Source organism: Ciceribacter lividus, assembly GCF_003337715.1.
GTDB lineage: Bacteria > Pseudomonadota > Alphaproteobacteria > Rhizobiales > Rhizobiaceae > Allorhizobium > Allorhizobium lividum.
Genome location: NZ_QPIX01000014.1, coordinates 1 through 57,671, shown reverse-complemented (window position 1 = coordinate 57,671; position 57,671 = coordinate 1). Strand labels below are relative to the sequence as shown.

The window sequence follows — 57,671 nt, the reverse complement described above, 5'->3', positions numbered from 1 at the left end:
CCGCCGTCGCGATGAGAACATCGCGCGCTTCCTCGTGTTCCTGATGCCCGATCACGACCGGGCAACCACGCTTCATGATACCTGCCTTCTCCGCCGCGATCAGTTCGACGTGATCACCGAGATAGGATTGGTGATCGAGTGAAATCGGCATGACCACCGATACGGCCGGGTGCTCGATGACATTGGTCGCATCGAAGCGTCCGCCAAGGCCCACCTCGATGATGGCAACGTCGGCAGGGTACTCTGAAAACAGGATGAAAGTGACGGCCGTCAGAATCTCAAAAACAGTGATCGCCTGCCCGTCATTGGCTTGTGCAACTCGCCGAAGCGCATCCGCAAAGACGACGTCATCCACCAGCTCTCCCCGCCCACCCTTTCGGCCAAGACGATAGCGTTCGTGCCAACGGACGAGGTGCGGCGAGGTGTGGACGTGGACGCCAAGCCCGCCGGCCTCGAGGATCGCACGGCAGAAAGCCGTGACCGAGCCCTTGCCGTTGGTGCCGGCAACATGGATCACCGGCGGCATCCGCAAGTGCGGGTTACCGAGCGCTTCGAGCAGACGGCGGATGCGGCTGAGAGAAAGATCGAAGCCCTTGGGATGCAGTCCCATGAGCTTGTCGATCTCGTGCTCCGCCTCACTGAATACAGGCATGTTCATGACGGATTCCGCGCTCCGGATTTGCCGGAGGGAGTTCGGGGTGAGCTGCGCTTCTTCCTCTCCAAGGCAGAGCGTCAGGCGGCCGCCGGCTGCCTCATCATCATACGGAGCAGCCGGGCGAGAAGGGTCGGGATGTCGTGCCTCTTGGCGACCATGTCCACCATGCCGTGCTCGAGCAGGTACTCCGAGGTCTGGAAGCCTTCCGGCAGCTTCTCGCGAATCGTCTGCTCGATCACACGCTTGCCGGCAAAGCAGATCTCGGCGCCCGGCTCGGCTATGTGAAGGTCGCCCAGCATCGCGTAGGACGCAGTCACGCCACCGGTCGTGGGGTTGGTCAGAACGACGATATAGGGAAGCCCGGCTTCCTTCAGCATCTCGACCGCAACCGTCGTTCGCGGCAACTGCATGAGCGAGAGAATACCCTCCTGCATTCGCGCCCCGCCCGAGGCCGGGAACATGACGAGCGGGCACTTCTCGGCGATGGCCCGCTCGAACGCCTTTACGATGGCTTCGCCGGCGGCGATACCAAGCGAACCGCCCATGAAATTGAATTCGTGGACAACGGCGACGAGCTTCACCCCTTCGACCGTCCCGAGGCCAGCCAGGATCGTGTCTTCCTGCTCAGTCTTCAGGCGGCTGTCCTTCAGGCGATCAGTGTATTTCTTGGAGTCGCGAAACTTCAGCGGATCCTGCGCGACCTTCGGCTGCGGCAGGGCCTCATAGGCTCCGTTGTCAAAGAGATCCAGAAGTCGGGCTTTCGCCGGCATCTTCATGTGATAGCCCGAGGACGGGATCACCCACTTGTTCTCTTCGAGGTCCTTGTGAAAGACCATCTCGCCGGTTTCAGGGCATTTGATCCAGAGGTTTTCCGGAACCTCACGGCGGCCAAGCATGGAATTGATGCGCGGCCGCACGTAATTGGTAATCCAGTTCACGTCACTAAACTCCTGACTGATGTCACCGATATGGGGTGCTATTCTGCTGCGGCAAGCCGTGCGGCACGGACGCCAGTCGCAAGTCCCTGCACCAGGGTCGCGACGGCCTGCACCGTATCCGCACTCGCCGTTCCGTCCTTGTTGAGGCTTAGCGCAACCTGGTTCACGATCGCTGTGCCGACGACGACCCCGTCGGCATTGGCGCCGATCAGGCGGGCGTGCTCGGCCGTCTTGACCCCGAAGCCGACACAAATCGGCAGATCGGTGTGCGCCTTGATGCGATTGACGGCCGCAGCCACCTTGGACGGGTCTGGCAGAGCGGAGCCGGTGATCCCCGTCATCGAAACGTAGTAGACGAAGCCCGACGTGTTCTTCAGCACCGTCGGAAGACGTCGATCGTCCGTCGTCGGCGTCGCCAGTCGGATGAAGTTGATGTCTCTCCTGCGCGCCGGGATGCAAAGCTCATCATCCATTTCCGGCGGCAGATCAACGACAATCAGGCCGTCGATTCCTGCTTCGATCGCCGCGTCCAGGAACTTCTCTACGCCGAAAACATAGATCGGGTTGTAGTAACCCATCATGACGATCGGCGTGTGCTGATTTCCCTTCCGGAATTCGCTAGCCAGTTGAAGCGTCTTTTTCAACGTCTGTCCGGATTTCAGTGCCCGCTGGCCTGCCATCTGGATCGCCGGACCGTCCGCCATCGGATCAGAGAACGGCATGCCGAGCTCAATCACGTCGGCACCGGCCTCGGGCAAAGCCTTCATGATGGCGAGCGACGTTTCGAAGTCGGGATCCCCGCCCATGAAGTAGGTAATCAGCGCCGGCCGGCCTTCCGCCTTCAGCTCGGCAAACTTCTTTTCCATGCGTGCAGTCATTTCAGAGCTCCATGCCGAGAATCTTGCCGACGGTGAAGATATCTTTGTCACCGCGACCGGAGAGATTGAGCAGGATCACCTGATCCTTGCGCATCTTCGGCGCCCGCTTGATGACCTCGGCAACTGCGTGGGACGGTTCGAGAGCCGGAATGATCCCCTCTAGCTTCGTCAGCAGCTGGAAGGCTTCGAGTGCTTCTCCATCCATGATCGGAACATACTCGGCGCGGCCGGTGTCGTTGAGCCAAGCGTGTTCCGGCCCGATGCCCGGATAGTCGAGACCTGCGGAAATGGAGTGCCCTTCCTTGATCTGGCCGTCTGCATCCTGCAGAAGATAGGTGCGATTTCCGTGCAGGACACCCGGGGAACCCGCGGTGATCGACGCACAATGTTCGTCACCGGAAAGCCCCTTACCACCCGCCTCGACCCCGACGATCTTGACGTCAGGATCATCCAGGAACGGATGGAAGATGCCGATCGCATTCGAGCCGCCGCCAACGGCCGCGATGACGAGATCGGGAAGCTTGCCCTCCGCTTCCAATATCTGCTCGCGCGCCTCCTTGCCGATCACAGACTGGAAGTCCCGAACCATTTCCGGATAGGGGTGCGGACCAGCCGCCGTGCCGATCAGATAGTAAGTGTCGTCAACGTTCGTGACCCAATCCCTCAGCGCCTCATTCATGGCATCCTTGAGAGTGCCGTGCCCCGATGTCACCGGCTTTACCTCGGCACCGAGCAGCTTCATGCGGAAGACATTCGGCGCCTGACGTTCAACGTCGGTCGCGCCCATGTACACTACGCAAGGGAAGCCGAACCGCGCGGCGACGGTAGCCGAGGCGACGCCATGTTGGCCGGCGCCGGTTTCGGCGATGATTCGTTTCTTGCCCATGCGTTTGGCAAGGAGAATCTGGCCAATGCAGTTGTTGATCTTGTGCGAGCCGGTGTGGTTGAGTTCCTCGCGCTTGAAGTAGATCCTGGCACCGCCGAGGTGCTCGGTCAGGCGTTCCGCGAAATAAAGCGGGCTCGGCCGTCCGATGTAGTGGGTGCCAAGCCCGGCGAGCTCGGCCTGAAATTCCGGATCGTCCTTAGCCTTTTCCCACTCTGCCTGCAGATCGAGGATCAGCGGCATCAGGGTTTCGGCCACGAAGCGACCGCCGTAGATACCGAAACGTCCGTCCTCATCCGGACCTTCACGATAGGAATTCGGTGATACTGTCTGGTTCACTTCGTGCTCCCTGAAACCGGCTCAAGCGCAGAGGCGCGTTTCACTGCCGCAAAAAACTCATCGATCATGGCGGTATCCTTCACGCCGGGCGCGCATTCAACGCCGGAAGACACATCAATGCCGCGGGCACCTGTCTCGCGCAGAGCCTCGGCAACGTTGTCCTTGTTGAGGCCGCCGGAAAGCATGTAATCGACGCTGCCGTCAAGCGTGCGCAGCACTCGCCAGTCGAAAGGAACGCCATTTCCGCCGGGCAGTTCCGAGCCGTTCGGTGCCTTCGCATCGAAGAGAAACCGATCGGCTATACCGATATACGGCTCGATCCTCTTCAGATCATCAGGTTCCCGGATCGAAAACGCCTTCATGATCGGCAGGCCATAAAGCGCCTTGAGCATGAGAAGGCGTTCGGGGCTTTCGTTGCCGTGCAGCTGAAGGATATCGGGCTTCAGCTGCTCAACGATTTCATCGAGCTCATCGGTATCTGCGTCAACGGTCACCGCGACGATCTTGACGCGCCCGCGGACCCGATCCGCCAGTGTGCCCGCGATGTCCGGCTCTATGTTCCGTGGGCTCTTTTCGAAGAAAATGAAGCCAATATACGTCGCCCCGCGTTCAACCGCGCGGTCGACCGCTTCCGACGTTTTCAATCCGCAGATCTTGATATCCGGCATCATGGCAGCGAAGTCGCACGAAAATGCAAAAGAGTCGAGCCAAATTGCGACAATAGCCGCCCGGCTTTACCCACGCTAGTCAAAGTCGATGGCATGCAGCTGCGAGCCGTGCCGCTTCAGCCAAGCCTTCGCCTCGTCCATCGCCGGGCACAATTCACCGCACAGAGCCCAGAAGGCGGCACTGTGGTTCATCTCCCGCAAGTGGGCAACCTCGTGAGCCGCAAGATAATCGATCACCTGCGGCGGAGCCATGACGATGCGCCAGGAGAAGCTCAGATTGCCGTCCCACGAACACGAGCCCCACCGGCTGCGCGTATCCTTCATCGTGAGCGAACGGACGGGCCGCCCGACGCGGGCGGCATGCGTAGCCACGAGCTTCTCCAGGTCCCGCCGCGCCTCCTTCTTGAGGAAGGCTGCGATCCGGCGGCCGACATGTTCCTCCATGCCGCTCACCCTGAGAACGGAGCGACCGTCGACTACGGCCGTTTCCGTAATACCTCGCAGAAGACCCGTATGTACGATACGGTGGGGCACACCCCGAATGGCTATCTCGCCGTCGTGTCGGAGCGTCATTTCCGAGCCGTAACGCGCCAGGCGCGTCATCAACCAACCCTGATGACGTTCGAGGAACTCATCAACTTCCCAATGACGCAAGCCGCGCGGCACCGTCATCTTCAGCGCTCGCCCGCCTGGCTCGATCCGCAGGGTGATTCTTGTCGCGCGCGGATTCTGCCGAATCGTCAGCGGCATTTCCCGGCCGTTGACCTGCAGCAATCGCTGCTGCGGGACCGGCTTCGCACGCGTCGATTTCTTCAGGAATTGATACATGGATCCTGCTTCTATCCGATTCGCTGCCCAGACGCGAAAAAACCGGCATTCGCGAATGCCGGCCCCGATCGGTAATCCAGCAGACGTTCACGTGGCAGGTTGAACAGGCCCCTCGCCGGAACGCCTCGCCGCTTCATGATCCCTCATGAAACGGTTGAACTCCTCCTGATCCTTTGCCCGCCTCAGCTCCCGCAGATAGGCATCGAATTCTTCTCGCATCTCATCGAGCTTACGACGTTCAGTCTCCAGCCGATCGAGCTCTGCTTTTCGCCAATCGTCGAAAGCGACATTACCGGTGGAGAACTGCGGCCCGCGATAGCGCCCATGACGGCACCGGTCGAATATGCCGTCAGCCGCTGTATTCGCTTCGCGTTTGAAGCTTCGAAAGCGCTCGCCGAACAGGATGTAGGCGAGCATGGCCAAGCCCAATGGCCAGAACACTATGAAGCCGAGCACCATGAGTGCAACGGTTGCAGGCGTCCAATCCGGACGAAGCAATGCTGACTGGTTCATCGTCAATGATCCTCGTTTTCATTCGGGAACATTATGCCACCCGAATGAAGACGATGTGGGAAGAACTGGAACCCGCTTCAAGGTCAGACGACCCGGACTCCCGCCAAGGGTATGAAACCCTTGTCGCAATTCGCGACTAGACCGAACGTCCGCCCCTGATCACTTCCTTGACGACGGATCGCTTCTTTCCCTGCGCGTGATTCCTCGCGAAGGCGAGAATCCGCGGCGCGATCTCCTTGCGGAACCTGGAGCCGTTGAACACACCATAGTGGCCAACGTCCGGCTGAAGATAGTGCATCCGCTTCGCCTCGGGAATATTGGGGCAAAGCGATTGGGCCGCTCGCGTCTGACCGACGCCCGATATATCGTCGTTCTCCCCTTCAACGGTCAGGAGGGCGACGTTACGGACCGCGGTCGTGTCCACCGGCTTACCGCGATGAGTCATCTCTCCCTTAGGCAAAGCATGCCGGATGAACACCGTGTCTACGGTCTGCAGGTAGAACTCAGCTGTCAGATCCATGACCGCCAGATACTCGTCGTAGAAGTCGCGGTGCTTCTCGGCCGAGTCTCCGTCATTCTTGACCATATTAACGAAGAATTCCTTGTGCGCGATCATGTGTCTGTCGAGGTTCATCGACATGAAGCCGGAGAGCTGCAGGAATCCCGGATAGACCGCCCGCATGAAGCCGGGCTGAGGCCATGGAACATTCATGATGACATTGTCCCTGAACCACTCGAGCGGCTTGTTTTGTGCCAGCTCATTGACCCCGGTGGGATTGATCCGCGTATCGATGGGGCCACCCATGAGGGTCATAGTAGCCGGCGCATGCGGGTCGCCGTTCGCCTCCATCACGGCGACGGCCGCAAGAACCGGAACCGACGGCTGACAGACGGCCACGACGTGGGTCTCAGGCCCGAGATAATGCAGGATATCGATCACGTAATCGATGTAGTCGTCCAGATCGAATGATCCGTCAGTTACCGGAACCATCCGGGCGTCGATCCAGTCGGTGATAAAGACGTCCGCTTCTGGAAGGAGTGCCTCGACCGTACCACGCAGCAGCGTCGCGTAGTGGCCGGACATCGGCGCAACAACGAGGATCTTGGGGTCACCCGGCTGCCCCGCCGGCAGCTGGCGATCGAAATGGATGAGGTTGCAGAACGGTCTGTTCCAGACGATCTGCTCTTTCACGGCGACCGGTCGCCCGCCGATCTGCGTGAAAGGCAAGCCGAACTCCGGTTTTCCGTAGCGGCGCGTCACACGCTCAAAGACTTCGAAGCCGGCTGCGAACGTGCGCCCGACAACGGTATGCGCCAGCGGATTAAGCGGGTTTCTATAGGCAAGCCGCATTGCGTCGGCCGTGGCGCGGAAAGGGGCCATTGCCGCATGGTTCAATTCATAGAGCTGATAGAACATGGATGCTCTTGCCTTTCGATGGCCACCGAACGCCTGATGCGTCAGCAGCTGATCCGTCAGAATTACCAGAGTTCACGAAACAAGTAACGAATTTGTTGCTATGCAAAAAAGACAACCTCCGCGAGGCAGCAATATGGCCGACGTGATCCGCGTTATGGCTTGCGCATGGCCAAGTGACTGTTGATTATCGAACGGCACCACAGGTTCGCCGTTCTTCCTCCCACACGATCGGAACGAGAAGCTTCCATGACGAGCAGTAATCACCGACAGTCTGATTTTGACATCAACCCCGTCTTCCTTGACCGTTGGTCGCCGCGCAGCTTTTCCGGCGATGCCATGTCGAAGAACACGCTTCTAACGATTTTGGAGGCCGCCCATTGGGCACCGTCCGCTTCGAATTACCAGCCGTGGCGGTTCGTCTACGCGCTGCGTGGCACTGACGGCTTCGACAGGATTCTTTCTGTCCTGGCTGAGTCAAACCAGGTCTGGGCGAAGTCGGCCTCCGCTCTCATCATCATCTTTTCGGACATGCTGAACCGGAAGGACGATGGCTCTGAACCGAAGCCTTTCCGCAGCCACAGCTTCGATGCCGGAGCGGCCTGGGCGATGCTGACTCTTCAGGCTGTGTACTCCGGCTATTACGCGCACGGCATGGGCGGAGTCGATTTCGACAAGGCGATCGACGTTCTCAAAGTTCCGCCAGGTTACCGCGCGGAAGCTGCTGTCGCGATCGGCAAACTCGCCGACAAGAACCTGCTACCGGAACACCTGCAGGCACGAGAAATCCCGAGCAAGCGCAAACCGCTCAGCGCCGTTGCCTTCGAAGGTCTGTTCAGTCCACCTGAAGCCGGCACTGTTTCACGTGAATCATCGTTAACAGATGATTCACGTTCCCATCAGATGTCGAGATTGGCGACGCTCAAAGCATTGTCCTGAATGAACTCGCGCCGAGGCTCGACCTCGTCTCCCATCAGGCGCGAGAACAGTCCGTCGGCATCGGTCGCATCGGTGACCTTCACCTGGAGCAGCGAGCGGACATTCGGATCGAGCGTCGTTTCCCAAAGCTGTTCCGCGTTCATTTCGCCGAGACCTTTGTAACGCTGCATGGACAGGCCTTTGCGGCCGGCCGCAAAGATGGCGTCCAACAAGGCACGCGGACCCGACATCTCCTGCTGTCCGTCCTTCCTGGAAAGTATGGGCGGAACGCCGTAGACATCGCGCAGTCTGGCAGATAGCTGGTCGATATGACGTGCGTCCGCGGAGCCGATGAGGGCGACATCGACGAAAGCCACTTCCTTGACCCCGCGGACCATTCGCTCGAAACGCAGTCCGCCTTCATCGGTCACGTGGCCGCTCCAGCCGCGCTCCGTTTCCTCAGCAATCAAGTCGAGTCGACGTGCAACCTCTGCCGCGGTCTGCTCCGCGCGTTCGTGATTTCCCGTCAGTTCCGGATTGAGTGCGCCGGCGATCGCCGCCTGCTCGATCACGTTGCGACTATAGCGGGAATGCAGACCGTCGATCAGAGACCGCAGCCGCAAAGCGTCCTGGATGACTTCCCGGAGATCGGAACCTGCGCGCACCTCGCCGCTGCCGAGTGTCAACCGCGCATCCTCGATGCCCATCGAGATGAGGTAATCCTCGAGTGCCTTCTCATCCTTCAGATACTGAACCGACTTGCCGCGGGTCACCTTATAGAGTGGCGGCTGAGCGATATAGAGATGGCCGCGCTCGATCAGTTCCGGCATCTGGCGGAAGAAGAAGGTAAGAAGAAGCGTTCGAATGTGGGCGCCGTCGACGTCGGCATCGGTCATGATGATGATCTTGTGATAACGCAGCTTGTCTGCGTTGAACTCATCCTTGCCGATCGACGTACCGAGTGCCGTGATCAAAGTTCCGATTTCCTGGCTCGACAGCATCTTGTCGAAACGCGCACGCTCGACGTTCAGGATCTTGCCGCGCAGTGGCAGGATGGCCTGCGTTTCACGCGAGCGCCCCTGCTTTGCCGAACCGCCTGCGGAATCGCCCTCCACCAGGAAGAGTTCCGACTTGGCTGGATCACGCTCGGAGCAGTCGGCAAGCTTGCCGGGCAGCGAGGCAATGTCGAGTGCGCCCTTGCGTCGGGTCAGTTCACGCGCCTTGCGCGCGGCCTCGCGGGCCGCCGCGGCCTCGACGACCTTGCCGACCAGGATTTTCGCGTCGCCGGGATGCTCTTCGAGCCAGGTGCTGAGGGCTTCGTTGACGAGGCTTTCGACAACCGGACGCACCTCGGAGGAAACGAGCTTATCCTTGGTTTGGGAAGAAAACTTGGGGTCGGGCACCTTTACGGAGAGCACGGCTGTCAGCCCTTCACGACAATCATCGCCGGTGAGCGTCACCTTCTCCTTTTTCATGATCCCCGAACTGTCGGCATAGGAGACAATCTGACGGGTCAGCGCCCCGCGGAAACCGGCCATGTGCGTGCCACCGTCCCGCTGCGGAATGTTGTTCGTAAAGCAGAGTACATTTTCGTGGTAGCTGTCGTTCCACCACATGGCGACCTCGACGGTGATCCCGTCCTTCTCTCCCTTGATCGCGACGGGTTTTTCCACCAGCGGTTTCTTCGAGCGGTCGAGATAGCGGACAAAGGCCTCGAGGCCACCGTCGTAAATCATCTCCTCCTGGCGAACATCGGACTTACGTTTGTCGGTCAGCAGGATGTGGACGCCGGAATTCAGGAATGCCAATTCGCGAAGCCGGTGTTCCAGGGTTCCGTAGTCGAATTCTATGTTGGTGAAAGTCTCCGGGCTCGGCAGGAACGTCACCTCTGTTCCCGAGCGACCTTCGTACTCGCCGGTGATCCGCAGCGGTGCATCGGCGACGCCGTGCGTGAAGCTTATTTCGTGGAGCTTGCCGCCACGACGGATCTTGAGCACCAGCTTGGTCGACAGGGCATTGACGACCGAAACGCCGACACCGTGAAGACCGCCTGAAACCTTGTAAGAGTTCTGGTCGAACTTGCCGCCGGCATGGAGCTGGGTCATGATCACTTCGGCCGCGGACACCCCTTCGGAGGGATGGATATCCGTGGGAATTCCACGGCCATTGTCCGTAACGGTAACGGAGCCATCCGCATTCAGCGTAACGGTGACAATGTCGGCGTGGCCTGCCAACGCCTCGTCAATCGCGTTGTCGACGACTTCGTAGACCATGTGATGCAGGCCAGAACCGTCATCGGTATCGCCGATATACATGCCGGGGCGCTTGCGCACGGCATCCAGACCTTTCAGCACCTTGATCGACTCTGCCCCATATTCATTGGAGGCAGTGTTCTCAGTTACCGGCGTGTCACTCATTTAACGATCTTTCCAGTCAGTCATAAGGAGCCGCGGTCCTTCGAATCAGCGGCTACAATCGCGTCGACTATAGGTGGTTTGGCGAAACTTCCAAACGCGAGGGACCCCGAATCCCGTGGATAGGAGCGTCGCCTCGGGGGTTAAGCAGCTCATTTGGCTTTTTGTAGGACGCTGTTCAACTCGTTTATCACGTTCGGCGGCAGCAAGCGAATCCTGTGTGCGAGAGCGTTCGCAAGAGCGGTATACTGTGGAGGGAGACCGGAGGTGTCGATCACCACGCGGGGATCGGACATACTCGCCACCGAGAAGAGCTCCTCTGCCTCGTCCCAGATGATATTGAAATAGCCGGCGATGCGTTGGAGAAGGTCGAAATTCGGCCTGCCGCGCTTGCCGTGCTCAAGCGCCGACAGATAGGCCGGCGATACACCGATAGCCGCCGCCATCGCCTTTTGCGAAACACCTTTTCTCTCACGCAGCTTCCGCAGCGCCTCCCCGAAAGGCGTCATGGGCGATCTCCGCGTCTGCGGGACAGACGTACATACAGCGCGCCCTCGCCGCCATGCTGGCGTGCCGCCGCCTCGTACGACGAAATCAAGTGGCGGAACTCCGGTTTCGAAAACCATAGCGGAACAGCGCGCTTCAACGCACCGTCGCTTCCAAGCGAGCTACCCTTGCCTGTGATGACGAGCACATGCCGCATTCCACGCTCACTCGCCCTCACGAGGAAGTCGAGAAGCATTGCGTGCGCCTCGCTCTGGACGAGCCCATGGAGATCGATGCGCGCTTCGAGAGCGAGATGTCCCCGCGCCAGTTTGCGCTTGACTGGTTTTTCCAGTGGATGATGACGGCCGGCAGTCTTCTTTTGGCGGTCGGTCTCGGCCGCCGCCGAGGCAACACCGGCTTCCGATCGCTCGACCATACCTGGAACCGACACCGCCGGTTCGACAAACTCCTCCTCGAAAACCAACAGTTCTTCGAACCGACCGTGCAGTGGTCGCGTGGTCCGGGCCACCTTTCCCCAGAGGATACGGTCCTCGCCGCTGAGCTCTCCCTTTCCCGGCACTAGATATACCTCACCGCTGCATTTTTCGGCACAAGTATATAGAAGTCTGCATTGTTGCGAACGGCTCCCGCCAGTTCTCCGGCGGCATCACCCGAACCGGTGAAGATGTCACCTCGCGCCGGGCCGACAATGGCCGAACCGGTATCGAGGGCCAGCATCAGCCGCGCGAACGGCTTACCGGCATCGATGGTCGTCAGAGCTTCGGAACGGACGAAGAAGGGGAAACCAAACGTGTGGATTTGCCGGTCGACGGCCAGAGACCGTCCCGCAATCAGGGGGACTTTTGCAGCGGCAATCGGACCGAGTTCCGGATCGTCCACGGCTGCCTCTCGGAAGAATATGTAAGACCGGTTGTGCCACAACACCTCGTCGGTCTGGTCGGGATGCTGTGCCAGCCAACTGCGGATCGATTGCATAGAGATATTTGACGGCTCGATCTCGCCCCGCTCGATGAGCAGCTTACCGATCGCCGAAAAGGGGTGCCCCGCCTTCGCGTCATAGGTGATACGCTTCGTCGTGCCGTCCGGATAGAGAAGTCGCGCGGCGCCCTGAACATGCGCAAAGAAGACGTCGACCTTGGATTTCGCCCAGGCGATTTCGAGATTCCGTCCCTCAAGATAACCCTGATCGATCACTCTCCGGTCGGGATAGATCGAAATCACACCGTCCTGTAGCAAACCGAAGCGATAGGAGGGGTCAACATCGGCAGGCCTGTTCTCCTGATCGATATCGACCAGGTCGGGGGGGCGACGATAGAAGGGATGGAGGTACTCACCGTCTCGGGTCGACGAGACTGCTACCTCAGGCTCGTAGAAGGCCGTGACAAGACCCGCTTTTCCCTCCGTTTGGTCAATCCGGAACGGCTGACATTCGATCTCGAAGAATCGGCGGGCGACTTCGCCGGATTGAATCGCCACTTCTTCGGCCTTGTCGAGAAGCGGCATCAGATCGTCACAGCTAAGACCCAGCGAGCCGGTGCGGTACGGCTTCACAGACCGAACGTACCGTCGGCACGCCTGTAACCCCGCAAACAGGGGCGACGGGTCATCATCACGCCATCCAGGGATCTCGTCAAACGAGACGGGTGTCAGTCGAAATCCTGCGGGGCTGCCGTTCATTGTTCCGATTCGGTCGCCACGAGCTTCCAGTTCGGGTCACGCGAGCGAATGTCACGTGCAAACGTCCAGATGTCGTTGACTTCGCTTACCGCTTCCGGGTCGCCGTCAATCAGCTTTCCGTCCTTGCCGAAGGTTGCCGTTATCAGCTGGCAGACCACGCGGACGGTCACCTGCTCTTCGCTGTCCTTGACAGAGACCTGCTTGATTTCAGCCTTTTCGATGCCAACGAAAGTCGACTTCATCATTTCGCCGCGGGACTCTCGCTCGGATATCGCACCGTCGAACCCCTCGTAGACGTCGCGCGAGAGCAGGTTCTTCAACGTCTTGCGGTCGCCCTCGGCAAAGGCTGTCACGATCATCTCGTAGGCCAGCCGCGCACCGTTCAGAAACTCCTTCGGATTGAAGCTGGGATCAACGGCGACAAGGTCCCGCAGCGACGAATTCAGCGATGTGCCGGGCTTCGCGAAAGAATCAATGGCCGAAAAGCGGTCATCTCCTCCTTCGTCGCGGCGCGGCAATGTCACCAGCTTTCCGTCGTCCGTGCCGGGCACTTGCGACGCATCGCGTGAGCCATATGGCTCGAAGGGCGGCTTCTCATTGCCTGTCCTGCGGCCCAGCACGCTACGCAGCTGAAGAAAAATCAGGACTGCGGCCACGAGAAAAAAGAGCGTTACAAAGTCGTTGGAACCCATCGCATCCGCCGCTGACGTTTATTTTTCCGTTCTTCATCCCCATATAGTCTGCATTCGGCCATCATTCAAATGGCGCTGCCAAGTCTTTGGCGCGCATCGTCATGCCGAGCCATTTGCCGAAAGGCGGCCGGAGGGTTCGGAGGAGAGAGTTGCGCATGCGCATTCCAGCATTGCTGTTCATAGTTCTCCCGCTTATCGAGATCGCGGGCTTCATTATCGTCGGCAAGGCGGTCGGCATTGCCGTAACGCTGGGATTGATCGTCCTTTCGACCGTCGCCGGGCTCACATTGCTTCGCGTTCGCGGCATCGGCATGATACGCAAGCTGCGTGAAAAAGACGGCCTCGGCACCGATCCAGAAAAGGTGTTTGTCCACGGCGCCATGATTGCCGTTGCGGCCATACTGCTAATCATTCCAGGTTTTGTCACCGATCTGGTGGGTCTCTTGCTCCTGCTGCCATTCGTGCGGAATCTGTTGTGGTCACGACTTGGTGCGCGGACCTTCTTCTTCTCGTCGCGCCAACGCTTCTATGCCGGATCGGGCGCGCATCAAGCGCCCCCGACGCGAACGATCGATCTCGGTGAGACCGACTTTCGTCGAGAACCCGATGAGCATTCCCCGTGGCGTGTAAAGAAGGAAGACAACCGTTAGGCTCTTCAGCTTCGGACGCGGCGTGAGGGTTGTCACCATAGGCCCGAAGTGTTAGATGGCCACGACAATCCAAGCCACGAGGAACGCCCAATGGCCAACGACAACACGGGAACGGCGAGCCCCTCCCTCAACATTCTGGCTCAGTACATCAAGGATCTCTCCTTCGAGAACCCCGGCGCTCCGCGATCGCTGCAGGCGCGCGACAGGGCTCCCGCGATCAACATCAACGTCAACGTCAACGCAAATCCGCTGTCGGAGTCGGATTTCGACGTCGTGCTTTCGCTGAATGCCGAAGCCAAGGACGGGGACAAGACCGTATTCGCGGCCGAACTGGTTTATGGCGGCGTCTTCCGTATTTCCGGCTTCCCGCAGGAGCATATGCTGCCGGTTCTGTTTATCGAGTGCCCGCGCCTGCTTTTCCCCTTCGCACGCCAGATCATCGCCGACGCAACTCGCAACGGTGGCTTCCCGCCGCTGATGATCGATCCGATCGATTTTGCACAGATGTTCGCTCAGCGTGTGGCTGAAGAACAGGCCCGCGCCAAGGTCCAGGCTACGAACTGACCACAGCTTTCACGAAAAAGGAGCCCGGTTCGCCGGGCTTTTTTCCTTCTTGAGGTTCACGTTTCCTAAGACTGGTACCTCGACCAGATCGCCTTCTGGCCAAGGCGCTCGACCAGCGCGCGGTGAGACTCGATTTCCTCGGGAGTGAGACGCGCGGCAAGCTCGACCGACCTCACGAGCAGATGATCGGCGATCTCTACTTCTTCCTCCAAAACAATCTTCTTTTCTTCGGCCTGCACCAGTCCGAAGGCGGCCTGACGGCCGCCGAGCATCTCGATGTAAACCTCGGCCAACAGTTCGGCGTCGAGAAGTGCCCCGTGCTTGGCGCGGTGGGAATTGTCGACTCCGTAGCGCCGGCAAAGGGCATCGAGCGAATTGGGGCCCATCGGATGTTTCCGGCGTGCCAGCGCCAAGGTGTCGGTCACCATGTCAGCCGGTACTGGCGGTCGGCTCAGCCTCTCGAACTCAGCGTTTATGAAGCCGATGTCGAAATTTGCGTTATGAGCAATCCATCGCGCGCCATCGAAGAACTCGACGAGTTCCTCGACAATGTCCGCAAAACGCGGCTTGTCCTTCAGAAAATCGTCTGAGATGCCATGGACCGCCAGCGCATCGGGATGCACCTTGCGATCACCGGGGTTGATGTAGACATGAAAACTGCGCCCTGTCGGAAAATGGTTAAGCAGCTCGATCCCGCCGATCTCGATGACCCGGTCGAACCTCGATTCCAGTCCCGTCGTTTCCGTGTCGAAGACGATTTCGCGCATATGCTATTCTCCAGCAGACGGCCGGCGCCGCAAGGTCGAGACAATCTCGCCAACCTGACTCCTTGCCGATTCGATGCCATGACCGGTGTCGACAATGAAGTCCGCCCGAGCCCGCTTTTCCTTATCCGGTATCTGGCGGGAAAGGATCAAGTTGAATTTCTCCTCGGTCATTCCCGGCCGCCTGAGGACTCGTTCCTTCTGAATCTGCGGATCACAAGTGACAACCACGACGACATCGACGCGATCTTCGGCACCGGTCTCGAAAAGAAGTGGTATGTCCAGAACGGCGATGTCTGCGCCGGAACGGCAGGCACCGTCGAGGAATTCGCGCTCCCTGGCGCGCACCAACGGATGAACGATCGCCTCAAGCACCTTAAAGTTAGCCGGATTCTTTGCCAGATTCTCCGCAAGCTTCTTTCGATCGACGACGCCGTCTTCGACAGCCTCCGGGAAGGCGGCCGCGACAAGGGGCGCGGCTTCCCCGCGATAAAGATCATGGACTACCTGATCGGAATTATTGACTGGAATCCCCTGCTCAGCAAACAGCGACGCCGTCGTGGACTTTCCCATACCGATCGAACCGGTCAGCCCAACGACGATCATGCCTGCTTTTCCATGTCGGCTATCACCAATTGCCGCAGCTCGGCTGTCACCTCCGGGCGACGGCCGAACCACTTCTCAAAACCTGGAACCGCTTGATGGAGAAGCATGCCGAGCCCATCCACGGTCGCAAATCCATGCTTCTCCGCCTGCCGAAGAAGCGGCGTTACGAGCGGAATGTAGACGAGGTCGGTTACAGTTGCGTCTGGCGCCAACCGCTGCAATGGAAATTCCGGCACCGGCGAGCCATGCATTCCGAGCGACGTCGTGTTGACGAACAAACCGGCTCCGGTAAGAACTTCGGCAAGCCCCTCCATCGGATGAGCGAAGACCTTTCTTCCGAAACGGTCCGCGAGTTCCTGCGCTCGCTCCACCGTACGGTTGACGACGTGAATCTCGCTGAAGCCCCGATCCCTTAGAGCCTGGATGACCGCGCGGCTTGCTCCGCCAGCACCAAGGACAACTGCTTTCTCGCAACGATCCCAACCCGGCCTACGCTCATCAAGATTGGCAAGGAAGCCGAGGCCGTCGGTATTCGTCGAATACACCAGCCCGTTTTCGACCCACAGCGTGTTGGCGGCACCAAGCTCCTCGCTCAAGGCATCCGGCTTGTCGGCAAGCCGCACCGCCTGTTCCTTATGCGGTATCGTGACATTACCACCACGATAACCGGCCGTGCCATCTCTCAGATTCGCGATAAAGGTTGGAAGATCCGCTTCGCTAACCTCTATGGCACGATAACTTCCGTCGATGCCAAACTGCTTGAGCCAGTACCCGTGAATAAGCGGCGAGCGGGAATGTTTGATTGGATAGCCTACAACGAACGCGTGGCGACCTGTTTCACGTGAATCAGACATCGATCTCCCCCAGTTCCCGGAGTTTTGCCAGCAGCGGCAGGAGAGGAAGTCCCAAGATGGTGAAATAGTCCCCCTCTATTCCCTCGAAGAGCTGAATTCCCTCTCCCTCAAGTTGATAGGCTCCGACACTGCGCAAAACCGTCTCGGCCATTCTGGCCAGATAGAGATCGAGAAAATCATCGGAAAATTCGCGCATCCTCAGTTCGGCGACCCCAATGTGGCTCCAGAGAATGGCACCGCCGCGCGCCAGAACAACGGCACTGTTGAGGCAGTGGGTCTTGCCCCTGAGGATCATCAGGTTGGTCCTTGCCTCGGTAATGTCGACCGGCTTGTGGAATACGCGATCGCCGAGCGACATTGTCTGGTCGCAACCGATGATCATCGCGGATGTCAGACGACGGCTGACATCGAGCGCCTTCCGGCGTGCGAGTTCCGCGGCCAGTTCTGCAGGTGCAATATACCTGCTTCCGATCTCGCGTTCGATTTCGCGCTCGTCGATCTCTGCCGGAATCGCCTCGAATTCCAGGCCGGCGTTTCTCATCAACATTCGCCGCGACGAACTTGCCGACGCGAGAACCAACCCTATTGCCATTTCCTCAATCCGTGTTCCGATATTGGGAATCGCTTAACGCAGCTTCACCTTCAGGGCAACGATCGCCGCGGCAGTCTCTTCTATCGACCGTCTGGTGACATCGATCAGCGGCCAGTTGTGGCGAGCACAGAGCAGACGCGCATATTTGAGCTCTTCAGCGATTGATGCGCGGTCCGTATAATCACGCTGGTCAAAACCGGACGTCGTCCCGAGCTCGCGGTTTCCCCGCACTTGGGAAATCCGATCGCTTGTGGCAATCAGGCCAACAATCAATGGTTTCGTGGCACCGAGCAGGCTCTCGGGCAACGGTACGCCGCAGACGATGGGAACATTGGCTGTCTTGATGCCGCGATTGGCCAGGTAGATGCTCGTTGGTGTCTTCGACGTACGGCTGATGCCGACAAGCACCACATCCGCCTCGTCGTAGTCACCGGGCAATTGGCCGTCGTCATGGTCCATGGTGAAATTGAGAGCTTCGATACGCGCGAAATACTCGGCCGTAAGCGCGTGCTGCGCGCCTACCCGCCGGCGCGATGGAGCGCCGAGATATGTCTGGAATATTGCCATCACCGGCTCCAGGACATTGACGGTCGGAAGTCCCATCTCGCGACAGCGCGATTCCAAGAGGTCGGCAAGCTCGCGGTCGACGATCGTGTAGAGAACAATTCCAGGCTCCTGATCGATCGCCTCGAGAACTGCTGTCAATTGCCGCTTGTTACGGATCAGAGGGTAGACGTGTTCGATTGCGACACTCGAATGGAACTGCGCCGAAGCCGCTCGTCCAGCCGAGATCAGAGTCTCCCCGGTCGAGTCAGAAATCAGATGCAGATGGAAGAAGTTTCTTCTGTTCTCCACGCTGTTTTTGCTCATCTGTTGAAAACTTGGGAGAAGAAGAGGTAGCGACACGCGAGGCTACCAGGCAAGGGGAAAAGCGCCGTTTTATCCACATCCCGCCGTGCAGGGAGAGATCGCGGCACTATCTGTGGATTGCGGGAACAGAAGAAAGAAAGGCTCACGTTATCCACAGACTGTCCACGCTGAATTTTTAAGACACGAGTCCTACAAGTATTTGAAATCAAATGAGATATTTCACTCTCCCCGATATGGAGCATGACCATGCGATATTTCATCGCTTGGATTTCAGACATCGCCGGCAGAGCTCCTGTCACCTGGGGAGGAGCTTTAATCCTTGATAGTCACTGACTCTTAGAAATAGAAGAAGAGTCATATCTCATATTTTTTTTGGAAGGTTCGACCGTTGGCCAATTCACGTCGGAAGGTGATGGATGTCTTGAGAGGTGAGGTCGTGAACCCGCCCCCGATTTGGCTCATGCGGCAGGCAGGGCGTTATCTTCCCGAATACAGGGCGACACGCTCACGAGCGAAGACCTTCCTCGACCTCTGCTACTCTCCTGATCTCGCCGTCGAGGTTACCCTCCAGCCGATCCGCAGGTATGGCTTCGACGCAGCCATACTGTTTTCGGATATCCTTGTGGTACCGGATGCACTTCACCGCAATGTACGTTTTTCCGAGGGTCACGGCCCACAGATGGATTCCATCTCGGTAGATGAGATCGCAGCACTGAAGCCCGCGGGTTTTCTTGAGCACCTTCGGCCTGTCTTCGAGACTGTTCGTCGCTTGCGCGAAGAGTTGCCGAACGAGACGACCCTGTTGGGTTTCTGCGGTGCTCCGTGGACCGTCGCCACCTACATGATCGCGGGCCACGGAACGCCCGATCAGGCCCCCGCACGGCTGTTTGGATACCAGCACCCGGAGGCGTTTGAACGCCTCCTGGCCGTTCTCGCGGAGCTGTCGGCCGAATACCTGGTGGCGCAGATCGATGCTGGCGCGGATGCTTTACAGATTTTTGATTCCTGGGCAGGCGTTCTCGGCGAGGAAGAGTTCGAGCGCTACTGCGTCAAGCCGGTGGCAAGGATCATTGCGTCGGTGAAGGCGCAACGACCGTCGGCAAAAATAATCGCGTTTGCGAAGGGAGCCGGCCTGATGCTGGCGAATTACCGCACGAAGACAGGCGCCGACGCGATCGGACTCGACTGGACGGTGCCACTCTCTTTTGCCGCCGAGCTGCAGAAGGATGGACCAGTACAGGGAAATCTCGATCCGATGCGCGTCGTAGCAGGCGGAAATGCCTTGGCAGAAGGTGTCGATGCAATCCTGACGGCACTTGGAAACGGACCTCTGATCTTCAATCTCGGTCATGGAATCACTCCTCAGGCTGACCCGGAAAATGTCGCAGCCCTGGTCGCTCGAGTGCGCGGGAGTAAAGCCTGATGGCAGAGGAAAAGGCGAAGGCGTCCGGACGGAAAGTCGTTGTGAGAGCCGCGACCGCAATCGCGCTGTTCTGCCTTGTTGCGGTTGGCCTCATCTTCCTGCAGCCGGACGCGCTTTACCTTTGGATCAAGGCGCTTCACGTCATAGCCGTGATCTCCTGGATGGCGGGAATGCTCTACATGCCGCGCCTGTTCATCTATCATCTCGATGCACCGCCGGGCTCGCAACAGGCGGAGACTTTCTCCGTCATGGAGCAGCGACTGCTGAAGATCATTATGCGCCCGGCGATGGTGATTACATGGCTCCTTGGCCTTTACATGGCTTGGGAGGGATTCGGCTTCATGGGGGGCTGGCTTCATGTGAAGCTCGCGGCTGTATTTGCCCTCTCTGCGGTGCATGGATATTTTGCACGAGCCGTTGCAGTTTTTGCGCGTGGCAACTACATGAAGACTGCCCGGTTCTGGCGATTGATGAATGAGCTCCCGACGGTATTGATGATCATCATCGTCATCATGGTTGTCGTGAAGCCTTTCTGAGCCATTCTCACGGTCTTTCGCCTAATTTGGACCGGGTTCGCCTTTTTGCTTGCGGCTGAAGGGCTGAATCGCTATTTTCCCGCAAATCCCATCTAGTTCAGTGTGCCTGACATCCTGTCACCTGCGGATCCATCAACCGTACCGATCAGCATCAGCACACCCTTCCCTACAAAAGAACGTGGTTCCTCTTAATGGCTGAAATGAAGCTACAAGAACTCAAGAGCAAGTCTCCGACCGATCTGCTGACCTTTGCGGAGTCGCTCGAGGTCGAGAATGCCAGCACAATGCGCAAGCAGGAGCTGATGTTCGCGATCCTTAAGATGCTGGCTGCGCAAGACGTTGAGATTATCGGTGAAGGCGTCGTTGAAGTTCTGCAGGACGGCTTCGGCTTTCTCCGTTCGGCCAACGCAAACTACCTGCCGGGACCGGACGACATTTATATCTCGCCCTCACAGATCCGCCGCTTCTCCCTGAAGACCGGCGATACAGTAGAGGGGCCAATTCGCGGGCCGAAGGAAGGTGAGCGCTACTTCGCGCTTCTGAAAGTCAATACGATCAATTTCGAGGATCCTGAGAAGATCCGCCACAAGGTTCATTTCGACAATCTGACGCCGCTTTATCCGAACGAGCGGTTCAAGATGGAACTCGAGACTCCGACCAAGGATCTGTCCGCGCGTGTGATTGATCTTGTTGCCCCGTTGGGCAAAGGCCAGCGCGCGCTGATCGTGGCGCCGCCGCGAACCGGTAAGACGGTGCTGTTGCAGAATATCGCGCATTCGATCACGGCCAACCATCCGGAATGTTATCTAATCGTCCTGCTGATCGACGAGCGTCCGGAAGAAGTAACCGACATGCAGCGATCGGTGCGGGGCGAGGTTATCTCTTCGACGTTCGACGAACCCGCCGTTCGGCATGTCCAGGTGGCCGAGATGGTTATCGAGAAGGCTAAGCGGCTCGTTGAGCACGGTCGTGACGTTGTCATCCTTCTTGATTCGATCACGCGCCTCGGTCGCGCTTACAACACTGTTGTTCCGTCCTCGGGCAAGGTGCTGACCGGCGGCGTCGATGCGAATGCGCTGCAGCGTCCCAAGCGGTTCTTTGGGGCGGCCCGCAACATTGAGGAAGGCGGGTCTCTGACGATCATCGCCACTGCCTTGATTGATACCGGTAGCCGCATGGACGAAGTCATCTTCGAAGAATTCAAGGGCACCGGTAATTCGGAAATCGTTCTCGATCGCAAGGTTGCCGATAAGCGAATCTTCCCGTCTATGGACATCTTGAAGTCCGGAACTCGTAAGGAAGACTTGCTGGTTCCGCGTCAGGATCTTCAGAAGATCTTCGTGCTGCGGCGTATTTTGGCTCCGATGGGTACGACGGACGCCATCGAGTTCCTCATCGACAAGCTGAAGCAGACAAAGAACAACGGCGACTTCTTCGACTCGATGAACACTTGATCCTGGTGCGTATTTAGCCGGATTCATCTGCCGCTACCGCGAGGATTGACGGAACGAAGCCTGTTCGGGGTACGAAGATGATCCCTGAGTCCAACGATACGATCTTTGCGCTTTCATCTGGTGGTCTGCCCGCTGGCGTCGCTGTTGTGCGGCTAAGCGGGCCGGGTGCGCTTTCGATCGTGAGGACCCTTAGCGGCGAACTTCCGTCTCCCCGGTATGCCAGCCTGCGATCGATTCGGAGCCGTAATGGCAACGTCTTGGACTCTGGGCTTGTCATTGTCTTTCATGGCCCTGCTTCCTTTACCGGGGAGGACTGCGCTGAAATCCATCTTCATGGAGGCAAGGCGGTGGTCGCGGCGTTGCTTTCGGAATTGGAGACATTCGACCGTTGCAGGCTGGCGGAGGCCGGAGAATTCTCAAGGCGGGCCTTTGAGAACGGCAAGCTGGATTTGGTTGAAATCGAGGGTCTTGCCGATCTTCTTGCGGCAGAAACCGAAATGCAGCGGCGGCTGGCTGTAGAGCAGAGTTTCGGCCGGCTGTCGGCGATCTACGGAACGTGGCGCGAGCGCCTGCTGCACGCCAGGGCGATGGTTGAGGCGGAGCTCGACTTTGCTGACGAAAGTGACATCCCGGGCTCTATCTCGGATCGCATCTGGCCGGCGCTTGAGAGCCTGGCGGATGAAGTCAGAGTGCAGCTTCAGGCGGAAAGGGCCGGCGAGATCATCCGGGATGGCTTCAGGGTCGTAATTGCCGGCGCTCCGAATGCTGGCAAGTCGAGCTTACTGAATGCCCTGGCCAATCGCGAGGTCGCAATTGTCACGGAGTACGCCGGTACGACGCGAGACATCCTCCACTGCGAGCTGAATATCGAGGGTTTTGCTGTTCATCTGTTCGATACCGCGGGTATCCGGGAGACAGATGAGCCGATCGAGCAGGAAGGTATCCGTCGTGCAATCGGAAAGATGGCGGAAGCAGATCTCATTCTCTATCTGAGGGACGCCAGCGCCACGTCCACCGCCAGTGACCTGCAATGCCCCGGCGACGTTCCGGTGATCAACGTCGGAACGAAGAGCGATCTGCTAACCGATTCTCTCCCGAAACAAACATTTGATTTGATGGTATCTTCTGTTCAGAACATCGGTTTGGACGAGGTACGGCAGGCAATACTTCGGCACGTACAACAGAGAACCGATGTGATCTCCCTTGCAATTCCGAGCCGGATTCGGCAGAGACAGCATTTACGCGAAGTGCTCGCGAATATTGACGACGCTGTGAGAAATACCGATATCGGCCTTGAACTCAGAGCGGAGCACCTGCGGCGCGCGTCGGACGCCCTCGGGCGGATATCCGGGAAGATAGATATCGAGTCGATGCTCGGGAAGATTTTCTCTGACTTCTGCGTGGGCAAGTGATTCACGTGAAACACGTGACGTCTTAGGGATTGCCAACGAAGAAATCTGCGAACGCGGAAGGTGAATAACATGTCCTTTGATGTGATCGTCGTCGGCGGTGGCCATGCCGGATCGGAAGCGGCCGCGGCGGCGGCGCGGATGGGAGCGAGAACTGTCCTGATTACTCATCGCCGTGAGACCGTCGGTACGATGTCCTGCAATCCGGCGATTGGCGGCCTGGGCAAGGGGCATCTGGTTCGCGAGATCGACGCTTTGGATGGCCTGATGGGGCGTTGTGCGGACCGTGGCGGGATACAGTTCCGCATGCTGAACCGCCGGAAGGGGCCTGCAGTCTGGGGGCCGCGAACCCAGGCAGATCGTAAGCTCTACAAGAATGCGCTGCAGGAGGCGCTGTTCGACCTTGGCAACCTGGAGATACTGGAAGGCGATGTCTTCGACATAGATCGTTCCACTTCCGGAATTAATTCAGTCATCCTCAGGGATGGTCGACGGGTAAATGGCCGCGCAGTCGTTCTGACGACGGGTACGTTCCTTCGGGGCTTGATCCACATCGGTGATCGGAAGATTCCAGCCGGCCGCATCGGGGAAGATCCGTCCGTAGGGCTGAGCGCAACCCTTACTCAGGCGGGCCTCAAGCTAGGGCGTCTGAAGACCGGTACCCCAGCGCGCCTTGACGGAAGGACGATTGATTGGTCATCTCTTGAGCGTCAGGCGGCAGATGACGAGCCGACGCCGTTCTCTTTTCTCACCGATAGAATTTCGAATCCTCAGATCGAGTGTGGGATTACCCGGACGACGGACCGTACACATGCGCTAATTCGAGAGAACATTCACCTCTCGGCGATGTATTCCGGGCAGATTGAGGGCGTGGGGCCACGCTACTGCCCCTCCATCGAAGACAAGATCATGCGGTTCGGGGACCGCGATGGGCATCAGATCTTCCTCGAGCCAGAGGGCCTCGACGACGATACGGTGTATCCGAACGGCATCTCGACATCCCTGCCCGAGGACGTGCAAGAGGAATTCATTCGCACCATCCCGGGGCTGGAGAGGGTCCGCATTCTGCAGACGGGCTATGCTATCGAATATGATCATGTCGATCCGAGAGAGCTCCATCCGACATTGGAGGTGAAGTCAATCCCTGGTCTGTTTCTGGCCGGGCAGATCAACGGGACGACGGGATATGAGGAAGCTGGTGCCCAGGGCCTCGTTGCGGGACTGAACGCTGCGCAACTCGCCGGCGGTGGAGCGCCAGTGGTCTTCAGTCGAACGAATTCGTACATCGGCGTGATGATCGATGATCTTACCTCCCGCGGCGTCGCCGAGCCTTACCGTATGTTCACCTCGCGCTCCGAGTACCGGCTGAGCCTGCGAGTCGACAACGCTGACGAGCGACTGACACCACTCGGGATCCAATTCGGCTGCGTAGGGTCCGAACGCGCGACGCGTTTCTCGGCCTATCGACGCGAGGTCGAGGACGCCCTTACGGAGCTTTCCGCACGGACGCTTTCTCCGAGTGCCGCGGCGCGGGTGGGGATTGCGGTCAACCAGGATGGCCGTCGACGTAGCGGATTGGAACTTCTTTCCTATCCTGGGATGACACTAAGTACGCTGCGCGGCGTATGGAGCGATCTTCCCGAGTGGCAGCCGCGTGTGACCCAAGCCGTGGAAATACACGCAGCCTATGCGGTCTATATCGATCGACAGGAGGCGGATATTGCCGCAGTTCGGAAGGAGGAGGATCGACTGATTCCGACGGACTTCGCCTATACGGGACTATCGGGGCTTTCGAATGAGCTCAGGCAGAAGCTGGAGGCCGCACGGCCGTGGAGTATTGCTCAGGCCTCTCGGTTGGACGGCATGACGCCTGCTGCGCTCTCGCTGCTGATTGCGCATCTCAAGCGCGCAGAACTGCGGATGGTGAGTTGACGCAATGCAGGAGAGTCTTTCCCTGGATATAATCGGCCTACGTGTTTCACGTGAAACGTCAGAGCGGCTCAGCCTATTTGCCGAACTCTTTCGCAAGTGGTCGCGCGCCATCAATCTGGTCGCCACCTCGACCAAGGACGACCTGTGGGCTCGCCACATCGCGGACAGCGCGCAAGTCTTTGCCCTTTCTCCCGAGCCGAAGCAGTGGGTGGATCTCGGAAGCGGCGGAGGCTTCCCGGGTGTCATCACCGCTATTCTCCTGGCCGAAACAGGTGCTGGATGGGTTCATCTTGTTGAAAGCAATCACAAGAAGGCGAGTTTCCTACGCATCGCACTCAGTGAAACTGGCGCGCGAGGGAGTGTTCACGCTTGCCGAATTGAGGAAGCGCACAGTGAGATTCAGCACTGCGATGCGATATCCGCGCGAGCCCTCGCCGCACTCGACACGCTGCTTGATTTCGCGGAACCGTGGGCTGAACGCAACCCCGACCTACGTTATTTCTTCCACAAAGGACGGGATTACCAGTCCGAAGTGGACAAAGCTCATGGTCGTTGGTCTTTTGATCTGCTACAACATCAGAGTGCGATAGAGGCGGATTCCGTCATTCTGGAAATCGCTCATCTGATGCGGAAAGTCTAAGCAGAGTCGGGTAGCAGTATGGCTGGCGAGAAGAACCGGATCATTACCATTGCCAATCAAAAGGGCGGCGTCGGAAAGACGACGACTGCAATCAATCTCGCTACGGCGCTTGCGGCAATCGGAGAGCGTGTCCTGATCGTCGATCTCGATCCTCAGGGAAATGCCAGCACAGGTCTCGGGATTGAACGCAGGGAGCGTCGTTACTCGTCCTACGATGTACTCGTCGGAAGTCATCGTATTGAGGATGCTGCCTTACAGACGGCTGTGCCAAACCTGTCTATCGTGCCGTCCACGCTCGATCTTCTCGGGCTGGAGATGGAAATTTCCCAGCAGGCCGATCGAGTGTTCAGACTTAAGAAGGCTCTTCTGGAAGAAGATGCGCAACAATACAGCTATATTCTGATCGACTGCCCGCCGTCGTTCAACCTCCTTACGATGAACGCCATGGCAGCCGCGCATTCTGTCCTGGTGCCGTTGCAGTGCGAGTTCTTTGCGCTCGAGGGCCTTAGTCAGCTGCTCGAAACGATCAATCAGGTTCGTCACAGCGTCAATCCGACCTTGGACATACAAGGCATTGTCCTGACAATGTTCGACTCGCGCAACAATCTGGCCCAACAGGTTGTCTCCGATGTACGCACCCACCTCGGCGAAAAGGTGTATTCGACGCTCATTCCGCGTAATGTGCGCGTATCGGAAGCGCCCTCGTATGGAAAACCAGCGATTCTCTATGATCTGAAATGCGCCGGCAGCCAGGCCTATCTTCAGCTCGCATCCGAGGTCATACAACGGGAGCGTCAGCGGCGAGCCGCGTAGCGCTGCATTTTGTTTTTGTGAGGTGAGGCAAGTATGAGCGACGATTTTTCCAAGCGCCGCCTCGGGCGCGGATTGGCAGCACTTATCGGCGAAATGGATCAACCGCTCCCCGTGGGAAGTGCACGCCCGTCGATCAATCCCGACCGTATGGTTCCTATCGAATTCGTTTCTCGCAACCCGCGTAACCCTCGACGCTACTTCGACGAGGCCGAGCTGCAGGATCTTGCTGGATCTGTCCGTCAGCACGGGATCGTGCAGCCGGTGGTCGTCAGGACAGCCGGTGCGGACCGTTACGAAATAATAGCCGGCGAAAGACGCTGGCGTGCTGCCCAACTTGCCGGGCTCACCGAAATTCCCGTCATCGTGCGGGACGTCGACGACAGGACCGCTCTGGAATTGGCAATCGTCGAGAACGTTCAGCGCGCGGATCTCAACCCGCTGGAAGAGGCTCTCGGCTACGAGCAACTGATTGCGGAGCACGGGTACACTCAAAACGATCTTGGCGAGATCATCGGCAAGAGCCGGAGCCATGTGGCGAACAGCCTGCGTCTGCTGAAGCTGCCCGACCCGGTGAGGGACATGCTCGCCGAGGGAGCCCTGTCTGCCGGTCATGCGAGGGCACTCGTATCAACGCCGGACCCAGTTGCACTGGCAAAGACGATTGCCACGAGAGGACTTTCAGTACGCGATGCCGAGCGGCTCGCGCAGAATCAGATCAAGGCTCAAAACGAGCCGGCAGCGGCCGCGCAGCGGGAGACGAAGGACTCCGATACCATTGCGCTTGAACGTAGTCTCTCCGACCGACTGGGTCTATCTGTTGCCATAAGCCACAAAGGCGCGGGCGGCCAGATTCGCATCGGCTACAAGTCGTTGGATCAGTTGGAGGAAATATGCCGGCTGCTTGAGGGGCGCTGACGAGTGTCTATCAACCCTGCCTGTTACGACGTGACGCCTGCAGGGTGATGGAGAGAAGCGTCTGTAGAGCGAGGTTGTCTTCCAGTACCGGCCTCTGGCGAGATTGCAGGATGGCAGCCTGGAGCTTCGCAGCCTCGCGCGAGAGATCCGTGGAACTCCAGTTTCGAAGAGCTCGCTCCACGATTGGCTTGCGTCTGAAATGTATGCCACGGCCAAGGCTCTGCATGACTTGAGCAGGCTGCATTCTCCGGTCTTCCATTTCCGAGCGCATCATGTCGAGCTGCTGAAGCTGTCTCAGGCAGGATTGGAGAACAAGAAATATCGGCGTCTTCGAGGCTGCAATCTTCTGAATCGCGTGAAGGAAGGCGTCCGGATCGCCCGTCAAAACCGCATCGACAACCTCATCGGTGGATATGCCGCTGGCATCTCCGATGATCTCTCTGACATGATCCTCATCGATCACCTCCCGACCGAGGCAGTAGAGCACAAGCTTCCTGATTTCATTACGGGAGGCAATCCGGTCGCCACCGAGTAGATCAAGCAGCAGTTCACGGGCGGCGGGCGTCATTCGCAGGCCGGTTGCGGCGAGCTCGCTGTCGATAAGTGCATTCAACTGGCGCGTATCGTCCTGGTAGCAGGCAATCGCCGCGATCGTGCGGGCGGTCTCCGCGGTCTTACGGAGCAGTGCGCCCTTCTTGACATCGCCAGCCTCCACGATGACATAACTTGTTTCCGGCGGGCTCTCGCTGAGGTACTGGAGTCCCTCAACCAAGGCTTTCTCGTTGGCAGCGTCCTTGATCCAGACGAGTTTCTCGCCGCCAAAAAGACCGAAGGCGTTTACCTCGTCTATCAGACGTCCCGGATCTCCCTGAAGCTCGCTTGCGTCCAGGCGAATGATGGAAAAAGGGTCATCCAAATCGACGCCGGTAGCCTTCGCCAGTTGGCCGGCGCGTTCGGAGACAAGTCCCCGATCCGGGCCGTACACGACAAAGAGCCTATAATGCCTTGCCGATCTTTGGAGAAAACTCTCAAATTCGCCTGACTTGATCTCCGACATCGCGGCGCTTGCTCAGCGCCCGATAATCGTTGCGATGTCGGCCCTAATAAGCTCGGCCAACTGGTGGGCGCCTCTGTCCTCCGCATCGCGGATCGCACGCAGCTTGGCAAATTCCTGCGCGGGATAATCGACCGGGGCAACGATCTGGCGACGCCCGGTGCGCAGGACCGCTCCGTCCGACACGCGTGTAAGTGTGTAATCAGCAGAGACGATTACGCGTCCCGCTTTCGGAACATCCGAAGACTGCTCCAGAAGAACCCCCATCGTCCGAGACTGGACGTTCATGTCGACTGTGTACTGCGGAGTAGCCGGCTCCCCGGCGCCCCCTCCGGTCAGGAAAACCAAGTGGTTGCGAACCTCTTGGCCGATGCGGCTCTCAGGCTGCGAGTAGGCGATCGCTCCCAGACTTTCAGCCCTGCCTGCTGAACCGTCGTGCAATGCGCGAACCTGACAGCCGGCGAGCATCAGCGCCAAGCTCAAGCCAAGAAGAAGCCGCGGGATCGGATGAGCGACGGGTTCAGATGACAATGTTGACGATCCTCTGAGGTACCACGATGATCTTTTTCGGCACCTGCCCGTTCAGGGCAGCCCTGACGGCGTCAAGGGCTAGGACCGCGTTCTGGACAGCAGTTTGATCCGCCTCGCGAGCGATTGTCAATTCAGCGCGCTTCTTTCCGTTGATCTGCACCGGCAGGACGATCTCGCTCTCGGTCACGAGCTCAGGGTCGAACATCGGCCACGGAGCTTGCGCCACCATACCCGGATTGCCAAGAACCTGCCAGCACTCTTCCGCAAGGTGCGGTGTCATCGGAGCGATCAGTTGGACAAGGATGTTCGAGGCGTTCTTGACCGCAGCGACATAGGTCGCGTCAGCCTCACCTGCGGCCACCTTCGTCAAAGGTGCGGCGAGCGCATTGACGAACTCATAAATGCGAGCAACAGCCTTGTTGAAGGCCAACTTGTCGTAATCGCTCTGGACTGCGTTCAGGGTCCTATGCGCGATCTGCGAGATGGCAAGCGCATCGCCATTCTTAGCCGGATTCGCAACAACCCCGTCCATTCGCTCCGAAGCCTCGGAGAGCAGACGCCATACGCGCTGGATGAAGCGATGTGCTCCCTCGACGCCCGATTCCGACCAGATGACGTCACGGTCGGGCGGCGAGTCCGAAAGCACGAAGAAGCGAGCGGTATCGGCTCCATACGAGGCGATAATGTCATCCGGGTCGACCACGTTCTTCTTCGACTTCGACATCTTCTCGATCGAGCCGATCGTAACGTCTTCACCGGTGGCGATCAGGGAAGCGCGGCGGGTGCCGTCTATCTCTTCAATGCGCACATCGGCCGGTGCGACCCACTGCCCGCCGCTTCCCGATCCCAACTTGTAGGTCTCGTGTACGACCATCCCCTGGGTGAACAGCCCCTTGAAAGGTTCGCTGAGGCTGACGTGACCGGTCTCGCGCATCGCCCGAGTAAAGAAGCGGGAGTAGAGGAGGTGCAGGATGGCGTGTTCGATCCCGCCGATATACTGGTCGACCGGCAGCCAGTGGTCAGCTGCCGATGGATCCGTCGGTCGGTCCTCCCACGGTGCGGTGAACCGCGCAAAATACCAGCTGGAATCGACGAAGGTATCCATGGTGTCGGTTTCCCGGCGGGCGTCCTTGCCACAATGGGGGCAGGCGACATGCCTCCACGAGGGATGCCTGTCCAAGGGATTGCCGGGGATGTCGAAGGTAACGTCGTCCGGCAGTTTTACCGGGAGGTCCTTCTTCGGCACCGGCAGGACACCACAATCATCGCAGTGGATGACCGGGATAGGGCAGCCCCAATAGCGCTGACGGGAAATACCCCAATCGCGAAGCCGGAAATTCACCTTGCGTTCGCCCTGTGGTGCTCCGTTCAGCGTCTGTGCCGACAGCCTCGCGACGGTCGCTTCGAAAGCCTCCGTCGTCGTCATGCCGTCGAGAAAACGCGAGTTGATCATGACACCGTCGCCGTCATAGGCGGCCGCGTCGATCGAGAAACTGGCAGCATCGCCATCCGCCGGCATGACGACCGGAACGACCGGAAGTCCGTACTTGCGCGCGAAATCCAGGTCGCGCTGGTCGCCAGAAGGGCAACCGAAGATCGCGCCCGTGCCGTATTCCATGAGGACGAAGTTCGCCACATAGACAGGCAGTTCCCAATTCGGATCGAAGGGATGACGGACCTTCACACCGGTATCGATCCCCTTCTTCTCGGCGGTCTCCAGAGCCGCGAGCGACGTGCCGGCACGACGGCATTCGTCACAGAAGGAAGCGATATCGTTGTCTTTCTCCGCCAGCGCCTTTGCCAGCGGATGATCGGCCGCGATCGCAAGGAAGGACGCGCCGAAAAGCGTATCTGGCCGTGTGGTGTAGACGGTAATCTCGGAGAAGCCGTCTGGGCGCGTATTGCCCGCGATTTCCCAGCGCAGCGACAGACCCTCGGACCGTCCGATCCAGTTCTTCTGCATCAGACGCACCTTTTCGGGCCACTGATCGAGCGTGTCGAGTGCCTTGAGCAGATCTTCGCTGAAGTCCGTAATCTTGAAGAACCACTGGGTCAATTCGCGCTGCTCGACCAGGGCTCCGGAACGCCAGCCACGGCCTTCGATCACCTGCTCGTTGGCCAGCACGGTCTGGTCGACCGGGTCCCAGTTGACCTTCGACTGCTTGCGATAGACGAGTCCCTTTTCCATCATGTCGAGGAAGAGATACTGCTGGCGATGATAGTAGTCGACGTCGCAGGTTGCGAACTCTCGCGACCAGTCCAGCGAAAGGCCCATCGACTTCAGCTGGCCGCGCATTGTCGCGATGTTCTGATAGGTCCAGTCCTTCGGATGCACCTTGTTTTGCATCGCCGCATTCTCGGCCGGCATGCCGAACGCATCCCAGCCCATAGGATGCAGCACATTGTAGCCACGAGCACGTTTGTAGCGAGCGACAACGTCGCCCATCGCGTAGTTGCGTACATGGCCCATATGAATGCGTCCCGACGGGTACGGGAACATTTCGAGGACGTAGTATTTCTCGCGCTTGTCGTTGTTGTCCGTCACGAAGACGGCAGCATCTGACCATTTCGCCTGCCAACGAGGTTCGGCATCGCGCGGATTGTAACGTTCGGTAGCCATTTGTCGCATTTCCGGAAAATCAAGGAGGGTCGGCGTGACCTTCACCACGAAACCGACCAAGCGTCAAGTTTTCCGGGCACTTCGCAGTCGGAAAGCCTAATGGAAGCCGGGGCGTGGGCATCCGTCGAAGCGGCTTGCTTCGTTGCACCCGCAGAGGTGATGATGGGCGTGGTGAGTCGATCAATGGAAGGATAGAAATGACAATCGCGGAACAGTTGGACAACGTGATCGCTCGTGTCGAGTCGGCGGCGAAAAGGGTAGGTCGTGAGCCGGATTCGGTGCAGCTCGTTGCCGTGTCCAAGACGTTTCCGGCCGATGTCGTTCGTGAGGCGATCATCCACGGTCAGAGGATATTCGGCGAGAATCGCGTGCAGGAGGCGCAGCAAAAGTGGCCGCAGCTGAAGGCCGAGACTGCCGGCGTCGAGCTGCATCTGATCGGTCCGCTGCAGTCGAATAAGGCTGCGGATGCCGTCGCGCTCTTCGACGTCATCGAGACGGTCGACCGGGAGAAAATCGCCCGAGTTTTGAGCGAGGAGACACGACGGCAGGGACGCACGCCGCGATTCTATGTCCAGGTGAACACCGGACTCGAACCTCAGAAGGCCGGTATCACACCCGACGAGGCGGCCGAATTCGTCCGATTCTGTGTCCACGAACTCGGGTTGCCCGTCGAGGGGCTCATGTGTATCCCGCCGGCGGACGAGAATCCGGGACCGCACTTCGCGTTGTTGGCAAAGCTCGCGGCAGAATGCGGCCTGGGCAAGCTCTCCATGGGCATGTCAGGGGACTTCGAGACGGCGATTGAGTTCGGCGCAACCAGCGTCCGGGTTGGCTCGGCGATTTTCGGCACACGTTGACCGCTTGCCAGCGGCCATCTGTCCGCACACGCCATAGGCTTTCGTCTGGCTTTCCACTGCGCAGGCGCCTGCCTAATATCCCGCCAATCTTGCAAGAGGTTGGTTCGGGAGGACGTCATGGAGAGCAAGTACCTGGATACCTATCGCTCGTGGGAGCGTGATCCGGAAGCCTTTTGGGGAGAGCAAGCGGCCAAGATCGATTGGTTCCGCCCTGCCGACAAGGTGTTTGACGGCAGCATGGGCGCCTATGGTCGCTGGTTCGTCGGTGCGGAGACGAACACCTGTCACAATTGTCTCGATCGGCATGTAGCCAACGGCCGTGGCGAACAGGCTGCCGTCATCTACGACAGCCCGATGACAGGTGAAAAGAAGAGCTTCACCTACAATGAAGTACTGATGGAAGTGACGGCGATCGCCGCGGTACTCAGAAACCACGGCGTGACCAAGGGTGATCGCGTCATCATCTATATGCCGATGATTCCGGAAGCGGTGTTCTCCATGCTCGCCTGCGCGCGGCTCGGAGCCATCCATTCGGTGGTGTTTGGCGGCTTCGCCGCACACGAACTTGCCACCCGAATAGACGACTCGAAGGCGAAGGTGATCATCAGCGCGAGCTGCGGTCTCGAGCCCGGGCGCATCGTTCCCTACAAGCCGCTTCTCGACCATGCGATCGACATGGCGCAGGTAAAGCCCGAATATTGCTTTGTTCTGCAACGTGACCAGCTCCATGCGCCACTGCGGTATGAGCATGGGGATGTCGATTTCGCGAAGGCCGTCGAAATTGAGCGCGCGAACGGCACCGATGTCCGGTGTGAACCGGTGCTCGCGACCGATCCGCTCTACGTTCTCTATACGTCGGGTACGACGGGGCAACCGAAGGGCGTCGTTCGCGACAACGGCGGGCACATGGTCGCGCTTCAGTGGACGATGGAGAACATCTACGGAGTCGTCCCGGGCGAGGTCTTCTGGGCGGCGTCGGACATCGGCTGGGTCGTCGGTCACTCCTACATCGTCTATGGGCCTCTTCTTGCCGGAAACACTACGGTGATCTTCGAAGGCAAGCCGGTCGGTACGCCCGACGCGGGAACTTTCTGGCGAGTTGTATCAGAGCACGACGTAAAGGCGCTGTTTACTGCGCCCACCGCCTTCCGTGCCATCCGTCGCGATGATTCCGATGGCGAGCATATCCGGCGGTATGATCTTTCCGGTCTCCGTTCGTTGTTCCTCGCGGGCGAACGCGCCGACCCGGAAACGATCAAATGGGCGGAAAGGATGCTCAAGGTTCCGGTGATCGATCACTGGTGGCAGACGGAAACCGGCTGGCCGATGGCGGCCAATCCGGCAGGCCTCGGTCTTCTCCCGGTCAAATACGGATCCCCCACTGTGGCGATGCCCGGATATGCGATCGACGTGCTCGATGACGCCGGACATCCTGTTCCGAAGGGAACGCTCGGCAATATCGTCGTGAAGCTTCCTCTACCTCCCGGCTGCCTCGTCAGCTTCTGGAATGCCGAGGAGCGTTTCCGTTCCGCCTGTCTCGAGGAGTTTCCCGGCTACTACAAGACCGCCGATGCCGGCATGATTGACGAGGACGGCTACGTTTTTGTCATGGCGCGCACCGACGACATCATCAATTGCGCCGGTCATCGCCTTTCTACGGGCGCTATGGAAGAGGTCTGCGCTATGCATCCGGATGTTGCCGAATGTGCAGTCATCGGTATCGCCGATGACCTCAAGGGACAGATCCCTTGCGGCTTCCTCGTCCTGAAGAACAATGTCTCGCGTGACTTCTCGGTCATACAGCGTGAAGTCGTTCAGCTTGTCCGCGATGAGATCGGCCCGGTGGCGGCGTTCAAGACCGTGATGAAGGTCGAGCGGCTACCAAAGACCAGATCCGGCAAAATCCTGCGCGGGACGATGCAGAAGATTGCCGACGGTTTGCCCTGGAAAATGCCCGCCACGATCGACGATCCCGCAATTCTCGATGAGATCAGTATCGTTCTCAGACAGCATGGTCACGGTTGACCGCTGGCGTCGTCCAGCGAGAGCGCGCTGTAGAACCAAGAAGCCCCGCGGCGTGCGGGGCTTTGAAGTTTCAGTCGATGAAAGCGGCTCAGTAGAGATCGTCTTCTTCGTCGTCCTTGCGGTCTGACTTCAGCGACTTCAACTTGGCGAAAACCGCATTGGCATCAATTTCCTTCTCTTCGTCCTGAGAGAAGTCATAGCCAAGGTTTTCAGTCTCGGTCGCCGACTGGAGAGTTGCACCGAGTTCGGCAGCGGTCGGCAGCGGTCGGCCCTTCGAGGCTTTCTCGACTTCCATGTCGAGGTCGATCTGGCTGCAGAGGCCGAGGGTGACCGGGTCCATCGGCGTGAGATTTGCCGAGTTCCAGTGGGTACGATCGCGGATCTGTTCAATCGTACTCTTGGTGGTGCCGACAAGCCGCGAGATCTGCGCATCCTTCAATTCAGGATGGTTGCGCACGAGCCAGAGGATGGCGTTCGGCCGGTCCTGGCGTTTTGAGACGGGCGTATAGCGGGGACCACGACGCTTGGAATCCGGAACGCGTACCTTAGGCTCCTGCAGCTTCAACTTATGGTTCGGATCAGCTTCGGCGCGGGCGATCTCTTCACGCGAAAGCTGCCCGGTTGCGATCGGGTCCAGGCCTTTGATGCCTTGCGCTGCTTCACCGTCTGCAATGGCTTTGACCTCAAGCGGGTGAAGCTTGCAGAATTGTGCGATCTGATCGAACGACAATGCTGTGTTATCGACCAGCCATACGGCCGTTGCCTTTGGCATGAGCAATGTCTGAGCCATGGAAATAGTCCTTCTTTGCGTCCGCGCCGGGGGCCGCGGGCCGTGGGTATCAACCACAATTTCCGGAGAATAATGAGCTGTATACCCTCATTAAACGGTAATTGCAATTCTTCCTAAAACGGATGACCTTTGTCTAATTGCTGGGTCTGTATGACCTGCTATGAATGTGGCACATATGGCCGAAAACGGGAGTTCGGCGTCCAGACCAGTTGGCGTTTCTACATGAGGAGGAGTTCATGTCAGCCAAAATCTATCCGGTCCTAAAGGCGGCGAAGAGCCGAGCCTTGGTCGACAACGAAAAATACCTGAAGTGGTATGAGGAGAGCACGGAGGATCCGGAGAAGTTCTGGGACAAGCACGGCAAGCGCATCGATTGGTTCAAGCCCTACACGAAGGTCAAGAACACGACGTTCAAGGGCAAAGTTTCGATCAAGTGGTATGAAGACGGACTGACGAACGTTTCTTACAACTGTATCGACCGCCATCTGAAGACCCACGGCGAACGCACGGCGATCATCTGGGAAGGCGACAACCCTTACATCGACAAGAAGATCACTTACAATCAGCTCTACGAGCATGTCTGCCGTCTCGCGAACGTGCTGAAGGCCCACGGCGTGAAGAAGGGTGACCGCGTCACCATCTATATGCCGATGATTCCGGAAGCGGCCTATGCCATGCTGGCATGCGCCCGCATCGGTGCCGTGCATTCCGTGGTGTTCGGCGGATTTTCTCCGGAAGCGCTGGCCGGGCGCATTGTGGACTGCGAATCGACCTTCGTTATCACGTGCGACGAGGGTCTTCGCGGTGGCAAGCCTGTGCCGCTGAAGGAGAATACGGACACCGCGATCGATATCGCCGCCAAGCAGTTCGTCATCGTCAACAAGGTCCTGGTCGTTCGTCGTACGGGCGGCAAGATCGAATGGGCTCCAGGCCGCGACATCTGGTATCATCAGGAAATCGCCAAGGTGAAGCCTGACTGCCCGCCGGTCAAAATGCGGGCCGAGGACCCCCTTTTCATTCTCTATACCTCCGGTTCGACCGGCAAGCCGAAGGGAGTGGTGCATACGACCGGCGGCTACCTCGTCTACGCCTCGATGACGCACGAGTACGTGTTCGATTACAAGGATGGCGAGATCTACTGGTGTACGGCGGACGTCGGTTGGGTGACGGGCCACTCCTACATCGTCTACGGACCGCTTGCGAACTGTGCGACGACGCTGATGTTCGAAGGCGTGCCGAACTTTCCCGACCAGGGCCGATTCTGGGAAGTGATCGACAAGCACAAGGTGAACGTCTTCTACACCGCTCCGACGGCGATCCGTTCGCTGATGGGGGCCGGCGATCATTTCGTGAAGCGCTCGAGCCGTTCGAGCCTTCGTCTGCTGGGATCGGTCGGCGAGCCGATCAATCCGGAGGCTTGGGAGTGGTACTACAACATGGTGGGTGACGAGCGTTGCCCGATCGTGGATACCTGGTGGCAGACGGAAACGGGCGGCATCCTGATCACGCCGCTGCCGGGTGCGACGGACCTCAAGCCCGGCTCCGCAACGCGCCCGTTCTTCGGGATCAAGCCGCAGCTCGTCGACAACGAGGGCAATGTGCTCGAAGGAGCCGCCGACGGCAATCTCTGCATTGTCGACAGCTGGCCGGGCCAGGCACGATCGATCTATGGCGACCATCACCGCTTCGCACAGACCTACTTCTCGACCTACAAGGGCAAGTACTTCACCGGCGACGGCTGCCGCCGCGACGAAGACGGCTATTACTGGATCACGGGACGCGTGGACGATGTTCTCAACGTATCGGGTCATCGACTCGGCACGGCAGAAGTCGAATCCGCGCTTGTGTCGCACCATCTGGTTTCGGAGGCTGCGGTGGTCGGCTATCCGCATCCGATCAAGGGCCAGGGCATCTACTGCTACGTCACGCTGATGGCCGATCACGCCGGCGACGATGCGTTGCGTCAGGATCTCCTGAAGCACGTGCGTGCGGAAATCGGACCGATCGCCACGCCGGACAAGATCCAGTTCGCCCCGGGATTGCCAAAAACTCGCTCCGGCAAGATCATGCGGCGTATCCTGCGCAAGATTGCCGAGGACGACTTTGGCTCACTTGGCGACACGTCAACCCTCGCGGATCCGAGTGTTGTCGACGACCTTATCGCCAACCGGCAGAATCGCAACGGTCAGTAAATGATCTGACGCGAGAGGTCAGAAAGGCCGCCCCATGTCGTGGGGCGGCCTTTTGCTTTTCAATTGCAGGGGTGAAGAGGCTTTCGGCCGCCGTCATATGACTTCACGAGTCCGGAGGCGAGCAAGACGTCCGCGACGCTTCGCCCGTCCTCCAAGCGAATGTCGGCAAGCACCCGGCCGTAATATTTGTCACCCGAGATGGCGAGCAGCGAAACCTTCGTGGTGAGGAGCCTCGACAGGCCATCTCGTGCTTGCTGCGCGGCAAGACGGGTCGCCTCACACTTCGCATGCAACTCCGGTGCGTCGATTCCACGCAGTCGGACATAGGTCTCGATGCTATGTCCTGGCCACGGAGCGGCACTGACCAGGAGGGTATCTCCGTCCACAACGCGAATGAGTTTCGCCTCCACGGGCCCCGAGATCAAGTGATCCCCGGAAGCGGCCGCGGGGTGCCCGATAAAGGCGGCCAACAGGAGCAAGAGGGCGTAAAGAGAAGTCGAGCGCATTGAAGGATTATATTCCGATCTTTGGGCGCCGACAATGGGTATTTATTCCTTACTAGAAATCAATCGCCCGACCCTTGATCTCCCAGTCGCCGAACCGCGCAGGATCGGCACCCCCTCGCCCGCCGATCTCTCGCGGCGGCTCGATCATGGTTTCGTTACGACGCCTTTCCTCGGCCTCCTTCAGTGCGCGTATGGCTGCAGCAGATAGCTTCTTCTTCACCGGTTGTGCCGTATCGGAGGCGCCGCCCGAGGACGAATGTGGCTGATCTTCGAAAGGTGTCATGTTCGTTCGCGTCCATGATGCGTTGGTACCCGGCAAATATTGAAATCGCCGGCTGAATTTTTAAATCATAATGTAGCTGTCGCGGTCGGCTATGTCCAACTGTGACAAGCATAAGGAGCAAGATATGAATTTCGTTCGTACCGCGATGCTGCTGGCGTTTATGACGGCGCTGTTCATGGGCGTCGGCTATTTGATAGGCGGTCAGAGCGGGATGTTTATCGCTCTCGTGATCGCGGCGGCCATGAACTTCTTCTCCTATTGGAATTCCGACCGCATGGTGCTCGCCGCTTACCGGGCACAGGAAGTCGACGAGAGTAACGCCCCTGAATTTTTCCGGATCATCCGGGATTTGGCGCAACAGGCGGGCTTGCCGATGCCGCGCGTCTATGTCTTCGACAGTCCTCAGCCGAATGCGTTCGCAACCGGTCGCAATCCGCAGAATGCAGCCGTGGCCGCCTCGACCGGCCTCCTGCATCGTCTGACGCCGGAAGAGGTGGCCGGCGTTATGGCACATGAGCTTGCCCATGTCGAAAACCGTGACACGCTGACCATGACGATTACCGCGACCCTCGCCGGTGCAATCTCGATGCTTGGCAATTTCGCCTTCTTCTTCGGCGGTCGCCGCGATGAGAATAGCCCGCTCGGCGCTGTCGGACTGCTCGTCACCATGATCGTCGCCCCGCTTGCCGCCATGCTGGTCCAGATGGCGATCAGTCGTACCCGTGAGTATGCGGCCGACCGTCGTGGCGCCGAGATCTGTGGTGATCCCCGCTTGCTTGCGTCCGCCCTGCGCAAGATCGCAAGCGACAGTGCCCACATCGTCAACGACGATGCCGAACGTAATCCTGCGACGGCACACATGTTCATTATCAATCCCTTGAGCGGCGAACGCATGGACAATCTCTTTTCGACCCATCCAAACACGGAAAACAGGATCGCCGAGCTGATGCGGATGGCGGAAGGTACGGGGTCGGTATCGACGCGGCCCAATTCCGCTGTTAAGCCGAGCCGTAGATCGCGCTCTGTTCCGGATACCGGGCGCGGCCGCATTGGCTCGCAACCGCCCAAAGGACCGTGGTCTTGAACGACAAAGAGAAGAGTAAGAAGGCCGCAGCCGACAAGACGAGGAACAGGAACAGCGCCCCAGACCACCGCCGGGCCGCCTCAGATGCGAAAGCCGGGCTGGATGCCAGAATCGCGGCGAGTAGAATCCTTGCGGCTGTTGTTGATCGTCGGACGCCTCTGGACGGCATGCTGGATGCGGAGCATGGAAATCCTGCATACAGAGCGCTCGGCGAGGCGGATCGCGGCTTGGTGCGCGCCATTCTACAGACTGCCCTTAGGCACTTGCCGCGAATCGAGGCTATTCTCTCTTCGCTTCTCGAATCGCCGTTGCCGGATGGTGCCCGTTCTTTGCACCACCTCCTCGTGGTCGCGATGACGCAGATGCTTTATCTCGACGTGCCGGATCACTCAGCGGTTGATCTCGCGGTCGAACAAGCGATACGCGATCCCCGCAACAAGCGGTTCGCAAAGCTCGTCAATGCCGTCCTGCGGCGGCTGGGACGGGAGAAGGCGGCGCGACTCGCGAGTGTCGCTTCGCTTCCCTCGACGCCGAAATGGTTCTTCGATCGTCTTGTGGCCGTCTATGGAGCTGATGCAGCGGCACGAATAGCCGACGCCCAAAGCCGCCCTGCCCCCATCGATCTCACGGTGAAGAGCAATCCTCAAGGTTGGGCAGAGCGTCTCAATGGATGTGTTCTGCCGACGGGCAGCATTCGGCTTGCCGGATTTCGTGGTGGAATTCCCACTCTTGAAGGTTTTTCGGATGGCGAATGGTGGGTCCAGGATGCGGCTGCCGCTTTGCCTGCCCGACTTCTCGGTGACGTCGCCGGCCAACGGGTGGCCGATCTCTGCGCGGCACCCGGCGGCAAGACCGCACAACTTATCCAGGGCGGAGCTGTCGTTACTGCCGTTGAACAGTCCGAGAATCGTATTCGGCGGCTGAGGGAGAATCTCGCCCGGCTGCATCTCGAGTGCGAATGCGTGAATGCCAATCTGCTCGATTTCCGGCCGGCCGAGCTCTTCGACGGCATCTTGCTCGACGCACCCTGCTCGTCGACGGGGACGGCACGACGGCACCCCGACGTGCTTTGGACTAAGGGGCCGGAGGATGTGGCCAAACTCGCCGGTCTGCAGGAGAGGCTTCTTCGACATGCCCTGACGCTGGTGCGACCGGGCGGCCTCGTCGTTTTCTCGAACTGTTCGCTTGATCCTTCCGAGGGGGAGGAGGTCGTCGCGCGCGTCCTCGCCGATACGCCCGGCTATCAACGAGAACGCATTAGCGCTGCCGATTGGCCGGGCCTCGAAGAAGCGGTCACTCCGCGCGGCGAGTTGCGAACCACGCCCGCAATGCTGAGGCTGGAGGGAGCAGAAGGTGGTCTTGACGGCTTCTACGCCTGCATTCTCCGGCGCGATTAACGGAATATTTACCAAAACCGTTGCCATCATCGCAGAATAACGGCTAATCGCTCATTGCGCGGGTCGTTCATGCGCACGCGTCTGGTGGGCATGACACGGCGAGACTCTGGCAAGTTCCTCGCCCGATTTCGGCGCAGCCGCGCGCCATGGAAAAACGATGCGATTCACGGAACGCCAAAGGCTGGTCTATCTTTACCTCCGTGAGGCGTGGAGACGGATCTCCCGGCAGATCGCGATCGGCCACATTTCAGCCCTGCGCTTTGCCGGAGCGGGACCAGGTCGCCTGATTGTCGCACCCACAGACCTCAGGATTGTCGATCCGTTCGTCTCCGAAGAAATCCTCGTCCGGCGCTTTCCGCTCGCGGGAAAGATTCTGGATGCGGGTGACCGGTCGCCTTTCGAACTTGAGGCGCCTTCGCAACTCTTTGCGGTTCGTCTGCACTCTTTCGCTTGGCTTCGGCATGTGCGTGCTGACAAGACGGCGGAGGCATGCGCCAACGCTCGAGCCATTGTCGACGACTGGATTCGAATACATGGCACCCGCATCGCCGGACTGCCGTGGGACGCGGACGTGATTGCGCAACGGGTTATCGCCTGGTTGTCGCATTCACCGGTCGTCCTGCAGGACGCCGAGGGCGGCTTCTATCGTCGTTTCCTCAACAACCTCGCCTTTCAGATCCGCTACCTCAACCAGATAGCCGATCATGTTCCCGATGGACTGCCAAGGCTCAGAGTCCGGATCGCCCTTGCCATGGCTTCGATTTCCATGCAGATGCGGGGCGTTTCTGTTCGCCGGGCGGCGCGGCACCTCGACCGCGAACTGGACCGGCAGGTTCTGCCGGACGGTGGTCATATCTCGCGTAACCCAAACGCGGCGGTCGAAATCCTGTTCGATCTCCTGCCGCTGCGCCAGACCTATATCAACCTCGGCCACGACATACCGGTGAAACTCATCCCGACCATAGACAGGATGTATCCTGCAGTCCGCTTCTTCCGGCACGGCAGCGGTGATCTCGCCCTGTTTAACGGCGCGACCTCGATTCTCGCCAACGAACTCATGTCGGTGCTGCGGTACGACGAGACAGCCGGTCAACCTTTCAAGGCGCTGCCGCACTCGCAGTACCACCGGCTCTCCGCGGGTTCGGCCGTCGTGCTCATGGATACCGGCTACCCTCGCTCGACGGAACTGTCCAAGACAGCTCACGCCGGCTGCCTCTCCTTCGAGTTCTCTTCCGGCCGCCATCGCCTCATCGTCAACAGCGGTTCTCCCCGCTTTTCCGGCGAGAAGCTGCGCCAGCTGGCGCGGACAACTGCGGCGCATTCGACCGTTTCCGTTGGCGAGATGTCCTCCGCCAGGATCTCGCGTTCACCCTTTCTCGGCCCGCTGATGGTGTCGGGCGTAACGACCGTCGAGCTGACGCGACAAACAGCGGCCGACGGGAGCGATCGGCTCTGTGCACGCCACAACGGCTATCTTCTCGATTTCGGCCTCTGGCACGAGCGGGAGTTACGCATGAACGAGGCGGGGACAAAGATCGCCGGACGTGATCGTTTCCTCCTGGCGAACGGCGAGCCGCTGCAAGATCCGCCACCACCTGAAAGCGTTGGACGGTTCCACATCCATCCGGCGGTGCATCTCAAGCAGGTAGAAGATCGTGCCGTCCATCTGATTGCCCCGGACGGTGAGACTTGGGTCTTCTCCGTTCCGACGGGCGAACTGGTGATTGGCGAGGACGTGTTCTTTGCCGATGCCTCCGGTGCACGTTCTTCTGAGCAGATCGAAATTGCCTTTGACGGCCCGGAAATCCGCTGGTTTCTCGCCCATAAGTCTTAGGCCGGTTTCCTCTTGCTGCAAGCTGTGCTAGGCGGCAGCGACACATGCTATCCTCGGCGCTGCCGCAGCACGACCACTAGATTGGAGCAGAAAATCATGGCCGTCGTATCGAAGAAAATACCCGCTCCCGACCGGGTCAAGATCAAGACCGCTCTTCTTTCGGTCTCGGACAAGACCGGCATTGTCGAGCTTGCCCAAGCACTGAACGCCATGGGTGTGCGGCTTTTGTCGACCGGCGGTACTCACAAGGCGATAGCTGGCGCCGGTCTGCCCGTCACGGATGTCTCCGACGTCACGGAATTTCCGGAGATCATGGACGGACGTGTGAAGACGCTTCATCCGCGCGTTCATGGCGGCCTGTTGGCCATCCGTGACGATGCGGAGCACCAGCAGGCCATGCGTGAGCACGGCATCGATGCGATCGATCTCGCTGTCATCAATCTCTATCCTTTCGAGGAGGTTCGGGCGGCCGGCGGGGATTATCCGACGACCGTCGAGAACATCGACATCGGCGGCCCTGCGATGATCCGTGCGTCTGCCAAGAACCATGCCTATGTGACGATCGTCACCGATCCCACGGATTACGAGCCGCTGCTTTCGGCGCTCACGTCCGACGAGTGCCAGACGACCTACGCTCTTCGTCAGCAGTTGGCAGCGAAGGCCTTCGCCCGGACGGCTGCCTACGATACGATGATCTCCAACTGGTTTGCCGACGCCCTTTCGATCGATGTTCCGATGTATCGCACGATCGGTGGTGTTCTGAAGGAGAAGATGCGTTACGGCGAAAATCCGCATCAAAGCGCCGCCTTCTACGTCACCGGCGACGATCGCCCGGGCGTCGCGAATGCCACCCTGCTGCAGGGCAAGCAGCTCTCCTACAACAACATCAACGACACCGACGCGGCTTTTGAGCTGGTCGCCGAGTTTGCACCCGAAAACGGGCCTGCCTGCGCGATCATCAAGCATGCCAATCCCTGCGGCGTTGCGACCGGATCGTCTCTCGTCGAAGCCTACAAGCGAGCACTTGCCTGCGATTCCGTCTCTGCTTTCGGCGGCATCATTGCGCTCAACCAGACACTCGATGGGGAGACGGCTGACGAGATCGTCAAGCTCTTCACCGAGGTGATCATCGCGCCCGACGTCACCGAAGAAGCCAAGGCGATCATCGCCCGGAAGGCGAACCTTCGCCTCCTGACGACGGGCCGCCTCCCCGATCCGCGGGCTGCGGGAATCACGGCAAAGACTGTTTCCGGCGGGCTGCTGGTTCAGTCGCGCGACAACGTGGTCGTCGAGGATCTCAATCTGCGCGTCGTCACCAAGCGCGCGCCGACGTCGACCGAACTCGAAGACATGAAATTCGCGTTCAAGATAGCCAAGCACGTCAAATCGAATGCGGTGATCTACGCCAAGGACGGTCAGACGGCAGGCATCGGCGCGGGGCAGATGAGCCGTGTCGATTCCGCGCGCATCGCGGCCATGAAGGCGGAAGACGCGGCCAAGGCGCTCGGCCTCCCTCAGCCGCTGACGAGGGGGTCGGCGGTTGCCTCCGAAGCCTTTTATCCCTTTGCCGATGGTTTGCTTGCCGCCATTGCGGCGGGTGCGACGGCCGTCATCCAGCCCGGCGGCTCGATGCGCGACGAGGAAGTGATCGCGGCAGCCAACGAGCATGACGTGGCGATGGTCTTCACCGGCATTCGGCACTTCCGCCACTGATCGTAGCAACCCCGTTGCCTTTTTGGAGCTCGGCCTCGGCCGGGCTCTTTCTATTTCAGGCCGGTTGAGGGATTGCTGCCGGCCGGATACGGGGTAGTGAGCAGCACGAGAAATCCCCCTCCAAGATAGATGAGGACGCTCGCCATGCCGACGCGCGGTGAGCCGGTCCAATAGGTCAGCATCGAGAAGCTCAAGGTAGCCATGAAACTCGTGACGCGACCGGAGAGTGCGTAAATACCGAAGTAGCGTCCTGCTTCTTTCGGTGGGACGCTGCGGGCGAGATAGGAACGGGACGAAGCCTGAACGGGGCCGAAGGCGAGGCCGATCAGGATGCCGAACAGGATATAGGTTTTTTCGGCGGCGGTTCCGAAGAGGCCGGGCGTGGTTGCCGCGGAAAAGCTGACGGCACCGAAGAGCGTATAGCCCGGACCGGTCGAGATGATGCCGAACGTCGCTACGATCAGAAGGATAAGGCTGAGAAGCACTGTGAATTTCGAGCCGAACCGCCGGTCGACGCTGCCGGCTGCCAGACAGCCGAAGATCGCGACGACATTCAGGATTATCCCGTAGAGGCCGATTTCAAGGGTAGACCATTGGAACATCGCTGCGGCAAAAACGCCGCCCAGCACCAGCAGCCCGTTCACACCGTCCTGGTAGATCATGCGTCCGATCAGGAAGCGAGCGAGCCCAGATCTTCCCCGCAATTCACCCAGCGTCTTGCCGAGTTCGCTCAATCCGGCTCTTACGGCCTCGCCGAAAGGCTTGCCCTTGGTGGCATCCGGCGTGAAGAAAAACATCGGCAGAATGAAGATGAGATACCAGAGAGCCGATATCGGTCCCGTGATGCGCGCATCCTCGCCACTTGCGGGATCCAGACCGAAAAGTGGCGGTCGGCCGATCAGCGTCATTCCCGTCTTCGGGTTCGCCGCCAACAGCGTCACCACAGCAGTGAGGACGATGATTCCACCAAGATAACCGAGGCCCCAGGCGATGTTCGAAATACGACCCACCGTTTGAGGTGTGACGAGACGTGGCATCATGGAGTCGTTGAAGACGACGGAAAACTCGGCTGACACCGTGGCGAGGATGATCAGAATGACTGGGACGAAGACAGGCGAGCCCGGGGCAGCGGTCCAGAGCAGGCTCAGGCTTACAATCTTGATCACGGCGAAAAAGCCGATCCACGGCTTGCGACTGCCGGACTGATCGGCAATTGATCCGAGAATGGGGGAGAGTACGGCGATGATGATCGATGCGATCGTCGCCGTATTGCTCCATGTCGCCTGGGCAGAGACCGGATCGGAAGTCATCCTCGAGACGAAGTAGGGTCCGAAGATGAACGTCGTCACCACTGTAAAAAAGGGCTGGGCTGCCCAGTCGAACAGCATCCAGCCCCAAATTCCGCGGGCGGGCACCTTTGCGGTTTCCGCCGGCGACATATCAATTTCAACCGCCACCAACTCTTCCCCCGAATGTTTCGGGGGGAGAGTGTCACCTTGTCTTTCCGTGCGCAAGATCCGTCAGAAGGCCCGCGGCAACCGCGATTTTGGAAAGGCTCGGATCGCCGCTCTCGGTGATCGCAACCAGCTCGGTGACAAGCTGGTCGATGCGCTGCGGATCTGCTTGACACCACGCAGCAATCGGGTCCCTCTCCCTGGCGTATAGCGACAGCGCTTCGGCAACGATGTCACGCCTCGCCGCACCGATCTGATGGATGCTGCGGGTCAGCGAGAGGCTTTCGTAATGATCGGTCGTGGACACGCGGTTGGCCGCTGCCAAGAGGCGTTCGATGCTGAAGGCCCCAGACACCGTGAAGTAGCTGCTGACGGTGCGCGCGATTGTCGCGCCGGTTCGCCCGGCGATCTGCATGACCTCCGGTACCAGCAACAAGACGGAAAGGCGAACGACGTCACCGGCAAGGTCCTCCGGCGCACCTGCCTGCACGAGATCGGCAATCTCACGGTCAAGTCTTTGACGCAGTTCTTCCGGCAGAGCGGTTCCAAACGATTGCTTCAGCGATCTAACCGTCGACTTGAGGCGGGCAAGCGCATCGGTAATGCTGCCGGTCGAGAGTCCCGTTTCGACGAGCAGCCGCGAAACGCCGGTGTAGACCTCCGCCACGGCTGCGTAGAGTCTATTTTGCAGTTCTCCGGGCACCTCGGCGTCCAGCGCGTCGATACGCGCCCACAGATCGGTAAGATCGAGCCCGTCTCTCACCAACAGTGCCGCCTTGACGACGTCGGCAGGAAGAACGCCGGTTGCGTCCGCGGTCATGACGACAAAGCCCGGGCCTCCACGGTTGATCACATGATTGGCCAAAACGGTGGCGATGATCTCTCGGTGCAGGCGGTGCCCGGCGATGTCTGCGGCGAACGCCTTGCGCATCTTCGCAGGGAAATAATTGAACAGCGTCGTCGCGCAATAGGGATCGTCCGGCAGATCTGAGGCCACCAGCGAGTCGAAGAGGACGATCTTCGCGTAGGAGAGCAGAACGCCTATCTCCGGGCGGGTCAACGCCTTGCCTTCCGCGTAGCGTTCGGCAAGTGCATTGTCGTCAGGCAGCATCTCGACCTTGCGATTGAGTCGTCCCGCTGTCTCGAGCGACGACATCAGCCGGCTCAATTCTTCGCGATTGCGAACGCCCTTCCTTTCGGTGAGCGAGATGGCCAAAGGCTGCAGATAGTTGTTGCGCAGAACGAGCGACGCAACTTCGTCCGTCATGTCGGCGAGCAACTTGTCGCGCTTCGCCATGGTAAGGCGATTTTCCGCAACAGCCGGCGCCAAGGTGATCTTGATATTGACCTCGACGTCGGAGGAGTTCACTCCTGCGGAGTTATCGATGGCGTCCGAGTTCAGACGTCCGCCGTTGAGGGCATAGAAAATCCTTCCACGCTGCGTGACGCCGAGATTTGCCCCTTCCCCTATAACCTTGGCGCGGACCTCGTTTCCGTTTACGCGGATCGCGTCGTTCGTCCGGTCGCCGACCTCCGCGTCCGTCTCCCCCGGCGCCTTGATGTAGGTGCCAATACCGCCGAACCAGAGAAGATCAACCGGTGCCTTCAGGATTGCCGTCATGATTTCAAAGGGGGTCGCGGTCATCTGTTCGAGGCCGATCGCGGCGGCGGCCTCCGCCGTCAGCTCGATGGATTTCACGCTGCGGGAAATAATCATTGCGCCTTTCGAAAGCGCCTTGTGATCGTAATCCTGCCAGCTGGACCGCGGCAGGGCGAAAAGCCGCTTGCGCTCAGCGAAGGAAAGGGCCGTATCCGGATCCGGATCGATAAAAATGTCGCGGTGATCGAATGCGGCAACGAGGCGGATCTTTTCGGACAGCAGCATGCCGTTGCCGAAGACGTCTCCCGACATGTCGCCGACACCGGCCACCGTGAAGGGTGTCGACTGTATGTCGATGTTCATCTCGCGGAAGTGCCGCTTGACGGCCTCCCAGGCACCTCGGGCCGTGATGCCCATCTTCTTGTGGTCGTAACCGGCGGAACCACCCGACGCGAAGGCATCGTCCAGCCAGAAACCGGCTGCACGCGCAAGGGCGTTTGCGGTATCGGAGAATGTCGCGGTACCCTTGTCGGCGGCAACGACGAAGTATGGATCGTCATCGTCAAGCCGTACGGTGTCCGCCGGCGGCACGATCCGTCCGCCTTGAATGTTGTCGGTGATCGACAGCAGCGTCGTAACGTATGTCTTATAGGCTTCCTTGCCCGCATTCAGGTATTCATCGCGACTTCCGCCCGACGGAAGCTGCTTGGGGAAGAAACCACCCTTTGCGCCCACCGGTACGATGACGGCATTCTTGACTTGCTGGGCCTTCACGAGCCCAAGCACTTCCGTGCGATAATCCTGGGCACGGTCGGACCAGCGCAGACCGCCACGCGCGACCTTGCCGAACCGGAGATGTACCCCTTCGACTTCGACGCCGTAGACAAAGATCTCGCGGAACGGACGTGGTTCAGGCAGACCTTCCAGACGCTGCGGATCGAACTTGAAGGCGAGCATCGGACGAGGTTCGCCATCTGGAGCCTTCTGGAAGAAGTTTGTCCTAAGCGTCGCATCGACTGCATTCAGATAGCGGCGAAGAATGCGGTCTTCATCGATGCTGGGCACGGAGACGAGGGCGGCCAGCAGCTCCTGTCGGCTGTCGTTGACCTTGCGCTGCCTGCTCTTCTCGCCAAGTGTCGGATCGAAGATGTCGCGGAACAGGTTGAAGATGGACGCGGCGATCTGCGGATATTTGTTCAGCGTTTCAGCAATATGGTTCTGCGAATAAACAATTCCGCACTGGCGCAGATACGCTGCATAGGCACGCAGAACGGTTACCTCGCGAGCAGTCAACCCAGCGGTCATGACCAGGCGATTGAAGGTATCGTTGCCGATGGTACCGTTGAAAGCGCCGAGGAATGCATCCCCGAGCAGCTTCCCGTCACGACCGATGTCGAACTCGCCTCCGCCGCGAACTTCCAGTTCCATGTCGTGCAACACCACGAGCTTGTGGCTTTCCGATGCCGCGACCTGGATATCGAAGGTGCGTTCGCTGATGACGCCAAAGCCGAGATTTTCCAGAAGCGGCACGCGTCGCGACAACGGCAGATGCTCTCCGGCATGGAAGATCTTGAGATAGAGAAGATTGCCCTTATCTGAGGCTTGCTCGTGGAAGCTGATGCTGGCCGGCTGCCCTTCGAGGCAGGCATTGATGTGCTGCAGGTCGGCCACGGCCTCTTCAGGCGTAAAGGCTTCCTGATAGGCGTGCGTGACGGTGAGTGTTGGTGCATCCGATCCGGCGAGTGCCGTGAACCGGTCCGTCCACCGCGCGGTGATCGCGCGTACGGCCTCTTCGAGGCGGGCCTGTGGGATTCGGGGCGTCTTGCCTTCGTTGCGGCCGATGATGATGTGGACGCGCGCGACCCCGCCCTCCGGAAATGCCGGGTAGTAGGCCGAGACATGGCCCTGATAGGCTTCCTTGAAGTAATTTCCGATCTTCTCGCGCACGAGAGAATTGTAATCCTCTCGTGGAACATAGACGATCAGGGAGACGAACCGGTCGAAATGGTCGATGCGCGGCAGGACGCGCACCCTCGGACGCTCGGAAAGATCGTTGATCTGCTCGCAGAATCGGGCAAGCAATTCAGCGTCGATCTGGAAGAGGTCGTCACGGGGATAGGATTCGAGCGTGTTCTGCAACATGCGGCCGGAATGGCTTTGCGGGTCGAAGCCGAAGCGTTCGACCACTTTCTCGACCTTCGCGCGCAGCAACGGAATCTGGTTTACAGAGCGGGTGTAGGCTGTCGCGGTGAAGAGACCGACGACGCGAAGTTCGCCCACCACCTTTCCGGCTGCGTCGAAGCGCTTCACGCCCACATAATCCATATATGCCCGCCGGTGGACGACCGATTTCACGTTCGCCTTGGTAACGATGAGGAAATCCGGACCCTGCAGGAACTCCAGGATTTCCGGTGTCGTCGTCACGGCCTGCTTGCCGTGACGGAGAACCAAGACCTCCGGGTCGGCGAGGATGCCGAGGCCTCGCCCCCTGCCGCGCTCGAGTTTGGCGTCGGGCCCCTCGCCCGTATAGACGTATTCCCGCATGCCGAGGAACGTGAAGTTGTCATTCTTGAGCCAGTCGAGGAACGCGAGCGCTTCGTCACGTTCGGCTTGCCGACGACCGGGTGCGAGGCGCCTTACTTCTTCTATCGAGGTCTCCAGAACCGCGAGCATCTCTTTCCAGTCAGTCGAGGCCATGCGGACCTGCTCGAGGACAAAGGCCAGACGTTGCTTCAACGTATCCGCCTGTTCGTCCGTGAGCGGCGCGAGGTGCAGCTGGATATAGCTTATCCGATGTGCTGGATCGGTCGGCCTGTCCGGCCGGAAAAGCTCGATCGCCTTGTTCGGTTCCGTAACGAGAATGGGGTGGATCGCGAGAAAGATATCACGATGGAGGCTGGTGACCTCACCCATCACTGAATCATAGAGGAAAGGCTTGTTACGATCGACGATCGAAAGCACGCTCGTCGGAATGCCGGAGTGCCCGACTCCAGGCACGAGCTTGATCGTGATCTTCGGGTCGTGTCCGTTCCACCCCGCCACGTCTTCTGCCGCCCGCTGGGCCGAAAAGGCAAGCATGTCCTGCGTGTAGAGATCCAGGTCGTCGCTGCTGGCGCGACCAAACAGAATATCCGGATCGATGAAAGGCTTTCCCAGTTCCTCAAGCCGCTTTTGGGTCAGTGCCCAATTGTGATCCCGCTTGGATTTCCTGCTTGCGACCATTGAGCCTTTCCTCCTTTATGCTCCAGTCTACAACACGACTCGTGTAGCCGCTGTTTAATATCGACTCGTTTAAGATTGCCATACAAATCGCCAATGAAATGGTGAAATATGACGTGATTTTGCGATTTTGTTACCAATATACGACAAAAATCGTGGGTGAGGACATTCGACCATGAACAAAAGCCCTTCCTGTGCGGTGATCGTCATCTCCAGCCACGTAGTTCGGGGCTCGGTCGGAAATCGCGCCGCGGTCTTCGCATTGGAAACGTTGGGCTATCCTGTCTGGGCTTTGCCGACAGTCGTGTTGCCGTGGCATCCTGGGCATGGAAAGTCGACGCGACTTTCGTTCCCGGAAGCCGGCTTCGACCAGCTGATTGATGACCTGATCGACGCCCCGTGGATATCGGAGGTGGGCGCGGTACTGACAGGCTACTTCGGCAACGCGGGGCAAACCCGTGCTGTCGCCCGGCTCGTCGCGGCACTCAAGGCGAGAAATCCCGACCTTCTTTATCTCTGTGATCCGGTCATGGGAGATATGGGCGGCCTTTATGTTTCCGAAGAGACCGCAAAGGGAATTCGCGACAACCTTATCCCGCTTGCGTCAATTGCGACTCCCAATCGTTACGAGCTCAGCTGGATGGTGGGAAGCTCGCTTGAGAACAATACCGCCATCATAGATGCCGCGTTGTCGCTCGGTCATGCGCGTATGCTGGTGACGACAGCGCTGCCGATGATGGCGGGTGGAGTCGGTAACCTGTTGCTTTCCGGCCGGCATGCATTGCTGTCAGAGCACAGATTGATCGACAATCCGCCAAACGGCCTGGGTGACCTTCTCGCCGCGGTGTTCCTGGCGCGCCTTCTTTCAGGGATACCGGAAGAGCGGGCGCTCCAGTTGGCAACCGCGAGTGTCTACGAAATATTGGCGCGAACGATGAAGCGCGGGAGCGATGAGCTGACGTTGGAAAGTGATGCGTCGAGCCTGATGTCACCGATGGCACTCGTGCAGATTCGACGGATCATGCATCCTGCCTTGAGACCATAGGCTTCCCAATGAACGGTGTGGAGCACATCCGGCGCCGAAAGTCATGCAAGTTTGTTGGCAGAACGGATTGCATCTGTTTCCGGTCCAATATAATCGAAAATACATGCTGCGTTTTCCAGACACTCTCGTTACCGGTTACCGCAACTTCATGACCGGGCGCTACGTTGATGAGCGCGAACGTTACCGCGTTCTGGCCGAAACCGGCCAGAAACCCCAGACATTGGTGATTGCCTGCTGCGACTCCCGGGCGGCCCCGGAGACCATTTTCGACGCCGGTCCCGGTGAGCTCTTCGTGGTCCGCAACGTTGCGAACATGGTTCCACCCTACGAGCCGGACGGCCAATTTCATGCGACGTCGGCGGCACTCGAATTTGCGGTCCAGGCTCTGAAGGTGCGTGACATCATCGTCATGGGCCATGGACGATGCGGAGGTATTCGGGCGGCGCTCGATCCCAATGCGGAGCCTCTCTCGCCGGGTGATTTCATCGGCAAGTGGATGGGGCTATTGAAACCCGCTGCCGAACAGATTCAGGCAAACTCCATCATGACCGCCGGCGAACGGCAGACGGCACTGGAGCGTATTTCAATTCGCAACTCGATTGCAAATCTCAGGACTTTCCCCTGCGTCAAGATCCTTGAGGAGCGCGGAAAGCTCAATATTCATGGCGCCTGGTTCGACATCGGCAATGGCGAACTCTGGATCATGAACCGCGAGACGCGTGATTTCCAGCGCCTCGAGCTCTAGATTCGGCGTGGCTGCGCGTTACCGGGCTGCGCGTTACCGGCCGTCGATCTGGGCACCGATATAGGCAATCGCCTGCTGGTAGACGGATGCGGCGTTCCAGCCCTGAAGCGCTCCAAAATTCGGTTCGCCCGGCTGATATCCTGCGCCGGTCTGCCATCCGTGGCCACGCAAGAAATTGGCGGTGGAAGCCAAGGCATCAGCACGCGAGTGCACGAGGTCGATACGGCCGTCACCGTCACCATCAGCCCCGAAGCGGACGACATTGCGCGGCAAAAACTGCGTCTGCCCTATTTCTCCGTGGGCGGCGCCTCTGGCGTTGAGGGCCAGCGACTTGCTTCCGACGAGCTGGAGCGCGGCATAGAGCTGGTCGGTGAAGTAGTCCGTCCGGCGGCAGTCGTACGCGAGGGTTGCAACGGCAGAAAGCGTGTGCTCGTTGCCCATATAGCCGCCGAACCCCGTTTCCATGCCCCAGATGGCGATCAGCGGACCAGCGGGGACTCCGTACCTGCTTTCGATCCTCGAGAACAGCGAGGCATTGTTCTTCTTCATTGCCTTGCCACGAGAGATGATGACTGCACCACCACGTTTCTTCATGAACTGATCGAAAGAGAGCTTGAAGCTCTTCTGGCCTCGGTCCGCACGGATGGTGTTGGTATTGTAAGAGACGGTCGCGAACACTTGGTCGAGCAACCTTGCGTTCACACCTTGTCCGGCCGCTTCCTGCTTGAATTCCTGAATCCAATCTGAGAATCCCGCGGACGTCTTGCCGCATTGCGCTGCGCTTGCATTATTGACCGCTGCACTGCCTACAACCATTGCCAGAAAAGCTGCAGTGGCAAACTTTGAGAATTGCATAGAGACCTCGTGTTCCGCGTCCTGAACCTTGCTGGTGAACATGCCAGCCAGTATTGATTCTGTCACGCGGTAGTTTCGCACTCGCCAGTTACTTGAGGGCGACGCTCCGCGCACGCCGGCTTTACGCACCCGCCGCCGGCTTGGACCGGCGGCGGAGCAAATCACAAGATGTCAATTTGCGGCGTTCTTCGGCTTCAGCAGGCCGCGGTTGACGAGCAGTTCCGCAATCTGCACTGCATTGAGTGCGGCGCCCTTGCGGAGATTGTCGGACACCACCCAAATGTTGAGGCCGTTCTCGACCGTTGCGTCCTCGCGGATACGGGAAATATAGGTTGCATCCTCACCGGCACACTCGACCGGCGTGACGTAACCACCGTTCTCGTGCTTGTCGACGACCAGACAACCAGGGGCCTCGCGAAGGATGTCGCGGGCCTGATCGGCCGTGATTTCGTTTTCGAACTCGATGTTCACCGATTCCGAATGGCCGATGAACACGGGAACGCGCACGGCGGTGCAGGTAACCTTGATCGCGGGATCAAGCATCTTCTTGGTTTCAGCGAGAACCTTCCATTCCTCCTTCGTGTAGCCATCCTCCATGAAGACGTCGATGTGCGGAATGACATTGAAGGCGATGCGCTTGGTGAACTTCTTCGCTTCGATCGGATCGGCGACGAAAACGGCACGGGTCTGGCTGAAAAGTTCGTCCATACCTTCCTTGCCGGCACCCGAGACCGACTGATAGGTGGATACCACGACCCGCTTGATCTTTGCCGCGTCATGAAGCGGCTTCAAGGCAACGACGAGCTGGGCGGTCGAGCAGTTCGGGTTGGCAATGATATTGCGCTTCTTGAAATCGACGATGGCGTCCGGATTCACTTCCGGCACGATCAGCGGCACGTCGGCGTCATAGCGCCAGGCGGACGAGTTGTCGATTACGACGCAACCCTGAGCTCCGATCTTGGGGGACCACTTCTGCGAGATGGTGCCGCCCGCTGACATGAGGCAGATATCCGTGTCGGAGAAGTCGTAATTCTCGAGGTTCTGTACCTTCAGCGTCTTGTCGCCAAACGATACTTCGGTGCCCTGCGACCGTGCCGATGCGAGTGCGACAACTTCATCTGCGGGGAAGCCGCGCTCGGCGAGAATACCAAGCATTTCCCGCCCGACATTGCCGGTGGCGCCTACAACTGCAATCTTGAAACCCATGTTTCCTGCTCTCTTTCTTTCTCTCCACGGCTGGTGAGGGGAAACCTTCGGCAAGTGCCTTGTTTCCGTATCCCCGGCCTTGCCGGGGAGAGAGCGGAGGCCAGAGACGTCAGACGGTTTTCGTCGTCGTTTTGGCCTTGATTGTGGATGAACGGGAGGCAAACGCACTCTGCCCGGCTGCATAGGCCAGGTCGGATGCCGCGACAATTGGCAGACCGAAACGGTGCATGAACGAATCCCTTCTCAGGCCGAGCTATTAAGGCGTTTTTCGACGGAGTCAAGTGGAAGCATAAGCGTACGACGCGTGCTCTCGCCCACCCACCAAGAGCCGAACGCCTGATCTCGCAGCTCCAATACCCATGGTCGTCCGTCGCCGTTGATGCGGCGAACGGCAGCATCAACGGCTTCACCGGCTATCCGCCCAAGCGCCTCTGCTTCCGAATCATTGGGTACCCGTCTCCGGCCACAAGGTGAGAGATCGAATGCTGGTGCCGTCAAGATGGTTGCTGATCTCCAGGCCGTGAACTGGACAGGCATGATCGTCGTTCTCACGATCCTGATGATCTATGTAACGATGGTCTATGGTCCGATCGCGGCGATGCTGGTCGACACGTTCCCGACCCGCATCCGTTACACCGGCATGTCCCTGCCCTACCATATTGGTAACGGTTGGTTCGGCGGTCTGCTGCCGGCAACGGCTTTCGCGATGAGCGCAGCCAAGGGGATATCTACTACGGCCTTTGGTACCCGATCGTCATCGCCGGCATGTCGTTCGTCATCGGCATGATCTTCCTTCGGGAAACGAAGGGTACCGACATCCACGCGTGAGCGTGAGTGTATTGAGCGGACTCAACTCGCAAAACGGAGCCCGGCACGGATAGTGCCGGGCTTTTCATTGTCCGACCAGGACGTCGATCTTGTCGTGAGGCCATGTTTGTGGAAGATGCCGGTATTGCATCTCTTCCGGTATCTCAGTGATGTCCTACATTCTACGCGACACCAGGTCGACGGATGTTTCGTCGATGGCAACAATCTATGCGGACGCCGTGGTGACGGGCACGGCCAGTTACGAGCTGGTTCCGCCGACGCGAGAGGAAATGGCCTCGCGCTTCGCAGAGATAATCGGTAGGGGTTATCCTCATATCGCCGCCGTCGATGAGGACGGGGCATTCCTCGGCTATGCCTATGCATCTGCTTTCCGCACCCGGCCGGCCTATCGATGGCTCGTCGAGGACTCGATTTATCTCGCACGGGAAGCTCAGGGCAGAGGGATCGGCAAGGCACTGCTGCAGGAACTGGCAAGACGCTGCACGGCGCTTGGCTTTCGGCAGATGGTCGCCGTTATCGGCGGTGCGAGCCCCGCCTCGGTGCGCCTCCATAGCGCCTGTGGTTTTCAGTTAACAGGTACGCTGATCGGGACCGGCTTCAAGCATGGACGGTGGCTCGACACCGTTCTCATGCAATTGCCGCTGGGGGATGGCAACGCTACTGTACCGGACGAGGACAGCTATCCGGGTTGCCTGTTTGTAGGCTAGCTACTCCACCAGTTTCAGTTTCTTGTCGAAGACTTTCAGTACTTGCGTCAGTTCGTGACCACGCTTGAGCACCCGCCCGCTGGTATGGATCACCGAATAGGCGCCCTGTTTTGCGGCGAGTTTCGGATCCTTTTCGATCCGGTAAAGCGGCAGTTCTCCGGATCGCTTGAAGACTGAAAAGACGGCCTTGTCCTTCAGGTGGTCGATCGCATAGTCACGCCATTCGCCCTCGCCGACCATGCGTCCGTAGATCCAGAGGATTGAATCGAGTTCCTTGCGGTGAAACGTGACCGGAAGCGGATCACGACTTTGGCGGTAATCCTGTAGGCTGACGATAGGCGCGGAATGGCTCGCCTGCGATGCGTCCGTGCGCGGCAAATCCGGCTGATCGCTCATCAAGACTCCCCGGCTTTTCGATTTTGACAGATGAATGACAGTTTGCCTCAGACGGTAGAAAAAGCAAGCCGGTGCACAAACAAGTGCAGCACACTACCTTTCTTTTGGCCGCCGCATTTTGGTCAAAACAGTGCCCCATTTGCGACCGAAGCTGGCGTCACTGAGTTGGCGCGTCGCGCCAAAGGTCCGGTCTGTTGCATTGACCCCTTACCCCCAGCCCCCCAATGCTTCTGGGCCGGACCGCCCCTCAGGGGTTACGCTCCGTCCTTGCCGATGATCATCGTCGCGCCGAGAATCGCGGACGGCTCTCCCTTCGCACTGGACGTCTGAAGCAGGACGGCGCAACCATCGTTCCCGTCCTTCGCCATGACTTTTGCCGGCAGCACGAGGTGGAGTTCGCTTCCGTCCCACATCCCAACGGTCTGGACGTCGGTGACGCTGTTCCAGTACGCAACCTCCTTACCGATATTCTCGCCTTTCAGAACATCGACGACCTCTTTGCGGCGGAAATAGACGATGACGACGTCTGCCTTGCCATGTCCCTGCCCGACCGTGATTGTCAGCTCCTCGTTTTTGCGCGTCGCGCTAACGGGCACAGAAAGTCCGAAACCCTCCCGTCGCATTCGGTCCAGCTTGAGGGTGACCTCATCCGCGTCGGTGCCTTTCAGGTGGTCGCGGCCGTTGAGAATGGCCTGCGGAGTATAAACGCCGCTACGACCCAGACTGCGGGCATAGGCATACTGGCGACCTGTATTCTCCGGCGTGGCCAGCGTGTCGTTCCAACCGATGTAGTTCCAGTAGTCGACGTGATAGGCGAGCGCCACGACATCGCTCATCTGCGCGAGCCTTTCGAATGCCCTGTCGGCCGGCGGACAAGAACTGCAGCCCTGCGAGGTGAAGAGCTCGATGACGCCCCGCGGCGTATTACCGTCCTGGGCCTGGGCGGATGTACAGGCAACGGTCATGAAGACCAGAGCATAGCGGGCGAATACAGTCGAGGTCATCCGTCGAACCTGCTTACTCCTGAGGATGTCGCGCTTTGCGCTCTTGTCGCCGACATCCAAAAAATAGTTACACGCCAGCAATACCCGCTCAACCTTCTGACGAGAAGTCACGATGGGGTGAGACTCCCTTCTGTGATCGTCGATACTCCAAAAGAATGCAACGGTGTTAAGTTTCAAGCACCGTTGCTCGATAGTCTCGCATCCTGGCATTGAGGATGATGATCATCCTGCGCATGACGGCGACGATGGCGACCTTTCCAGGTTTTCCTTTTGCTTTCAGCCGGTTGTCAATGCCGCGTGAATTTTCCCCAGAAGTGCCGCAGTAAAATTCCCCAGTTATGCCGACGTCGACGACATGGCGAATTGAGGATTTTTCGGCG

51 protein-coding genes and 2 pseudogenes (1 of these 53 running past the window's edge) are annotated in these 57,671 nt (G+C 59.0%); 22 read left to right on the top strand and 31 right to left on the bottom strand.

The window, feature by feature from the left end; translation table 11 throughout:
- From DFR48_RS19900 to DFR48_RS19865, 8 genes are all read right to left on the bottom strand, one after another.
- A protein-coding gene (locus DFR48_RS19900; RefSeq protein ID WP_245415672.1) for a bifunctional folylpolyglutamate synthase/dihydrofolate synthase crosses the window boundary here: on the bottom strand, positions 1-658 show its start. The gene continues 686 nt to the left of window position 1, outside the view; only the first 658 of its 1,344 coding nucleotides appear in the window; the start codon lies at positions 656-658; its stop codon lies beyond the left edge, outside the window.
- Positions 659-732: 74 nt separating this feature from the next.
- Positions 733-1,593 (bottom strand): acetyl-CoA carboxylase, carboxyltransferase subunit beta, encoded by an 861-nt coding sequence (gene accD, locus DFR48_RS19895; protein ID WP_114364964.1) that lies wholly within the window; start codon positions 1,591-1,593, stop codon positions 733-735.
- A 38-nt stretch (positions 1,594-1,631) separates the two neighbouring features.
- Positions 1,632-2,471, bottom strand: coding sequence for a tryptophan synthase subunit alpha (trpA, locus tag DFR48_RS19890; RefSeq protein WP_114364963.1), 840 nt, complete (start codon positions 2,469-2,471; stop codon positions 1,632-1,634).
- Position 2,472: 1 nt separating this feature from the next.
- Positions 2,473-3,693: a tryptophan synthase subunit beta gene (trpB, locus tag DFR48_RS19885; protein WP_114364962.1), complete on the bottom strand. Its 1,221-nt coding sequence runs from the start codon at positions 3,691-3,693 to the stop codon at positions 2,473-2,475.
- Positions 3,690-4,364 carry a phosphoribosylanthranilate isomerase gene (locus DFR48_RS19880; RefSeq protein ID WP_114364961.1) on the bottom strand — a complete coding sequence of 225 codons (675 nt, stop codon included), beginning with the start codon at positions 4,362-4,364 and terminating at the stop codon, positions 3,690-3,692. Before DFR48_RS19880 ends, trpB begins: the two co-directional genes overlap by 4 nt.
- 72 nt (positions 4,365-4,436) lie before the next feature.
- Positions 4,437-5,189: a M48 family metallopeptidase gene (locus DFR48_RS19875; RefSeq protein ID WP_114364960.1), complete on the bottom strand. Its 753-nt coding sequence runs from the start codon at positions 5,187-5,189 to the stop codon at positions 4,437-4,439.
- A gap of 87 nt (positions 5,190-5,276) precedes the next feature.
- Positions 5,277-5,702 carry a DUF2852 domain-containing protein gene (locus DFR48_RS19870; RefSeq protein WP_114364959.1) on the bottom strand — a complete coding sequence of 142 codons (426 nt, stop codon included), beginning with the start codon at positions 5,700-5,702 and terminating at the stop codon, positions 5,277-5,279.
- Positions 5,703-5,838: 136 nt separating this feature from the next.
- Positions 5,839-7,119 (bottom strand): polyhydroxyalkanoate depolymerase, encoded by a 1,281-nt coding sequence (locus tag DFR48_RS19865; RefSeq protein WP_114364958.1) that lies wholly within the window; start codon positions 7,117-7,119, stop codon positions 5,839-5,841.
- 246 nt (positions 7,120-7,365) lie between these two features.
- Between DFR48_RS19865 and DFR48_RS19860 the strand changes: the two genes are divergently transcribed.
- Positions 7,366-8,055 carry a nitroreductase family protein gene (locus DFR48_RS19860; protein ID WP_114364957.1) on the top strand — a complete coding sequence of 230 codons (690 nt, stop codon included), beginning with the start codon at positions 7,366-7,368 and terminating at the stop codon, positions 8,053-8,055.
- Here DFR48_RS19860 and gyrB read toward each other — a convergent pair.
- The 5 genes from gyrB to DFR48_RS19835 all read right to left on the bottom strand — a co-directional run bounded on the left by gyrB (position 8,016) and on the right by DFR48_RS19835 (position 13,324).
- Positions 8,016-10,451, bottom strand: coding sequence for a DNA topoisomerase (ATP-hydrolyzing) subunit B (gyrB, locus tag DFR48_RS19855; RefSeq protein ID WP_114364956.1), 2,436 nt, complete (start codon positions 10,449-10,451; stop codon positions 8,016-8,018). The genes DFR48_RS19860 and gyrB overlap by 40 nt on opposite strands.
- Positions 10,452-10,600: 149 nt before the next feature.
- Positions 10,601-10,957, bottom strand: coding sequence for a helix-turn-helix domain-containing protein (locus DFR48_RS19850; protein WP_114364955.1), 357 nt, complete (start codon positions 10,955-10,957; stop codon positions 10,601-10,603).
- Entirely contained in the window at positions 10,954-11,514 is a 561-nt protein-coding gene (locus DFR48_RS19845; RefSeq protein WP_114364954.1) for a Smr/MutS family protein, read from the bottom strand. Before DFR48_RS19845 ends, DFR48_RS19850 begins: the two co-directional genes overlap by 4 nt.
- Positions 11,514-12,632: a murein transglycosylase A gene (mltA, locus tag DFR48_RS19840; RefSeq protein WP_114364953.1), complete on the bottom strand. Its 1,119-nt coding sequence runs from the start codon at positions 12,630-12,632 to the stop codon at positions 11,514-11,516. Before mltA ends, DFR48_RS19845 begins: the two co-directional genes overlap by 1 nt.
- The gene (locus tag DFR48_RS19835) at positions 12,629-13,324 is read right to left on the bottom strand and encodes a Tim44/TimA family putative adaptor protein (RefSeq protein ID WP_114364952.1); all 696 of its coding nucleotides are present in this window, start codon (positions 13,322-13,324) and stop codon (positions 12,629-12,631) included. The genes mltA and DFR48_RS19835 overlap by 4 nt, the downstream gene beginning before the upstream one ends.
- Positions 13,325-13,479: 155 nt before the next feature.
- Here DFR48_RS19835 and DFR48_RS19830 point away from each other — a divergent pair, with 155 nt between their 5' ends.
- Entirely contained in the window at positions 13,480-13,974 is a 495-nt protein-coding gene (locus DFR48_RS19830; protein WP_170141941.1) for an FxsA family protein, read from the top strand.
- 90 nt (positions 13,975-14,064) lie between these two features.
- The gene (gene secB, locus DFR48_RS19825) at positions 14,065-14,538 is read left to right on the top strand and encodes a protein-export chaperone SecB (protein WP_114364950.1); all 474 of its coding nucleotides are present in this window, start codon (positions 14,065-14,067) and stop codon (positions 14,536-14,538) included.
- 65 nt (positions 14,539-14,603) lie between these two features.
- Here secB and dnaQ read toward each other — a convergent pair whose 3' ends face one another.
- Genes dnaQ through DFR48_RS19800 form a run of 5 tightly spaced genes read right to left on the bottom strand, consistent with a single transcriptional unit; the run spans position 14,604 to position 18,209 of the window.
- On the bottom strand, positions 14,604-15,305 hold the full coding sequence (gene dnaQ / locus DFR48_RS19820; RefSeq protein ID WP_114364949.1) for a DNA polymerase III subunit epsilon: 702 nt from the start codon (positions 15,303-15,305) through the stop codon (positions 14,604-14,606).
- A 3-nt stretch (positions 15,306-15,308) separates the two neighbouring features.
- The gene (coaE, locus tag DFR48_RS19815; RefSeq protein WP_114364948.1) at positions 15,309-15,908 is read right to left on the bottom strand and encodes a dephospho-CoA kinase; all 600 of its coding nucleotides are present in this window, start codon (positions 15,906-15,908) and stop codon (positions 15,309-15,311) included.
- Positions 15,905-16,762, bottom strand: coding sequence for a shikimate dehydrogenase (locus tag DFR48_RS19810; RefSeq protein WP_114364947.1), 858 nt, complete (start codon positions 16,760-16,762; stop codon positions 15,905-15,907). Before DFR48_RS19810 ends, coaE begins: the two co-directional genes overlap by 4 nt.
- The gene (locus DFR48_RS19805; protein ID WP_114364946.1) at positions 16,755-17,354 is read right to left on the bottom strand and encodes a Maf-like protein; all 600 of its coding nucleotides are present in this window, start codon (positions 17,352-17,354) and stop codon (positions 16,755-16,757) included. The genes DFR48_RS19810 and DFR48_RS19805 overlap by 8 nt, the downstream gene beginning before the upstream one ends.
- A 33-nt stretch (positions 17,355-17,387) precedes the next feature.
- Complete coding sequence (locus DFR48_RS19800; RefSeq protein ID WP_114364945.1) at positions 17,388-18,209, bottom strand: pyruvate, water dikinase regulatory protein; 822 nt, start codon at positions 18,207-18,209, stop codon at positions 17,388-17,390.
- A gap of 403 nt (positions 18,210-18,612) precedes the next feature.
- On the opposite strand from DFR48_RS19800, the gene hemE reads away from it, so the two are divergent.
- The 8 genes from hemE (at position 18,613) to DFR48_RS19760 (ending at position 27,346) form a co-directional block, all read left to right on the top strand.
- Positions 18,613-19,647, top strand: a complete 1,035-nt coding sequence (gene hemE, locus DFR48_RS19795) for a uroporphyrinogen decarboxylase (protein WP_114364944.1) — start codon at positions 18,613-18,615, stop codon at positions 19,645-19,647.
- Positions 19,647-20,183: a protoporphyrinogen oxidase HemJ gene (gene hemJ / locus DFR48_RS19790; protein WP_114364943.1), complete on the top strand. Its 537-nt coding sequence runs from the start codon at positions 19,647-19,649 to the stop codon at positions 20,181-20,183. The genes hemE and hemJ overlap by 1 nt, the downstream gene beginning before the upstream one ends.
- Positions 20,184-20,374: 191 nt before the next feature.
- On the top strand, positions 20,375-21,637 hold the full coding sequence (gene rho / locus DFR48_RS19785; protein ID WP_114364942.1) for a transcription termination factor Rho: 1,263 nt from the start codon (positions 20,375-20,377) through the stop codon (positions 21,635-21,637).
- A 77-nt stretch (positions 21,638-21,714) separates the two neighbouring features.
- Complete coding sequence (gene mnmE, locus DFR48_RS19780; protein ID WP_114364941.1) at positions 21,715-23,049, top strand: tRNA uridine-5-carboxymethylaminomethyl(34) synthesis GTPase MnmE; 1,335 nt, start codon at positions 21,715-21,717, stop codon at positions 23,047-23,049.
- 69 nt (positions 23,050-23,118) lie between these two features.
- Positions 23,119-24,978, top strand: coding sequence for a tRNA uridine-5-carboxymethylaminomethyl(34) synthesis enzyme MnmG (gene mnmG, locus DFR48_RS19775; protein WP_114364940.1), 1,860 nt, complete (start codon positions 23,119-23,121; stop codon positions 24,976-24,978).
- Positions 24,979-25,000: 22 nt separating this feature from the next.
- Complete coding sequence (rsmG, locus tag DFR48_RS19770; RefSeq protein WP_170141944.1) at positions 25,001-25,618, top strand: 16S rRNA (guanine(527)-N(7))-methyltransferase RsmG; 618 nt, start codon at positions 25,001-25,003, stop codon at positions 25,616-25,618.
- A gap of 18 nt (positions 25,619-25,636) precedes the next feature.
- Positions 25,637-26,431, top strand: coding sequence for a ParA family protein (locus tag DFR48_RS19765; protein WP_114364938.1), 795 nt, complete (start codon positions 25,637-25,639; stop codon positions 26,429-26,431).
- A 33-nt stretch (positions 26,432-26,464) separates the two neighbouring features.
- Positions 26,465-27,346 (top strand): ParB/RepB/Spo0J family partition protein, encoded by an 882-nt coding sequence (locus tag DFR48_RS19760; RefSeq protein ID WP_114364937.1) that lies wholly within the window; start codon positions 26,465-26,467, stop codon positions 27,344-27,346.
- Between the two features lie 10 nt (positions 27,347-27,356).
- On the opposite strand, the gene holA is transcribed toward DFR48_RS19760, so the two are convergent.
- The 3 genes from holA to leuS are packed head-to-tail and all read right to left on the bottom strand — an operon-like array spanning position 27,357 to position 31,551.
- Positions 27,357-28,403: a DNA polymerase III subunit delta gene (holA, locus tag DFR48_RS19755; protein WP_114364936.1), complete on the bottom strand. Its 1,047-nt coding sequence runs from the start codon at positions 28,401-28,403 to the stop codon at positions 27,357-27,359.
- Between the two features lie 12 nt (positions 28,404-28,415).
- Positions 28,416-28,931, bottom strand: coding sequence for an LPS assembly lipoprotein LptE (locus DFR48_RS19750; protein WP_245415671.1), 516 nt, complete (start codon positions 28,929-28,931; stop codon positions 28,416-28,418).
- A complete protein-coding gene (gene leuS / locus DFR48_RS19745) occupies positions 28,921-31,551 on the bottom strand; it encodes a leucine--tRNA ligase (protein ID WP_114364993.1) in 2,631 nt (876 codons plus the stop codon). The genes DFR48_RS19750 and leuS overlap by 11 nt, the downstream gene beginning before the upstream one ends.
- A gap of 197 nt (positions 31,552-31,748) precedes the next feature.
- Between leuS and DFR48_RS19740 the strand changes: the two genes are divergently transcribed.
- Positions 31,749-32,408, top strand: coding sequence for a YggS family pyridoxal phosphate-dependent enzyme (locus tag DFR48_RS19740; protein WP_114364935.1), 660 nt, complete (start codon positions 31,749-31,751; stop codon positions 32,406-32,408).
- A gap of 117 nt (positions 32,409-32,525) precedes the next feature.
- Entirely contained in the window at positions 32,526-34,433 is a 1,908-nt protein-coding gene (locus DFR48_RS19735; RefSeq protein ID WP_114364934.1) for a propionyl-CoA synthetase, read from the top strand.
- 88 nt (positions 34,434-34,521) lie between these two features.
- Here DFR48_RS19735 and DFR48_RS19730 read toward each other — a convergent pair whose 3' ends face one another.
- Positions 34,522-35,223 (bottom strand): DUF1013 domain-containing protein, encoded by a 702-nt coding sequence (locus tag DFR48_RS19730; protein WP_114364933.1) that lies wholly within the window; start codon positions 35,221-35,223, stop codon positions 34,522-34,524.
- A 236-nt stretch (positions 35,224-35,459) separates the two neighbouring features.
- Here DFR48_RS19730 and acs point away from each other — a divergent pair, with 236 nt between their 5' ends.
- Positions 35,460-37,415 (top strand): acetate--CoA ligase, encoded by a 1,956-nt coding sequence (gene acs, locus DFR48_RS19725; RefSeq protein WP_114364932.1) that lies wholly within the window; start codon positions 35,460-35,462, stop codon positions 37,413-37,415.
- A 59-nt stretch (positions 37,416-37,474) separates the two neighbouring features.
- Here acs and DFR48_RS19720 read toward each other — a convergent pair whose 3' ends face one another.
- Together DFR48_RS19720 and DFR48_RS19715 are read right to left on the bottom strand one after the other, a co-directional pair.
- Positions 37,475-37,921, bottom strand: a complete 447-nt coding sequence (locus tag DFR48_RS19720; protein ID WP_114364931.1) for a thermonuclease family protein — start codon at positions 37,919-37,921, stop codon at positions 37,475-37,477.
- Positions 37,922-37,973: 52 nt separating this feature from the next.
- A complete protein-coding gene (locus tag DFR48_RS19715) occupies positions 37,974-38,204 on the bottom strand; it encodes a DUF1674 domain-containing protein (protein WP_114364930.1) in 231 nt (76 codons plus the stop codon).
- Positions 38,205-38,328: 124 nt separating this feature from the next.
- Here DFR48_RS19715 and htpX point away from each other — a divergent pair, with 124 nt between their 5' ends.
- From htpX to purH, 4 genes are all read left to right on the top strand, one after another.
- Positions 38,329-39,288: a zinc metalloprotease HtpX gene (htpX, locus tag DFR48_RS19710; protein ID WP_114364929.1), complete on the top strand. Its 960-nt coding sequence runs from the start codon at positions 38,329-38,331 to the stop codon at positions 39,286-39,288.
- A complete protein-coding gene (locus DFR48_RS19705) occupies positions 39,279-40,685 on the top strand; it encodes an RsmB/NOP family class I SAM-dependent RNA methyltransferase (RefSeq protein ID WP_425359271.1) in 1,407 nt (468 codons plus the stop codon). Before htpX ends, DFR48_RS19705 begins: the two co-directional genes overlap by 10 nt.
- 157 nt (positions 40,686-40,842) lie before the next feature.
- A complete protein-coding gene (locus DFR48_RS19700; RefSeq protein WP_114364928.1) occupies positions 40,843-42,519 on the top strand; it encodes a heparinase II/III family protein in 1,677 nt (558 codons plus the stop codon).
- A 96-nt stretch (positions 42,520-42,615) separates the two neighbouring features.
- The gene (gene purH / locus DFR48_RS19695; RefSeq protein ID WP_114364927.1) at positions 42,616-44,232 is read left to right on the top strand and encodes a bifunctional phosphoribosylaminoimidazolecarboxamide formyltransferase/IMP cyclohydrolase; all 1,617 of its coding nucleotides are present in this window, start codon (positions 42,616-42,618) and stop codon (positions 44,230-44,232) included.
- A gap of 50 nt (positions 44,233-44,282) precedes the next feature.
- Here the strand turns inward: purH and DFR48_RS19690 are convergent, their stop codons facing one another.
- Complete coding sequence (locus DFR48_RS19690) at positions 44,283-45,671, bottom strand: MFS transporter (RefSeq protein WP_114364926.1); 1,389 nt, start codon at positions 45,669-45,671, stop codon at positions 44,283-44,285.
- A gap of 52 nt (positions 45,672-45,723) precedes the next feature.
- Entirely contained in the window at positions 45,724-50,508 is a 4,785-nt protein-coding gene (locus DFR48_RS19685; protein WP_114364925.1) for an NAD-glutamate dehydrogenase, read from the bottom strand.
- 172 nt (positions 50,509-50,680) lie between these two features.
- Between DFR48_RS19685 and pdxY the strand changes: the two genes are divergently transcribed.
- Together pdxY and DFR48_RS19675 are read left to right on the top strand one after the other, a co-directional pair.
- Positions 50,681-51,550, top strand: coding sequence for a pyridoxal kinase PdxY (gene pdxY, locus DFR48_RS19680; protein WP_114364924.1), 870 nt, complete (start codon positions 50,681-50,683; stop codon positions 51,548-51,550).
- A 103-nt stretch (positions 51,551-51,653) separates the two neighbouring features.
- Positions 51,654-52,295 (top strand): carbonic anhydrase, encoded by a 642-nt coding sequence (locus DFR48_RS19675; RefSeq protein WP_114364923.1) that lies wholly within the window; start codon positions 51,654-51,656, stop codon positions 52,293-52,295.
- A gap of 33 nt (positions 52,296-52,328) precedes the next feature.
- On the opposite strand, the gene DFR48_RS19670 is transcribed toward DFR48_RS19675, so the two are convergent.
- Positions 52,329-53,150 carry a lytic murein transglycosylase gene (locus tag DFR48_RS19670; RefSeq protein ID WP_114364991.1) on the bottom strand — a complete coding sequence of 274 codons (822 nt, stop codon included), beginning with the start codon at positions 53,148-53,150 and terminating at the stop codon, positions 52,329-52,331.
- 171 nt (positions 53,151-53,321) lie between these two features.
- Positions 53,322-54,356 (bottom strand): aspartate-semialdehyde dehydrogenase, encoded by a 1,035-nt coding sequence (locus DFR48_RS19665; RefSeq protein WP_114364922.1) that lies wholly within the window; start codon positions 54,354-54,356, stop codon positions 53,322-53,324.
- Between the two features lie 487 nt (positions 54,357-54,843).
- Between DFR48_RS19665 and DFR48_RS19660 the strand changes: the two are divergent.
- Positions 54,844-55,184, top strand: a pseudogene (locus tag DFR48_RS19660) (MFS transporter); the annotation flags it as partial.
- Positions 55,185-55,333: 149 nt separating this feature from the next.
- Entirely contained in the window at positions 55,334-55,891 is a 558-nt protein-coding gene (locus DFR48_RS19655; RefSeq protein WP_114364921.1) for a GNAT family N-acetyltransferase, read from the top strand.
- Here DFR48_RS19655 and DFR48_RS19650 read toward each other — a convergent pair whose 3' ends face one another.
- From DFR48_RS19650 to DFR48_RS22310, 3 genes and pseudogenes are all read right to left on the bottom strand, one after another.
- A complete protein-coding gene (locus DFR48_RS19650) occupies positions 55,892-56,287 on the bottom strand; it encodes a DUF2794 domain-containing protein (protein ID WP_114364920.1) in 396 nt (131 codons plus the stop codon).
- A gap of 254 nt (positions 56,288-56,541) precedes the next feature.
- Complete coding sequence (locus DFR48_RS19645) at positions 56,542-57,291, bottom strand: DUF1223 domain-containing protein (protein ID WP_114364919.1); 750 nt, start codon at positions 57,289-57,291, stop codon at positions 56,542-56,544.
- A 166-nt stretch (positions 57,292-57,457) separates the two neighbouring features.
- Positions 57,458-57,671 (bottom strand): annotated as a pseudogene (locus DFR48_RS22310) (hypothetical protein); the annotation flags it as partial.

Excerpts from the sequence above, each read along its gene's own strand:
- trpA (WP_114364963.1), bottom strand. The coding sequence starts at position 2,471 with ATGACTGCACGCATGGAAAAGAAGTTTGCCGAGCTGAAGGCGGAAGGC.
- DFR48_RS19880 (WP_114364961.1), bottom strand. The coding sequence starts at position 4,364 with ATGATGCCGGATATCAAGATCTGCGGATTGAAAACGTCGGAAGCGGTC.
- DFR48_RS19875 (WP_114364960.1), bottom strand. The coding sequence starts at position 5,189 with ATGTATCAATTCCTGAAGAAATCGACGCGTGCGAAGCCGGTCCCGCAG.
- DFR48_RS19870 (WP_114364959.1), bottom strand. The coding sequence starts at position 5,702 with ATGAACCAGTCAGCATTGCTTCGTCCGGATTGGACGCCTGCAACCGTT.
- DFR48_RS19865 (WP_114364958.1), bottom strand. The coding sequence starts at position 7,119 with ATGTTCTATCAGCTCTATGAATTGAACCATGCGGCAATGGCCCCTTTC.
- DFR48_RS19860 (WP_114364957.1), top strand. The coding sequence starts at position 7,366 with ATGACGAGCAGTAATCACCGACAGTCTGATTTTGACATCAACCCCGTC.
- gyrB (WP_114364956.1), bottom strand. The coding sequence starts at position 10,451 with ATGAGTGACACGCCGGTAACTGAGAACACTGCCTCCAATGAATATGGG.
- DFR48_RS19850 (WP_114364955.1), bottom strand. The coding sequence starts at position 10,957 with ATGACGCCTTTCGGGGAGGCGCTGCGGAAGCTGCGTGAGAGAAAAGGT.
- mltA (WP_114364953.1), bottom strand. The coding sequence starts at position 12,632 with ATGAACGGCAGCCCCGCAGGATTTCGACTGACACCCGTCTCGTTTGAC.
- DFR48_RS19835 (WP_114364952.1), bottom strand. The coding sequence starts at position 13,324 with ATGGGTTCCAACGACTTTGTAACGCTCTTTTTTCTCGTGGCCGCAGTC.
- DFR48_RS19830 (WP_170141941.1), top strand. The coding sequence starts at position 13,480 with ATGCGCATTCCAGCATTGCTGTTCATAGTTCTCCCGCTTATCGAGATC.
- secB (WP_114364950.1), top strand. The coding sequence starts at position 14,065 with ATGGCCAACGACAACACGGGAACGGCGAGCCCCTCCCTCAACATTCTG.
- dnaQ (WP_114364949.1), bottom strand. The coding sequence starts at position 15,305 with ATGCGCGAAATCGTCTTCGACACGGAAACGACGGGACTGGAATCGAGG.
- coaE (WP_114364948.1), bottom strand. The coding sequence starts at position 15,908 with ATGATCGTCGTTGGGCTGACCGGTTCGATCGGTATGGGAAAGTCCACG.
- DFR48_RS19810 (WP_114364947.1), bottom strand. The coding sequence starts at position 16,762 with ATGTCTGATTCACGTGAAACAGGTCGCCACGCGTTCGTTGTAGGCTAT.
- DFR48_RS19805 (WP_114364946.1), bottom strand. The coding sequence starts at position 17,354 with ATGGCAATAGGGTTGGTTCTCGCGTCGGCAAGTTCGTCGCGGCGAATG.
- hemJ (WP_114364943.1), top strand. The coding sequence starts at position 19,647 with ATGGCAGAGGAAAAGGCGAAGGCGTCCGGACGGAAAGTCGTTGTGAGA.
- rho (WP_114364942.1), top strand. The coding sequence starts at position 20,375 with ATGGCTGAAATGAAGCTACAAGAACTCAAGAGCAAGTCTCCGACCGAT.
- mnmE (WP_114364941.1), top strand. The coding sequence starts at position 21,715 with ATGATCCCTGAGTCCAACGATACGATCTTTGCGCTTTCATCTGGTGGT.
- mnmG (WP_114364940.1), top strand. The coding sequence starts at position 23,119 with ATGTCCTTTGATGTGATCGTCGTCGGCGGTGGCCATGCCGGATCGGAA.
- DFR48_RS19765 (WP_114364938.1), top strand. The coding sequence starts at position 25,637 with ATGGCTGGCGAGAAGAACCGGATCATTACCATTGCCAATCAAAAGGGC.
- DFR48_RS19760 (WP_114364937.1), top strand. The coding sequence starts at position 26,465 with ATGAGCGACGATTTTTCCAAGCGCCGCCTCGGGCGCGGATTGGCAGCA.
- holA (WP_114364936.1), bottom strand. The coding sequence starts at position 28,403 with ATGTCGGAGATCAAGTCAGGCGAATTTGAGAGTTTTCTCCAAAGATCG.
- leuS (WP_114364993.1), bottom strand. The coding sequence starts at position 31,551 with ATGGCTACCGAACGTTACAATCCGCGCGATGCCGAACCTCGTTGGCAG.
- DFR48_RS19740 (WP_114364935.1), top strand. The coding sequence starts at position 31,749 with ATGACAATCGCGGAACAGTTGGACAACGTGATCGCTCGTGTCGAGTCG.
- DFR48_RS19735 (WP_114364934.1), top strand. The coding sequence starts at position 32,526 with ATGGAGAGCAAGTACCTGGATACCTATCGCTCGTGGGAGCGTGATCCG.
- DFR48_RS19730 (WP_114364933.1), bottom strand. The coding sequence starts at position 35,223 with ATGGCTCAGACATTGCTCATGCCAAAGGCAACGGCCGTATGGCTGGTC.
- acs (WP_114364932.1), top strand. The coding sequence starts at position 35,460 with ATGTCAGCCAAAATCTATCCGGTCCTAAAGGCGGCGAAGAGCCGAGCC.
- DFR48_RS19720 (WP_114364931.1), bottom strand. The coding sequence starts at position 37,921 with ATGCGCTCGACTTCTCTTTACGCCCTCTTGCTCCTGTTGGCCGCCTTT.
- DFR48_RS19715 (WP_114364930.1), bottom strand. The coding sequence starts at position 38,204 with ATGACACCTTTCGAAGATCAGCCACATTCGTCCTCGGGCGGCGCCTCC.
- htpX (WP_114364929.1), top strand. The coding sequence starts at position 38,329 with ATGAATTTCGTTCGTACCGCGATGCTGCTGGCGTTTATGACGGCGCTG.
- DFR48_RS19700 (WP_114364928.1), top strand. The coding sequence starts at position 40,843 with ATGCGATTCACGGAACGCCAAAGGCTGGTCTATCTTTACCTCCGTGAG.
- purH (WP_114364927.1), top strand. The coding sequence starts at position 42,616 with ATGGCCGTCGTATCGAAGAAAATACCCGCTCCCGACCGGGTCAAGATC.
- DFR48_RS19690 (WP_114364926.1), bottom strand. The coding sequence starts at position 45,671 with ATGTCGCCGGCGGAAACCGCAAAGGTGCCCGCCCGCGGAATTTGGGGC.
- DFR48_RS19685 (WP_114364925.1), bottom strand. The coding sequence starts at position 50,508 with ATGGTCGCAAGCAGGAAATCCAAGCGGGATCACAATTGGGCACTGACC.
- pdxY (WP_114364924.1), top strand. The coding sequence starts at position 50,681 with ATGAACAAAAGCCCTTCCTGTGCGGTGATCGTCATCTCCAGCCACGTA.
- DFR48_RS19675 (WP_114364923.1), top strand. The coding sequence starts at position 51,654 with ATGCTGCGTTTTCCAGACACTCTCGTTACCGGTTACCGCAACTTCATG.
- DFR48_RS19670 (WP_114364991.1), bottom strand. The coding sequence starts at position 53,150 with ATGCAATTCTCAAAGTTTGCCACTGCAGCTTTTCTGGCAATGGTTGTA.
- DFR48_RS19665 (WP_114364922.1), bottom strand. The coding sequence starts at position 54,356 with ATGGGTTTCAAGATTGCAGTTGTAGGCGCCACCGGCAATGTCGGGCGG.
- DFR48_RS19655 (WP_114364921.1), top strand. The coding sequence starts at position 55,334 with ATGTCCTACATTCTACGCGACACCAGGTCGACGGATGTTTCGTCGATG.
- DFR48_RS19650 (WP_114364920.1), bottom strand. The coding sequence starts at position 56,287 with ATGAGCGATCAGCCGGATTTGCCGCGCACGGACGCATCGCAGGCGAGC.
- DFR48_RS19645 (WP_114364919.1), bottom strand. The coding sequence starts at position 57,291 with ATGACCTCGACTGTATTCGCCCGCTATGCTCTGGTCTTCATGACCGTT.